The sequence below is a fragment of the Streptomyces herbicida genome (genome assembly GCF_032656585.1).
Classification (GTDB): domain Bacteria; phylum Actinomycetota; class Actinomycetes; order Streptomycetales; family Streptomycetaceae; genus Streptomyces; species Streptomyces herbicida.
Map to the genome: position 1 here is coordinate 57,049 of NZ_JAUYWJ010000001.1, position 57,671 is coordinate 114,719.

Annotated in this window: 46 protein-coding genes and 1 riboswitch (2 of these 47 only partly in view); of the genes, 28 read left to right on the forward strand and 18 right to left on the reverse strand. The window is 72.0% G+C overall.

Annotated elements, in window-relative coordinates:
- From Q8A52_RS00270 to Q8A52_RS00285, 4 genes are all read left to right on the forward strand, one after another.
- A protein-coding gene (locus Q8A52_RS00270) for a protein kinase (protein WP_316747461.1) crosses the window boundary here: on the forward strand, positions 1–501 show its 3' portion. The gene continues 2,256 nt to the left of window position 1, outside the view; the window shows 501 of its 2,757 coding nt (coding positions 2,257–2,757); its start codon lies off the left edge, out of view; its stop codon occupies positions 499–501.
- A 143-nt stretch (positions 502–644) separates the two neighbouring features.
- Positions 645–2,420: a serine/threonine-protein kinase gene (locus Q8A52_RS00275; RefSeq protein WP_316747464.1), complete on the forward strand. Its 1,776-nt coding sequence runs from the start codon at positions 645–647 to the stop codon at positions 2,418–2,420.
- Between the two features lie 58 nt (positions 2,421–2,478).
- Positions 2,479–4,140, forward strand: a complete 1,662-nt coding sequence (locus tag Q8A52_RS00280; RefSeq protein WP_316747466.1) for a serine/threonine-protein kinase — start codon at positions 2,479–2,481, stop codon at positions 4,138–4,140.
- 103 nt (positions 4,141–4,243) lie between these two features.
- Positions 4,244–5,830 carry a serine/threonine-protein kinase gene (locus Q8A52_RS00285; RefSeq protein ID WP_316747467.1) on the forward strand — a complete coding sequence of 529 codons (1,587 nt, stop codon included), beginning with the start codon at positions 4,244–4,246 and terminating at the stop codon, positions 5,828–5,830.
- A 13-nt stretch (positions 5,831–5,843) separates the two neighbouring features.
- Here Q8A52_RS00285 and Q8A52_RS00290 read toward each other — a convergent pair whose 3' ends face one another.
- Positions 5,844–6,767: an AraC family transcriptional regulator gene (locus tag Q8A52_RS00290; RefSeq protein WP_316747469.1), complete on the reverse strand. Its 924-nt coding sequence runs from the start codon at positions 6,765–6,767 to the stop codon at positions 5,844–5,846.
- A gap of 72 nt (positions 6,768–6,839) precedes the next feature.
- Between Q8A52_RS00290 and Q8A52_RS00295 the strand changes: the two genes are divergently transcribed.
- From Q8A52_RS00295 to Q8A52_RS00310, 4 genes are all read left to right on the forward strand, one after another.
- Positions 6,840–7,742: an MBL fold metallo-hydrolase gene (locus tag Q8A52_RS00295; protein WP_316747471.1), complete on the forward strand. Its 903-nt coding sequence runs from the start codon at positions 6,840–6,842 to the stop codon at positions 7,740–7,742.
- 45 nt (positions 7,743–7,787) lie between these two features.
- Positions 7,788–8,696: a serine/threonine-protein kinase gene (locus Q8A52_RS00300; RefSeq protein WP_316747473.1), complete on the forward strand. Its 909-nt coding sequence runs from the start codon at positions 7,788–7,790 to the stop codon at positions 8,694–8,696.
- 137 nt (positions 8,697–8,833) lie between these two features.
- Entirely contained in the window at positions 8,834–10,459 is a 1,626-nt protein-coding gene (locus Q8A52_RS00305) for a succinic semialdehyde dehydrogenase (RefSeq protein ID WP_316747474.1), read from the forward strand.
- Positions 10,460–10,492: 33 nt separating this feature from the next.
- Positions 10,493–12,295 (forward strand): GMC family oxidoreductase, encoded by a 1,803-nt coding sequence (locus tag Q8A52_RS00310; RefSeq protein ID WP_316747476.1) that lies wholly within the window; start codon positions 10,493–10,495, stop codon positions 12,293–12,295.
- Between the two features lie 161 nt (positions 12,296–12,456).
- On the opposite strand, the gene Q8A52_RS00315 is transcribed toward Q8A52_RS00310, so the two are convergent.
- The gene (locus Q8A52_RS00315) at positions 12,457–13,479 is read right to left on the reverse strand and encodes an LAETG motif-containing sortase-dependent surface protein (RefSeq protein ID WP_316747478.1); all 1,023 of its coding nucleotides are present in this window, start codon (positions 13,477–13,479) and stop codon (positions 12,457–12,459) included.
- Positions 13,480–14,277: 798 nt separating this feature from the next.
- Positions 14,278–14,565 carry a chorismate mutase gene (locus Q8A52_RS00320; RefSeq protein ID WP_316747481.1) on the reverse strand — a complete coding sequence of 96 codons (288 nt, stop codon included), beginning with the start codon at positions 14,563–14,565 and terminating at the stop codon, positions 14,278–14,280.
- A gap of 328 nt (positions 14,566–14,893) precedes the next feature.
- On the opposite strand from Q8A52_RS00320, the gene guaA reads away from it, so the two are divergent.
- Positions 14,894–16,474, forward strand: a complete 1,581-nt coding sequence (gene guaA, locus Q8A52_RS00325) for a glutamine-hydrolyzing GMP synthase (RefSeq protein ID WP_316747482.1) — start codon at positions 14,894–14,896, stop codon at positions 16,472–16,474.
- 18 nt (positions 16,475–16,492) lie between these two features.
- Here guaA and Q8A52_RS00330 read toward each other — a convergent pair whose 3' ends face one another.
- The gene (locus Q8A52_RS00330) at positions 16,493–16,960 is read right to left on the reverse strand and encodes a pyridoxamine 5'-phosphate oxidase family protein (RefSeq protein WP_316747484.1); all 468 of its coding nucleotides are present in this window, start codon (positions 16,958–16,960) and stop codon (positions 16,493–16,495) included.
- A gap of 62 nt (positions 16,961–17,022) precedes the next feature.
- The gene (locus Q8A52_RS00335; RefSeq protein WP_316747485.1) at positions 17,023–17,649 is read right to left on the reverse strand and encodes a hypothetical protein; all 627 of its coding nucleotides are present in this window, start codon (positions 17,647–17,649) and stop codon (positions 17,023–17,025) included.
- Positions 17,650–17,817: 168 nt separating this feature from the next.
- On the opposite strand from Q8A52_RS00335, the gene Q8A52_RS00340 reads away from it, so the two are divergent.
- Positions 17,818–18,612, forward strand: coding sequence for a class II aldolase/adducin family protein (locus Q8A52_RS00340; RefSeq protein ID WP_316747487.1), 795 nt, complete (start codon positions 17,818–17,820; stop codon positions 18,610–18,612).
- Positions 18,613–18,651: 39 nt separating this feature from the next.
- Here the strand turns inward: Q8A52_RS00340 and Q8A52_RS00345 are convergent, their stop codons facing one another.
- Positions 18,652–19,536 (reverse strand): DUF4429 domain-containing protein, encoded by an 885-nt coding sequence (locus Q8A52_RS00345; RefSeq protein WP_316747489.1) that lies wholly within the window; start codon positions 19,534–19,536, stop codon positions 18,652–18,654.
- Positions 19,537–19,755: 219 nt separating this feature from the next.
- Here Q8A52_RS00345 and Q8A52_RS00350 point away from each other — a divergent pair, with 219 nt between their 5' ends.
- Positions 19,756–21,045 carry a hypothetical protein gene (locus Q8A52_RS00350; protein WP_316747491.1) on the forward strand — a complete coding sequence of 430 codons (1,290 nt, stop codon included), beginning with the start codon at positions 19,756–19,758 and terminating at the stop codon, positions 21,043–21,045.
- A gap of 136 nt (positions 21,046–21,181) precedes the next feature.
- Positions 21,182–21,712, forward strand: coding sequence for a DoxX family protein (locus tag Q8A52_RS00355; protein WP_316747492.1), 531 nt, complete (start codon positions 21,182–21,184; stop codon positions 21,710–21,712).
- Positions 21,713–21,727: 15 nt separating this feature from the next.
- Here the strand turns inward: Q8A52_RS00355 and Q8A52_RS00360 are convergent, their stop codons facing one another.
- Both Q8A52_RS00360 and Q8A52_RS00365 read right to left on the reverse strand, forming a co-directional pair.
- Positions 21,728–21,970, reverse strand: coding sequence for a hypothetical protein (locus Q8A52_RS00360; RefSeq protein ID WP_316747494.1), 243 nt, complete (start codon positions 21,968–21,970; stop codon positions 21,728–21,730).
- Complete coding sequence (locus Q8A52_RS00365) at positions 21,957–23,360, reverse strand: PspC domain-containing protein (RefSeq protein WP_316747495.1); 1,404 nt, start codon at positions 23,358–23,360, stop codon at positions 21,957–21,959. The genes Q8A52_RS00360 and Q8A52_RS00365 overlap by 14 nt, the downstream gene beginning before the upstream one ends.
- 143 nt (positions 23,361–23,503) lie before the next feature.
- On the opposite strand from Q8A52_RS00365, the gene Q8A52_RS00370 reads away from it, so the two are divergent.
- A complete protein-coding gene (locus Q8A52_RS00370) occupies positions 23,504–24,832 on the forward strand; it encodes an ATP-binding protein (protein ID WP_316747497.1) in 1,329 nt (442 codons plus the stop codon).
- Entirely contained in the window at positions 24,829–25,551 is a 723-nt protein-coding gene (locus Q8A52_RS00375) for a response regulator transcription factor (RefSeq protein WP_316747499.1), read from the forward strand. The genes Q8A52_RS00370 and Q8A52_RS00375 overlap by 4 nt, the downstream gene beginning before the upstream one ends.
- Positions 25,552–25,573: 22 nt before the next feature.
- On the opposite strand, the gene Q8A52_RS00380 is transcribed toward Q8A52_RS00375, so the two are convergent.
- On the reverse strand, positions 25,574–26,653 hold the full coding sequence (locus Q8A52_RS00380; RefSeq protein WP_316748709.1) for a C40 family peptidase: 1,080 nt from the start codon (positions 26,651–26,653) through the stop codon (positions 25,574–25,576).
- Positions 26,654–27,012: 359 nt separating this feature from the next.
- On the opposite strand from Q8A52_RS00380, the gene Q8A52_RS00385 reads away from it, so the two are divergent.
- Positions 27,013–27,366, forward strand: coding sequence for a hypothetical protein (locus Q8A52_RS00385; protein WP_316747501.1), 354 nt, complete (start codon positions 27,013–27,015; stop codon positions 27,364–27,366).
- A gap of 6 nt (positions 27,367–27,372) precedes the next feature.
- Here the strand turns inward: Q8A52_RS00385 and Q8A52_RS00390 are convergent, their stop codons facing one another.
- The gene (locus tag Q8A52_RS00390) at positions 27,373–28,341 is read right to left on the reverse strand and encodes a tellurite resistance/C4-dicarboxylate transporter family protein (protein ID WP_316747503.1); all 969 of its coding nucleotides are present in this window, start codon (positions 28,339–28,341) and stop codon (positions 27,373–27,375) included.
- A 146-nt stretch (positions 28,342–28,487) separates the two neighbouring features.
- On the reverse strand, positions 28,488–29,711 hold the full coding sequence (locus tag Q8A52_RS00395) for a C40 family peptidase (RefSeq protein ID WP_316747505.1): 1,224 nt from the start codon (positions 29,709–29,711) through the stop codon (positions 28,488–28,490).
- An 8-nt stretch (positions 29,712–29,719) separates the two neighbouring features.
- Positions 29,720–29,891, reverse strand: a riboswitch (cyclic di-AMP (ydaO/yuaA leader).
- A gap of 264 nt (positions 29,892–30,155) precedes the next feature.
- On the opposite strand from Q8A52_RS00395, the gene pcrA reads away from it, so the two are divergent.
- On the forward strand, positions 30,156–32,639 hold the full coding sequence (gene pcrA, locus Q8A52_RS00400; protein WP_316747506.1) for a DNA helicase PcrA: 2,484 nt from the start codon (positions 30,156–30,158) through the stop codon (positions 32,637–32,639).
- Positions 32,640–32,723: 84 nt separating this feature from the next.
- On the opposite strand, the gene Q8A52_RS00405 is transcribed toward pcrA, so the two are convergent.
- Positions 32,724–34,250 (reverse strand): M23 family metallopeptidase, encoded by a 1,527-nt coding sequence (locus Q8A52_RS00405; protein WP_316747508.1) that lies wholly within the window; start codon positions 34,248–34,250, stop codon positions 32,724–32,726.
- 270 nt (positions 34,251–34,520) lie between these two features.
- On the reverse strand, positions 34,521–35,387 hold the full coding sequence (locus Q8A52_RS00410; RefSeq protein WP_316747510.1) for an esterase/lipase family protein: 867 nt from the start codon (positions 35,385–35,387) through the stop codon (positions 34,521–34,523).
- A 404-nt stretch (positions 35,388–35,791) separates the two neighbouring features.
- Here Q8A52_RS00410 and Q8A52_RS00415 point away from each other — a divergent pair, with 404 nt between their 5' ends.
- Complete coding sequence (locus tag Q8A52_RS00415; protein WP_316747512.1) at positions 35,792–36,208, forward strand: cobalamin B12-binding domain-containing protein; 417 nt, start codon at positions 35,792–35,794, stop codon at positions 36,206–36,208.
- Between the two features lie 26 nt (positions 36,209–36,234).
- Here the strand turns inward: Q8A52_RS00415 and Q8A52_RS00420 are convergent, their stop codons facing one another.
- Together Q8A52_RS00420 and Q8A52_RS00425 are read right to left on the reverse strand one after the other, a co-directional pair.
- Entirely contained in the window at positions 36,235–37,974 is a 1,740-nt protein-coding gene (locus Q8A52_RS00420; RefSeq protein WP_316747514.1) for a DUF5691 domain-containing protein, read from the reverse strand.
- Positions 37,975–38,017: 43 nt separating this feature from the next.
- Positions 38,018–39,373, reverse strand: coding sequence for an SWIM zinc finger family protein (locus Q8A52_RS00425; protein ID WP_316747516.1), 1,356 nt, complete (start codon positions 39,371–39,373; stop codon positions 38,018–38,020).
- 132 nt (positions 39,374–39,505) lie between these two features.
- On the opposite strand from Q8A52_RS00425, the gene Q8A52_RS00430 reads away from it, so the two are divergent.
- The 7 genes from Q8A52_RS00430 to sucD all read left to right on the forward strand — a co-directional run bounded on the left by Q8A52_RS00430 (position 39,506) and on the right by sucD (position 49,890).
- Positions 39,506–40,654, forward strand: a complete 1,149-nt coding sequence (locus tag Q8A52_RS00430; RefSeq protein ID WP_316747518.1) for an ATP-binding protein — start codon at positions 39,506–39,508, stop codon at positions 40,652–40,654.
- Positions 40,651–43,110 (forward strand): DUF5682 family protein, encoded by a 2,460-nt coding sequence (locus Q8A52_RS00435; protein ID WP_316747519.1) that lies wholly within the window; start codon positions 40,651–40,653, stop codon positions 43,108–43,110. The genes Q8A52_RS00430 and Q8A52_RS00435 overlap by 4 nt, the downstream gene beginning before the upstream one ends.
- Positions 43,107–44,270 (forward strand): VWA domain-containing protein, encoded by a 1,164-nt coding sequence (locus tag Q8A52_RS00440; protein ID WP_316747521.1) that lies wholly within the window; start codon positions 43,107–43,109, stop codon positions 44,268–44,270. The genes Q8A52_RS00435 and Q8A52_RS00440 overlap by 4 nt, the downstream gene beginning before the upstream one ends.
- A gap of 140 nt (positions 44,271–44,410) precedes the next feature.
- Positions 44,411–45,337: a hypothetical protein gene (locus Q8A52_RS00445; protein WP_316747523.1), complete on the forward strand. Its 927-nt coding sequence runs from the start codon at positions 44,411–44,413 to the stop codon at positions 45,335–45,337.
- A gap of 175 nt (positions 45,338–45,512) precedes the next feature.
- On the forward strand, positions 45,513–47,363 hold the full coding sequence (locus tag Q8A52_RS00450; protein WP_316747525.1) for a hypothetical protein: 1,851 nt from the start codon (positions 45,513–45,515) through the stop codon (positions 47,361–47,363).
- A 432-nt stretch (positions 47,364–47,795) separates the two neighbouring features.
- Positions 47,796–48,977, forward strand: coding sequence for an ADP-forming succinate--CoA ligase subunit beta (gene sucC, locus Q8A52_RS00455; RefSeq protein WP_316747527.1), 1,182 nt, complete (start codon positions 47,796–47,798; stop codon positions 48,975–48,977).
- Positions 48,978–49,005: 28 nt separating this feature from the next.
- Positions 49,006–49,890, forward strand: a complete 885-nt coding sequence (gene sucD, locus Q8A52_RS00460; RefSeq protein WP_316747529.1) for a succinate--CoA ligase subunit alpha — start codon at positions 49,006–49,008, stop codon at positions 49,888–49,890.
- Between the two features lie 94 nt (positions 49,891–49,984).
- Here the strand turns inward: sucD and Q8A52_RS00465 are convergent, their stop codons facing one another.
- Complete coding sequence (locus Q8A52_RS00465) at positions 49,985–51,100, reverse strand: helix-turn-helix domain-containing protein (RefSeq protein WP_316747531.1); 1,116 nt, start codon at positions 51,098–51,100, stop codon at positions 49,985–49,987.
- Positions 51,101–51,196: 96 nt separating this feature from the next.
- Here Q8A52_RS00465 and Q8A52_RS00470 point away from each other — a divergent pair, with 96 nt between their 5' ends.
- Entirely contained in the window at positions 51,197–52,873 is a 1,677-nt protein-coding gene (locus tag Q8A52_RS00470) for a cell division protein PerM (RefSeq protein ID WP_316747532.1), read from the forward strand.
- Between the two features lie 26 nt (positions 52,874–52,899).
- On the opposite strand, the gene Q8A52_RS00475 is transcribed toward Q8A52_RS00470, so the two are convergent.
- On the reverse strand, positions 52,900–53,679 hold the full coding sequence (locus Q8A52_RS00475; protein WP_316747534.1) for a hypothetical protein: 780 nt from the start codon (positions 53,677–53,679) through the stop codon (positions 52,900–52,902).
- 295 nt (positions 53,680–53,974) lie between these two features.
- On the opposite strand from Q8A52_RS00475, the gene purN reads away from it, so the two are divergent.
- On the forward strand, positions 53,975–54,604 hold the full coding sequence (gene purN, locus Q8A52_RS00480) for a phosphoribosylglycinamide formyltransferase (RefSeq protein ID WP_316747536.1): 630 nt from the start codon (positions 53,975–53,977) through the stop codon (positions 54,602–54,604).
- Entirely contained in the window at positions 54,601–56,166 is a 1,566-nt protein-coding gene (purH, locus tag Q8A52_RS00485; protein WP_316747537.1) for a bifunctional phosphoribosylaminoimidazolecarboxamide formyltransferase/IMP cyclohydrolase, read from the forward strand. The genes purN and purH overlap by 4 nt, the downstream gene beginning before the upstream one ends.
- A 98-nt stretch (positions 56,167–56,264) precedes the next feature.
- On the opposite strand, the gene Q8A52_RS00490 is transcribed toward purH, so the two are convergent.
- Positions 56,265–56,873 (reverse strand): hypothetical protein, encoded by a 609-nt coding sequence (locus Q8A52_RS00490; protein ID WP_316747538.1) that lies wholly within the window; start codon positions 56,871–56,873, stop codon positions 56,265–56,267.
- A gap of 247 nt (positions 56,874–57,120) precedes the next feature.
- Here Q8A52_RS00490 and Q8A52_RS00495 point away from each other — a divergent pair, with 247 nt between their 5' ends.
- A protein-coding gene (locus tag Q8A52_RS00495; RefSeq protein WP_316747539.1) for a bifunctional methylenetetrahydrofolate dehydrogenase/methenyltetrahydrofolate cyclohydrolase crosses the window boundary here: on the forward strand, positions 57,121–57,671 show its 5' portion. Its footprint extends 304 nt past the window's final position; only the first 551 of its 855 coding nucleotides appear in the window; the start codon lies at positions 57,121–57,123; the stop codon falls past the right edge of the window.

The window sequence follows — 57,671 nt, forward strand, 5'->3', positions numbered from 1 at the left end:
GAGTCGGCCCCCTCCACCGAGACCCAGACCACCACCGACCCGGACGTCGCCGACGGGTTCACCCTGCGCAAGGACCCCGAGGGCTTCCAGGTCGCCGTGGCCAAGGGCTGGGACCGCACGCCCAAGAACGGGCTCGGACAGGTGGTCTACTCGCACGGGGACTTCGAGCTCATCGTCGTACCGGGCCGGGACAGGGCGTCCAAGTACGGCAGTGATCCGATGACCTACCAGCGGGACAAGGAGAACGAGCTCCAGCCCTACCGCGGCTCCAGCTGGGCCACGGCCACCGGCCTCCGGACCATCCAGGTGGGCGACCGGACCATGGCTGAGGGGCAGTTCACCTGGACCGACGACCAGGGGCGCGACCTGTTCGTCCGCAACATCGCCATTCTCATCGGCGGTCGCTACCACGTGGTGCAGGTACGTGGCCCGGAGGCGCAGCGGGACGAGGTGACGCGGTTGTACGAGCAGGCTTCGGCGACGTACAAGTACACCGGCTGAGCCGTGCCGACCAGTGGTTCCCTCCTTTCACCAGAAGCGAAAACCGTCACAGTGCGGTTTCCTTGGGACCCCGCTTGTTCCATGCAGGCAGGCCGGTCCTTAGTCTGACCCTGTCAAGAGCATTGCGGGGCAACGTGAATCAGATGCAGGGCCTGCTCATCGCGGGCCGCTACCGGCTTGCCGACTCCATCGGCAGCGGCGGCATGGGCCGGGTGTGGCGCGCCCACGACGAGGTGCTGCACCGGGCAGTCGCCATCAAGGAGTTGACCGCTGCGCTCTACGTCTCGGAGAGCGACCAGACCGTTCTGCTTGCCCGTACCCGGGCCGAGGCCCGTGCGGCCGCGCGCATCAACCACTCCGCCGTCGTCACCGTGCACGACGTTCTCGAGCACGACGGCCGTCCGTGGATCGTGATGGAGCTGGTCGAGGGCAACTCGCTGGCCGACGCGGTGAAGGAGCAGGGCCGGCTCGAGCCGCGCGAGGCCGCGCGCATCGGACTGTGGGTGCTGCGGGCGCTGCGCGCCGCGCACTCCGCCGGCGTTCTGCACCGCGACATCAAGCCCGGCAACGTGCTGCTCGGCCAGGACGGCCGGGTGCTGCTCACCGACTTCGGCATCGCCCAGATCGAGGGCGACACCACCATCACCCGTACGGGAGAGGTCGTCGGCTCGGTCGACTACCTCGCCCCGGAGCGGGTGCGGGGCCACGACCCGGGCCCGTCCTCCGACCTGTGGGCGCTGGGCGCCACGCTGTACACGGCGGTGGAGGGCCGCTCGCCGTTCCGCCGCACCTCACCGCTGAGCACGATGCAGGCGGTCGTCGAGGAGGAGGCCGCCGACCTCCAGTACGGCGGCCCGCTCGGGCCCGTCATCACCGCCCTGCTCCGCAAGGATCCGGCCGAACGGCCTGGCGCGGAGGAGACGGAGCAGATGCTCGCCGAGGCGGCGGAGGGCCGGCGGCCGAGCTCGGCGCAGGTGTATGTGCCGACGCAGCACGACGGCTCTCGTCACGGCTCGTGGGGTGAGCACGGGTCCGGCGCGGGGCCCCAGCACGCCCCCGCCTCCGGGACCGGATCGCAGTACGGATCGGGAGCCGGGCAGCCGCAGTACGGACCGGGAGCCGGATCGCAGTACGGGTCCGGCGCGGGATCGCCGTACGGGCCCGGGACCGCACCCCAGTACGGGCCGGGCACGACCCCTCCCGGCCTTCCGCCGACCGGACCGACGGCGATCGACTCGGCTGCCACGCCCGTCCCGGCGTCGGCCCCCGCCCGCCCCCGGCGCCGGCTCCGTACGCTCGCCCTCGTCGTCGCCTTCGCCGCCGTGCTCGGCGGCGGGGCCGCGGTGGTGTACCAGAAGCTCGGCCCGGGGCGGGACACGGGCGCCCACGCGTCCGAGACCACGCCGGCGCCGGCGGACACGGCCACCGGCACCCCGGGCCCCGATGGCGCCATCTGGACGACGCACAAGGACCCGTGGGGCTTCGAGCTCTCCCTGCCCAAGAACTGGAAGCGCACGGTGTACGAGGTCAAGGGCGACCTCAGACAGGTCGACTACTCGCCCGACAACGGCCTGCACTTCCTCCGCGTCGCCATCGACACCTCACCGGACTTCGCCGACCCGTACCGGCACCAGCAGGACCTGGAACAGCAGCTCCAGCGGCTGGTCGGCTACAAGCGGGTGACCCTGGAGGAGACCACCTACCGCGACCGCAAGGCCTCGCTGTGGGAGTACACCTGGGACGCACTGAAGAAGGACCCGCCGCACGTCGCCGGGCCGCGCCGCGCGATCGACGAGGCGTACATCTCCCGCGAGGGAGTGGAGTACGCGCTCTACATGTCCTCGCCCGCGGAGGGCTGGGAGACGGCGAGCAAGCAGTTCAAGTGGGTGCTGCAGAGCTGGCAGCCCGACGCGTCCTGACGGGCTTGGCCGGACGGCGACCCGGAGCGGAGCCGTCCGGTGCGGCATGATGGGGCCCATGGGGACCGAGGGGGACGACTTCCGTGTGATTGCGGGCCGTTACCGTCTGGAGGCCCGCATCGGGCGCGGCGGGATGGGTGTCGTATGGCGGGCGACCGACCAGCTGCTGGGCCGGCAGGTGGCGGTCAAGGAGCTCGCCCAGGACGACTCCCTCTCGGACGACGACGCCCGACGGCGCCGTGACCGCACCCTCCGTGAGGCCCGTGCAGTGGCCCAGCTGCGCCACTCGCACATCATCGTGGTGCACGACGTCGCGGAGCACGACGAGCGGCCGTACATCGTGATGGAGCTGATCGACGGCGGATCGCTCGCCGACCGCATCTCCGCGCACGGTCCGGTCGACGCCGCCGAGGCCGCCCGTATCGGCATCGACCTGCTGAGCGCGCTGCGCACCGCGCACGCGGCCGGTGTTCTGCACCGGGACATCAAGCCCGCGAACGTCCTGGTCGAGTCCGGCACCGACCGGGTCGTCCTCACCGACTTCGGTATCGCGCAGGTCGCGGGCGCCACCACGCTCACCGAGACCGGTTCCTTCGTGGGCTCGCCGGAGTACACCGCGCCCGAGCGGATGTCCGGGGTCAGGACCGGGCCGGAGTCCGACCTGTGGTCGCTCGGCGCGCTGCTGTGCGCGGTGCTGAGCGGCGAGTCGCCGTTCCGGCGCGACTCGCTCGGCGGCATCCTGCACGCCGTCGTCGCCGGCGAGATCCGCCCGCCCGCGCAGGCCGAGCCGCTGCTGCCCGTCGTACGGGGGCTGCTGGAGCGCGATCCGGACCGGCGGCTGGACGCCGCGGAGGCCGAGCGGATGCTGCGGGCGTTCCTGGAGACGGGGCGTACGCCCGCGAGTACGTCCGGCAAGAGCCGTACGCCCGGGCTCGGCTCGGGCCGTACACCGAAACTGCAGGTCCCCTACACGCCGACCCAGCACGATGTGCCCCGCCCGGCGCCGACGCCGCCCGCGACGGATCCGCAGGCCAGGCACTCCACGCGGGGCGTGCTGGTGGCGGCGCTGCTCGTCGCCGCGATGGCGGGGGCGGGGGTGTCCGCGGCGGCCCTGCTGATGAAGGGGGGCGGCGGGGACGGCGGCGGTGTGCCGACGAGTTCGGCGCCGCACACGTCCGCGACCACGCCGACGGCATCGGCGGTCACCCCGACGGTCACCGTGACCCGCTCCCCGTCCGGCAACGCCCCCCTGTCCCCGAGCGCGGCCAACACCCATACGGCGCCATCGGGTTACCGCATCGCCGAGGACCCGGGCGGATTCTCCGTCGCCGTACCCGAGGGGTTCACGCGCAAGCCGCAGGGCGAGCGCATCTTCTACATGTCGCCCGGGGAGACCTTCCGCCTCGGCATCAAGGTGTCCGACCCCGAAACGGGCGGTCCGCTGGCCGTGATGCGCCGCGCGGCCGCCGAGGGCCCGAGCGCCAACCCCGGCTACCACGACGGCCGGGTCACCCGGACCACGCACAACGGACACCCCGCCGCGCTCTGGGAGTTCAGCTGGAACGGCTTCAGCACGGCGGAGGGACCCCGGCACACCTACGACCTGTGCTGGGAGGAGGCCGGGCAGTTGTACGACGTGTGGGTGTCGGCGCCGGTCGGCAAGGTGCGGGAGGCGCGGGAGTACTTCGACGTCGCGGTGGACACGTTCGTACGGTCCTGAAACAGCCGTGAACGGGAGATTCCCGGCAGCCTGGGTCACGGGTCTGTGACCGGTCTGCACTACCTGTGGAAGCGCCGGCGCGTGGCGCGGTATGGATGGACCCATGAGAGGCAACGGGGGAGCCCGTCAAGGGGCCGACGAGCCAACGAGTTTCGGTCTGCAACCGCCGAACCCGCCCGCGCACCTGCCCCATCCGGGCAATCCGTACGCCGAGCGGCTGATCGCCGGTCGCTACCGGCTGCTCGCCAAGCTCGGCCATGGCGGAATGGGCACGGTGTGGCGGGCCAAGGACGAGACGGTGGACCGCGAGGTCGCGGTGAAGGAGCCGCGCGTACCGGACCATCTTCCCGAGCGTGAACGTGCCAACGCCTTCGAGCGAATGCGCCGCGAGGCGCGTGCGGCGGCCAGGCTCGACCACCCGGCGGTGGTGAACGTCCACGACGTGGCGATCGTGGACGGCAAGCCGTGGATCGTCATGGAGCTGGTCCACGGACGGTCGCTCGGCGACGCCCTCCAGGAGGGCACCCTCGACGCGCGCGAGGCGGCCCGGATCGGTCTCCAGGTGCTGGGCGCGCTGGAGGCGGCGCACGCGGCGGGCGTCCTGCACCGCGACGTCAAGCCGGACAACGTCCTGCTCGGCCGGCACGACCGGGTCGTCCTCACCGACTTCGGCATCGCACAGATCGAGGGTGAGACCAACCTGACGGACACGGGCGGCTTCGTGGGCTCGCCCGAGTACATCGCGCCGGAACGGGTGCTCGGGCAGCGGCCCGGCCCGGCGAGCGACCTGTGGTCCCTGGGCGTGGTCCTGTACGCGGCCACGGAGGGTGTCTCGCCCTTCCGCCGCAGCAACACCCCCGCCACCCTCCAGTCCGTCCTCAACGCAACGCCCGCGCCGCCCGCCTCCGCGCAGGGCCCGCTGGCCGAGGCCATCAACGGCCTCCTCCAGAAGGACCCGGTCCACCGCCCGAACGCGGCCCGGGTCCGCGCCCTGCTGGAGACGGCCGCGAACCCGCCCGCCCCGGCGCCCACCCGGGTCGTGCAGGTCACCGGCCCCGTGGCGCCCTCCCGTCGGCTCGGCCGCAAGGCGTGGCTGGGCGTGGGCGCGCTGGTCGTCGCGGCGGCGGTGGCGGGGTACCTGGTGCTTGCCGACCCCTTCGCGGGGCCGCTCCCCGACGGCTGGACGAAGGCTGCGAGCCCCGGGCTCGGCGTGACGGTGGCGTTCCCCGAGACGTACGAACCGGGGCACCCGGCCAAGGACGACTCCGACAAGAACTGGGTCAGCTACACCGACCAGAGCGGTGCCATCCGGATCGCCCTGAACCTGGCCAGGAAGTCAGGCGACTCCCTCCACGAGATCAAGAACTCCGCGCCGGCCCAGATGTACGCCGACAACGAGAAGTTCAAGAGCGACGGCGAGTACACCCTCGGCATGCCCAAGGGGCCGCGGACGAGAGTGGACGGTGATGCCAAGTACCACGGCAGGCAGGCGGCGATGACCACCGTCGTCTACACCACCGACGACAGTCAGAATCCGCGCCCCCGCGAACTGCAGATCTTCTACTACAGGACCAAGTCCGGGGACATGTACAAGCTCACCGTCAGCTACCCGGGCAAGGGCGACTTCACCGCCCGCGGGCGGGAGGTGGCGAAGACGGCGATCGCGAACCTGGGCGTCGACAAGCTCTGACCGCGCCGGGGCTTCATCCGACCCGGACGCGCTCCCGGTACCTCCCCGGAGTGACCCCGAACTCACGGCTGAACGCATGGGAGAGGGCGTAGGGGCTGCCGTAGCCGCTCTCGCGGGCCACGGCGGCCAGGGGTACGTCCGTGTCCCGCAGCCGCCTGGCCGCCAGCGTCAGCCGCCACCAGGTGAGATACGCCATCGGCGGGCGGCCCACCAGTGCCGTGAAGCGGCGGGCCAGCGTCGCGCGGGAGACGCCCGCCTCGGTGGCCAGGCGGGCGTTCGTCCAGGCGGCCGCGGGGGCCGCGTGCAGGGCGCGCAGGGCGGCCGTCGTCACCGGGTCGGTCAGGACCGCCGGCCAGGCTCCCGTCTCCGCCTCCGTCATCCAGGCCCGGACCATGTAGACGAGCAGGAGGTCCAGCAGGCTCGGCAGGGCGAGCGCCGCACCCGGGCGGCTGTCGGTCAGCTCGTGGGCCAACAGGTCCACGGCGGAGCGCAGTTCGGGGTGGGCGCCGACTCGGTTGCGCAGGTGCACCACCTTCGGCAGCTCCGCCATCAGCGGATGCACCCGGCTGCGGTCCAGCCGGTACTTGCCGCACAGCAGCTCCACCTCGGACCTGCGGGCGCCGGTCCCAGGAGGTCCCACGAACGGGCCGCTCACCTGCTCGAACGGCACCGCTCGGGCCAAGTCCCGGGCCTCCACCGGCCCGTCGGCGAGCACATGCCCGGTCCCGTGCGGCAGCAGCACCACGTCCCCCGCGCCCAGCGCCACCGGCTCGCCGCCCCCGTCCGGCAGGAGCCAGCACGCGCCGCCCAGGACGACGTGGAAACCGGCGCCTTCGTAGGGCGCCAGGCGCACGCACCAACGGCCCCGCACCCGCAGGCGGTTGGAGGAAGGCCTGCCCTGGCGGACAGCGGAGATCGCGTCGCTCACCACATCCATGAGACGCAAGCGTATCCGGATGAGCCGGACAGGCATTGGGAAGCTCATGCAGGAGCTCCTAGTGTCCTTGTCATGGCAGATGACAACGTGCAGAGCTTCCTTATCGGTGACGTCGAGGTCCTCCGGATCGTGGAATGGCAGGGGTCCTTCGCGCCGGCCCGGCGACTGGTCCCGGACGCCGGACCCGAGCTGTGGAAGGCGTACGGCGAGCAGCTCGCCCCGGACCACTGGGACCCCGCCGCCGACCGCGCCGTGTCGGCGCTCCAGACCTGGGTGCTGCGCAGCGGCGGGCGGACCGTGCTGGTCGACACGGGAGTGGGGAAGGGGCGGGAGAGGCCCGGCAATCCCCTCTTCCACCAGCGGGACGGCGATCTCCCGGGGCGCCTGGAGCGGGCGGGCATCCGCCCCGAGGACGTCGACGTGGTCGTCAACACGCACATCCACGCGGACCACGTCGGCTGGAACACCCATGACGTGGACGGGGAGTGGGTGCCCACGTTTCCCCGGGCCCAGTACCTTCTCCCGGCCGCCGACGACGTCCACTTCGGGCCGGAGAACGAGTACGCGGGCGGCGTACGGGTGGACGACCGGCTCCTCTACGAGGACAGCGTGGCGCCCGTGCACCGGGCGGGGCTGGCCGTGCGGTGGGAGGGGGAGCACCGCATCGACGAGCACCTCACCCTGGAGCCCGCCCCCGGCCACACCCCCGGTTCCAGCGTCCTGAGGCTGGCCTCGGGCGGCGAACGTGCCGTCTTCGTCGGCGACTTGCTCCACAGCCCGGTGCAGATCCTGCGGCCCGAGTGCAACAGCTGCTTCTGCCTCGATCCGCACAGGGCCGCGCAGAGCAGGCGGCGGGTGCTCGAACGGGCGGCCGAAGAGCGGGAGTTGGTGGTTCCCGCGCACTTCGGCGGGGCCGGTGGCGTGGAGGTACGGCGGGAGGGCGGCGGCTTCTCCCTTCACCGGTGGGCCGCCTGACCGCCCGCTTCGACAAGAGCCCGGGACGCACGGTACTCATGAGGCATGAGCGAAGGCGGCGAACATGCGCCCGACGGACGCGAATCCGACGGGTTTCTGGTCGGCGGGCGCTACCGGCTGACCGAGCGCATCGGCTCCGGCACGACGGGCACCGTGTGGCGGGCGCGCGACGAGGCGGGGGAGCGGGACGTCGCCGTCAAGGAGCTCCGGCTCGCCGGTGACCCGGAGGACGAGGACCACCGCAGGGGCGTCCACCGGCTGCACCACGAGGCGCGGGCCGCCTCCCGCGTCGACCATCCCGCCGCCCTCTCCATCCACGAGGTCGTGGTCGAGGACGGACTTCCCTGGATCGTCATGGAGTTCGTCCACGGGGAGTCGCTCCGCGCGGCCCTCGAACGCGGGCTCCTCGACCCCACCGAGGCCGCGCGGGTCGGGCTCGCCGTCCTCGGTGCCCTGCGCGCCGCGCACTCCGTCGGCATCGTGCACCGTGACGTCAGGCCGGAGAACGTCCTCCTGGAATCCGGCACCGACCGCGTGGTCCTCACCAACTTCGGCATCGGCCACGGCCCCGTCCCCGGCGACACCGCCGGCTTCGTCGCCCCGGAGCAGCTGGCGGGGCGCGGCGCCGGGCCCGCCTCCGACCTCTGGTCCCTGGGCGCCCTGCTGCACGCCGCCGTGGACCACGACCATGAGCACGCCGGATCGCTCTCGGCGCTGCTCGCGCGGCTCCGGGCGGAGGTGCCGGAGGAGCGGCCGGGAGCGGAGGAGGTGGCGGCGGTACTGGAGGACATCGCCGGGGTGCCCTCGCCGCCGCCGGTACTCGAGCCCGTACCCGAGCCGGAGCCCGTGCGGATACCGGCGCCCGTACCCGCGCCCGACATGACACCCCCACCGCGGCGCCCCCTCCTCACCGCTCTCGGCCTGCTCCTCCCGAAAAAACCGGAAGCGCACTGAATCACCGGACGATCGTCGCCGCACAACCCCTGATCAGCGCATTTGCTGCCAGTGGTCACTGGCGGTGTGTGAGCGGTCCGTGAATCCCCGTTACCGGCGGGTACCCAAAGCTCCCGCCCCGGCATACCCTGCGCCTCATGACCGACTCGCAGGCCCCGGAACAGGCCACGGAAATCACTGGCACGAATCCCCTCGCCCCCGCCCCCGCGGGCGCCCGTACCGCCGCCGACGTGGTCACCCCGGAGCTGGTCGCCCAGCTCACCAAGGGCGTGGTCGGCTCCGGCCGTACCGCCAACCACACGCCCTTCACCGGCGAGAAGCTGGCCGATCTGCCCGAGTCCACCCCCGAGGACGTGGCCAAGGCCTTCGAGGCCGCCCGTGCCGCCCAGGCCGTCTGGGCCCAGCGGCCGGTACGCGAGCGCGCGGCCGTCCTCCTGCGCTTCCACGACCTGGTCCTCGAGCGCCAGGCCGAGGTGCTCGACCTCATCCAGCTGGAGACCGGCAAGGCCCGCCTCCACGCCCATGAGGAGGTCCAGGCCGTCGCCGTCGCCTCCCGGCACTACGGCCGCAAGGCGCCCGCCTACCTGGGGCCGAAGCGGCACGCCGGTGCCATGCCGACCCTGACCAGGGTGACCGAGCTGCGCCACCCGCGCGGTGTGGTCGGCCAGATCGCCCCCTGGAACTACCCCCTCGAGCTCTCCGTCGGCGACGCCCTGCCCGCCTTCGTCGCGGGCAACGCCGTGGTCATGAAGCCCGACACCGAGACCTGCCTGACGGCCCTGTGGGCCCGGGACCTGCTGATCGAGGCCGGCCTGCCCGCCGATGTCTTCCAGGTCGTGCTCGGCGAGGGTCCGGTCGTCGGCCCGGAGGTCGTCAAGCACGCCGACTACGTCTCCTTCACCGGCTCCACCCGCACCGGCCGTGAGGTCGCCCAGGGCGCCGCCGCCCGCCTGGTCGGGGTCTCCCTCGAACTCGGCGGCAAGAACGCCATGCTGGTCCTGGAGGACGCCGACATCGAGAAGGCGGCGGCCGGCGCGGTCCGCGCCTGCTTCTCCTCCGCGGGCCAGCTCTGCATCTCCATCGAGCGGCTGTACGTCCACGAGTCGATCGCCGAAGCCTTCCTGGAGCGCTTCGCCGCCCGTACGAAGGCCATGCGGCTCGGCAGGTCCCTGGCCTACGGGGCCGACATGGGCTCGCTGGTCGGCGAGCGGCAGCTGGAGACCGTCAAGCGGCATGTCGAGGAGGCCGTCGCCAAGGGCGCCAGGCTGGTCGCCGGCGGGGTCGCCCGACCCGACGTCGGCCCGTACTTCTTCGAGCCGACCATCCTCGACGGCGTCGAGACCCCGATGGCCGTGTGCGCGGAGGAGACCTTCGGCCCGGTCGTCTCCATCTACCGCTTCAAGACCGACGACGAGGCCGTCGATGCCGCCAACTCCACGCCGTACGGCCTCAATTCCTCGGTCTGGACGAAGGACGGCCGACGCGGACGCGACGTCGCCTCCCGGCTGCGCACCGGCACCGTGAACGTCAACGAGGGCTACGCCCCGGCCTATGGCAGCGTCCAGTCCCCGATGGGCGGGATGAAGGACTCCGGCCTCGGCCGCCGGCACGGCTCCGAGGGCATCCTCAAGTACACCGAGGCCCAGACCGTCGCCCAGCAGCGGCTGCTGCCGATGGCTCCGTCGCTGGGCATGGACGACGAGAAGTACGCGCAGTTCATGAGCCGGAGCCTCCGGCTGATGAAGGCGTTCCGCTTCCGCTAGACAGAACCCCGTTCTCAACGAGGAGAGCAGCACGTGTCGCAGGAGAAGTCTGTCCAGACCCGGGACGAGGACGGGTACGACTACGACGTCATCGTCGTGGGATCGGGGTTCGGCGGGTCCGTGACCGCCCTGCGCCTGACCGAGAAGGGCTACCGCGTCGGCGTCCTGGAGGCCGGCCGCCGCTTCACCCGCGACACCCTCCCGAAGAACTCGTGGGACCTGAAGAACTACCTCTGGGCCCCCAGGCTCGGCATGTACGGCATCCAGCGCATCCATCTGCTGGGCAATGTGATGGTGCTGGCGGGCGCCGGAGTGGGCGGCGGATCGCTCAACTACGCCAACACCCTCTATGTACCGCCGAAGGCCTTCTTCGACGACCCGCAGTGGCGGGACATCACGGACTGGCAGGAGGAGCTGAAGCCGTACTACGACCAGGCGCGCCGCATGCTCGGCGTACGGCTCAACCCGACCATGACGCCGTCCGACGTGCATCTGAAGGCGGCGGCGCAGCGGCTGGGCGTGGGCGACACCTTTCACATGGCGCCGGTCGGCGTGTTCTTCGGGGACGGCGACGACGCCGACGGGAAGTCGAAGACGCGCCCGGGGGAGGAGGTCGCCGACCCGTACTTCGGCGGGGCGGGCCCGTCCCGCAAGGCCTGCACCGAGTGCGGCGAGTGCATGACGGGCTGCCGGCACGGCGCGAAGAACACTCTCAACGAGAACTACCTCCACCTCGCCGAGAAGGCGGGCGCGGTGGTCCACCCCATGACGACGGTCGTGTCCGTCACCGACGACTCCCGGGGCGGATACGCGGTCGCGGCCCTGCCGACGGACGAGAAGAAGAAGGGCAAGGGGCGCACCTTCACCGCGCGGCGGGTCGTCATCGCGGCCGGCACCTACGGCACCCAGACGCTGCTGCACCGCATGAAGGCGAACGGCCGGCTGCCCCACCTCTCCGGCCGGCTGGGCGATCTGACCCGCACCAACTCCGAGGCGCTGGTGGGCGCGCAGACCGACGACCGGCGCTACCGCAAGGCGCACGGCACGAAGGCCGACTTCACCCGGGGTGTGGCGATCACCTCCTCGATCCACCCGGACGAGGACACGCACATCGAACCGGTCCGCTACGGCAAGGGCTCCAACGCGATGGGCGGTATGTCGATCCTCCAGGTCCCGTACGCCGAGGGCTCCTCGCGCGTCCTGGCCTGGCTGGCGAACGCGGCCCGGCACCCGGTCCTGGTGGCCCGTTCCCTGTCCAACCGCCGCTGGTCGGAGCGGACCATCATCGGTCTGGTGATGCAGTCGCTGGACAACTCCCTGACGACGTATCTGAAGCCGAACGGCGTGGGCAAGGGCCTGCTCACCGCCCGCCAGGGCCATGGCGCGCCCAACCCGAAGCAGATCAGGGCGGCCTCGGAGGCGGCCTCGGCGCTGGCCACGGAGATCAACGGCTTCGCGGGCAGCAACGTCGGCGAGTTGATGGGCACCCCGCTGACCGCGCACTTCCTCGGCGGCTGTCCGATCGGCGCCTCACCCGAGACCGGTGTGATCGACCCGTACCACCGGCTGTACGGCCACCCCGGCATCTCGGTGGTCGACGGCGCGGCGGTGTCGGCGAACCTGGGCGTCAACCCGTCGCTGACGATCACCGCGCAGGCCGAGCGGGCGATGTCGTACTGGCCCAACAAGGGCGAGGCGGACCCGCGCCCGGCGCAGGGCGCGGCGTACGAACGCCTGAAGCCGGTGGAGCCGGCGAACCCGGTGGTCCCGGCGGACGCGTTCGGCGCGCTGCGGCTGCCGTTCCTGGGGATGCCGGCGGTACCGCCGAAGAAGTAGCCCGCAGCGGCCGACGGCACGGCGGGGAAAGCCACGGCACGGCAGAGAAGGAGGGACCTGCGCCCCCCTCCGGGCGCAGGTCCCTCTCTTGTCCGTGCGGACCGGTTACGGCCGGCCGACCGGCTGGGCGCCGGTGGACCGGTTGCGCGTCGGTGGACCGGTTACGCGCCGGCCGCGGTCTTCCGGCGGCGCACCACGAACACCGCGCCCGCACCGGCGACGACGGCGACACCGCCGACGAGGCCGAGCACGGGCAGCGCGGAGCTGGAGCCGGTCTCGGCGAGGTTGCCGGTCGGCAGGTCGGAGACGTCACCCTGCGGCTTCTTCGGCGAGTCCTTGCTGCCGTTGTCGCTCGGGGTGGCGTCGCCCGGCGCGGGGTTCGAGGAGCCGGCCTTCAGGACCTCGAAGTCGTACTGGGCCCAGCCCTCGGCGATGCAGTCCTGGCCCTTGACGTTGTCGAGGTAGGCGCCGGAGCCGAAGGAGTAGGCGTCGCCGGCCGGGGCCTTGGCGTCGATGCCGACGCGCAGGTCGATCGACTGGCTCGCACCGGACTTCAGCTTCGCCACGTAGAAGAAGTAGTCGCCGGCCCAGTCGTCGCTGCCGATGCGGTCCCAGGAGCCGTCCTCGGGGTTCTTGAACTCCAGGTCGACGTACGGGCTGAGGAACTTCGACTCGTCGAGCTCGTAGTTCTCGACCTCGGCGTAGAAGGCGACGCCCTCGACGTCGGCCTTGGAGTCGTTTGTGACGACCAGCTTGAAGTTGTGGAAGCCGTCACCCGCGACGATCTTCCCCGGCAGACCCTTGATGTCGGCGGACACCTTGGCGTCGCCGAAGTTCTCGTCGAGGTCCTCGCAGAACGGCACATCCGGGTCCGACGGGTCCTCGCTCGGCTCGGCCGACTCGGAGGGCTCGGGCTCGGTGGACGTGCTCGCGCTGCCGCTCGGGGTCACCGAGGCGGAGGCGTCGACGCCCGGGGTCTCGGTGGCGGGAGGAGGCGTCTCGGTCTCGGGTGCGCTGGTGGAGGCCGTGTCGCTCGGAATCTCGCTCGGCGCCTCGGAGGTCACGGTGTCGGTGGGCGTGGGCGGCGTGGACTCGTCCGCGAAGGCGGCGGGAGCGGACAGGAGGGCGAGCGGGGCTATGACAGCCGTCGCGGCCGCTGCGGCCATGGCACGGCGAAGCTTCATGGAGACCTCGAGGAGTCCGGCGTGCCGCCGTGGGCGGCACGGAGTGGAGGCGGGCTCCGCGTGTGGGGCGCGGGTGTGGCCCTTGGTTCTGCTGTGTGACCGGCTCTTACCGGCTCTTACCGGTTTCTTTGATTCAGCAGGTTTGATCAGTGAGGTGGGTGAAAGGTTGCACGTTCACTCACATGATTCTTATGTGGCCTGGATCACACGTGAGATGAGAGAAAGTCAGGGGCGAAGAGGGCATGCGAAGGGCCCCGCGGGACGGAGCCGCGGGGCCCTTCTCCGTCAGCACCGACGTCAGGGCAGCGTCGGTGCCCGGGGAGCGGCGCCGGGGGGTTGCGCCGCTTGCTCTCTGTTGCCCTATCTGCCCTGTGCGCCTCGGTCGGCGCCCCGGCGCATTCGGGGCGCGCGGATGGTCTCGACCTCTGGCGGTCGGGCAGCGCATTGCAATGCGGTTGTGTGTCCGGGACTTGGGGGGCTTGCTACGCATCGTGCTGGATGGACGCGGCCTCCGCAACCGTTTGACCCAGCCCTTGTGCATTTTTGCATTTTCCGCCGGTCGGCCCCGAGCGTCCCCGGAGCCGACCGTTCTCTTGAATGACCGGGCTGCTGTCCCCTGCCGTCCGGTCACCTTCCTGGAGCGAGGTCCCACGACGCACGGCACGATCCGCACGCCTCATCGCTCCAGCGAGCCACGCGTGGTTCTTTCGGGCCCGCCCCTGGCTGGCACGGACACCGGGACCAACGAAGCGGTGCGCGGGCCGGTCACGCGCCGTACGGGTGAGTGCCGACCCGAACTCAGATACGACCACGGCACAGCTCGAGCAGGGTCATGCCGAGGGACGTCCCCGGCTTGCCCAGCGCCTCCCGGTAGTGGTCGAGGATCTCCATCTCGCGGGAGAGGTTCACCCGGCGCCCGCCGGAGGTGATCCGGGCCTCCTGGATCACGGCGGACACCGCCATCCGTTCCTGGATCAGTCCGATGATCCGGTCGTCGAGCGCGTCGATGCGCTCACGCGCACCGGTGATCACATCGGCTGCCTCGGCGGTACGGGCGCCGGTCTTCTCTGCGGGGGTGACGGTCATGTCTGGGGGGGCTCCTCATCGGATCGGACGCGGTGCCCAGGAACGGCAGGTCCCGGAAAACGACAGACGCCCCGGGCCTTGTCGGCCCGGGGCGCCTGGGAAGTCGCTCGGCGTTTCGCTCAAGCAGCACGACCATGGCAGCCGGCGGGCCGGTTGCCATAGGTAAAGAGGAAGGTGGTCTGCGTGAGCATGCGGTCAGTATGCCACGGCGCATCCCTGATCTGCCGGGGGTCTGGGGGCCAAGCCCCCGGCGCACGGGACGCCCCCCACGCCCGCCCCGTTAGAATCGACATCACAGACCCCCGCCCAAACCGCCGGAAGGCACCCCGTGTCATCAGCGACTTCCGCTGCCGCCACCCCCGACACCGTTCTGGTCGTCGACTTCGGCGCGCAGTACGCCCAGCTCATCGCCCGTCGCGTCCGCGAGGCGCGGGTCTACAGCGAGATCGTGCCGAGCACCATGCCGGTCGCGGAGATGCTCGCCAAGAACCCCGCGGCGATCATCCTCTCCGGCGGCCCCTCGTCCGTGTACGAGGAGGGCGCCCCCCGCCTGGACCGCGAGCTCTTCGAGGCCGGTGTCCCGGTCTTCGGCATGTGCTACGGCTTCCAGCTGATGGCGCAGTCCCTCGGCGGCACGGTCGACAACACCGGCGCCCGCGAGTACGGCCGTACGGACATGTACGTCTCCAGGACGTCCTCCACCCTCTTCGAGGGCACCCCGGCCGAGCAGCACGTGTGGATGTCGCACGGCGACGCCTGTTCCGCCGCCCCCGAGGGCTTCACCGTCACGGCGTCCACGGACGTCGTCCCGGTCGCCGCCTTCGAGAACGACGAGAAGAAGCTGTACGGCGTCCAGTACCACCCCGAGGTCATGCACTCCACGCACGGCCAGCAGGTCCTGGAGCACTTCCTCTACCGCGGTGCGGGCCTGACCCCGTCCTGGACCACGGGCAACGTGATCGAGGAGCAGGTCGCCCTCATCCGTGAGCAGGTCGGCGACAAGCGCGCCATCTGCGGCCTGTCCGGCGGTGTGGACTCCGCGGTCGCCGCCGCCCTGGTCCAGAAGGCCATCGGCTCCCAGCTGACCTGCGTGTACGTCGATCACGGCCTGATGCGCAAGGGCGAGACCGAGCAGGTCGAAAAGGACTTCGTGGCCGCGACCGGCGTGCAGCTGAAGGTCGTGGACGCGGAGGAGCGGTTCCTGACCGCCCTCAAGGGGGTCTCGGACCCCGAGGAGAAGCGGAAGATCATCGGCCGCGAGTTCATCCGCGTCTTCGAGCAGGCGCAGGCCGAGATCATCGCCGACGAGGGCCCGGCCGTCGAGTTCCTCGTCCAGGGCACGCTCTACCCCGACGTGGTCGAGTCCGGTGGCGGCACCGGCACCGCCAACATCAAGTCCCACCACAACGTCGGCGGCCTCCCCGAGGACCTGGAGTTCAAGCTCATCGAGCCGCTCCGCAAGCTCTTCAAGGACGAGGTCCGGATGGTCGGACAGGAGCTCGGCCTGCCCGAGGAGATCGTCCAGCGACAGCCCTTCCCGGGCCCCGGCCTCGGCATCCGCATCGTCGGCGAGGTCACCAAGGAGCGCCTGGACCTGCTCCGCGACGCCGACGCGATCGCCCGCGAGGAGCTGACCGCGGCCGGCCTCGACCGTGACATCTGGCAGTGCCCGGTGGTCCTGCTCGCGGACGTCCGCAGCGTCGGCGTCCAGGGCGACGGCCGCACCTACGGCCACCCGATCGTGCTGCGCCCGGTCTCCTCCGAGGACGCGATGACCGCCGACTGGTCGCGCCTGCCGTACGAGGTCCTCGCGCGCATCTCGACCCGCATCACCAACGAGGTCCGTGACGTCAACCGCGTCGTTCTCGACGTGACCTCGAAGCCCCCGGGCACCATCGAGTGGGAGTAGCCCTCCCGGCCTTGAAGGTCATGTCCGCTTGAGAGTGCGCACCGGCTCTCCGGGCTTCCAGACCTGGGCGACGAGGTACTTGTCGTCCTCGACGTAGGTCCGTACGACCTCCGTCAGCTCGGTGCGGAAGAGGTGGAACGGCTGCGGCGGTTCCACCTCTTTCACGTACGCCCCCTTCACCCCGGGGTCGTCGACCTCGACCGCCCGCCCGGCGATCCGGATGTCCCCGCCGCCCATGGCGGTGTCCGGGCCCGGGTTCGCCTGCAGCGCGAACCTGGGGTCCCGGTGCAGATCGAGGGCCTTCAGCGAGCCCGGCATCATGCCGAGCCACAGCTCGCCGTTCAGGAAGCGGACCTCCAGGCCGGTGGTGCGCGGGGAGCCGTCCTTGCGCAGGGTGGCGAGGACGTGGTGCCGGAACGCGCCGAAGCGCTCCTCGGCGATCTTCGCGAGTTCGGGTGCGGTGGTGCTGAAGTCCGCCCAGTTCATACGGGCCAGTCTCACGCCGATACCCGACATCTTCTGTCGGGTATCCGCAGCCACCGAGGACGTCACACCCCGTAGGGCACCGGCCGCACGTACCGCTCCCGCCCCGTCTGGTCCCGCACCGGTGTGCACCCGGCCGCCGTGAGCTGCCCGGCCAGCTTCGCGCGGCGGACCGTGTTGATACGGAGCGCGCCGAGCAACCACGCCGGCATCAGCACGGCGAGCGGCAGCAGAACGGCGTAGACGCCGGTGATCACCGCCATCAGCAGGAACAGGGCCCCGGAGCCCCAGGCCAGCGTCAGCAGCCGCTTCCGGTTGCCGGCCTCGGCCAGGCCGTCGTACCTGATGAGTGCGCAGATCAGGTCGACGTCCGCCTCGGCCTCGGGGACCGGGGTGAGCGAGTTCAGGTACATGCCCGGCACCGGGCCGCCCGCCCCCACCTGCGTGAACGTGGCCGCGTTCGTCGCCGCGCGCTGCTGTGCCCACGGCTCGGCATCGCGTACGAGATGGACGTGCAGCACCTTGTACCGGCCGACGAGGCGGACGCCGGCGTAGCGGAAGCCGAAGCACTCCGCGACGTACACGAGCGCGCCCAAGGTCTTGAGCTCGGCGAAGGGATGGACCAGTTCGACGTTCTGGCGGGTCGCGAGCTGCCGCACAAGGCTGTTGAGATGGCGTTCGGCTTGGCTCATGGAGGGCTCCGGGTGGCTGAAAACTGCTGCTGAACTTCAGGTTCCGCATCACAGACCCATGAGCCCCCGGAACGGTTGCGGCGTCATCTTTACAGAACAGCTCTGTTCTCCTGCGCTGACCGACGGTAACTTCCGGCACGTAAAGCAAAACCCAGTGCAGGAGGACCTATGCACGGGCCGACCCCGCCCCTGCCGCTGCCCACCGACCGGCTGCAGTTCGCGATGCCGCCGATGCACGAGTCGCTCGAGGACGAACGCCGGCACCGCAAGGAACGGCTCGCGGGCGCGCTCCGGCTCTTCGGCCGGTCCGGATTCGAGGACGGGGTCTCCGGGCACATCACCGCACGCGACCCGGAGTTCTCCGACTGCTTCTGGGTCAACCCGTTCGGGATGCCGTTCAAGCACGTCACCGTCAGCGACCTGGTCCTCGCCAACCAGGACGGGCAGGTGATCGAGGGCCGCTACCACGTCAACCAGGCGGCGTTCACCGTGCACGCCCAGGTGCATGCCGCCCGCCCGGACGTCGTCGCCGTCGCCCACTGCCACTCGGTGCACGGCCGCGCCCTGTCCGCGCTCGGTGACCTGCTCGACCCCCTCAGTCAGGAGAGCTGCGCGTTCTACGAGGACCACGCCCTGTACGACGCCTACACGGGCGTCGCCGTCGACATCGAGGAGGGCCGCAGGATCGCGGCCGCGCTCGGCTCCGGCAAGGCCCTCGTCCTGCGCAACCACGGGTTGCTGACGGTCGGCGACTCGGTGGACGCGGCGGCCTGGTGGTTCATGTCGATGGAGAAGTCCTGCCAGGTGCAGTTGATGGCGAAGGCGGCGGGCCGCCCCCTGCTCATCGAGCACAAACTGGCGGCGGCGACCCGTGAACAGCTCGGCGGCGACCTGGTGGCCTGGATCAACTACCAGCCGCTGTGGCAGGACATCAGCCGCAGCGAGCCCGACCTGCTGAGCTAGGGGGTGTCGTCTGGATCATCCCGCGCAGCCGCCGGCCCCCTAGAACCCGCGCAGGACAACCGCCTTCGTCATCGCGAACTCCTCGTCCGTGAGCACCCCTTCGCGGTGCAGCTCGCCCAGTTCCCGCAGCCGGCGCAGCAGTACGTCGTGGTGGTCGGCCGGCGGCGGCACCGCGCCCGCGGGCCGGTCCCGGTCGGTGTACGGGACGCCGGCCCGGGTGGACGGATGCGGCAGCCGCGCGGTGACCGCGGCCGCGACCAGCGCGGTGAGCAGATCGCGGCGCACGCTGCCCCACAGGTCGAGCGCGTACGGGTCCCGCTCGGGCGGCAGCCTGGAGAACACCGTCTCGCGGGTCACGAAGCGCAGAAGGCCGTCCTCGTAGCCGGAGTTGGGCAGCCACTCGACCTCGGCCAGGTCGAAGACGTTGACGATCCGGGGCCCGGTGGCCCGCTTGACCCGGTCCGAGGTGTCGGCCCAGTCGATACGGACCTGGGTGCCGTCGAAGGAGACCATGCCGTCGGAGGATCGCACCGAGACCGGCACCGGCGGCCCGGGCAGCAGATAGGCCTTGGTGGGCTCCTTGGGAACCTGGTCGAGGAGGAGGGCGTGCCGGATCTCCTCGGCGACGTACTCGGCCACCCCGGACCGGTCCAGGTCCACCATCAGCCGATAGGGATCGGCCGGCTCCGGCAGCCGCCCGCCCGTGGCCTGCAACAGCGGATCCGCACCCTCGCGCAGCCGCATCCGCAGCCGGCCGCGCTTGCGCTCGGGCTCGTAGACCACGCCCGCCACGGCCTCCAGGGGTACGGCGATCTCTCCGTATGTCTGCCGGAACAGCGGTACCGAGCGGTGGAGTCCCGGTGTGATCCGGACCGTGCTGCCGTCGAAGGCCCAGGTCCCGTCCCGCTGGATGATCTCGGCCATACCGAAATTCTCCCAGCCGGGTCAACACGGCAGCGCGCAGTTCACCCGCGGTGACCACCTGCCGGACCGGTGCGACGTGGCGTAGGGCACAATTCGCTGTCGTCGCATGGGAGTTGCGCGGTCACAGTCGGTCTCCGCGGAGGGCGCCGCAGGCCGTGCCCCGGGGCGTGGGTCGGTCGTGGGTCGGGTCGTGGGTCATGGGGAAGGCGGGCGTCGGGCGTGGCGGTGCAGGTTGCGAGGCAGGGCGCGGAGACGGGCGCGCGCGGGGCTGCCCACGGGGGTGGCTGCACCTGCGGGGACTGCCCGCACGGGGCGCGCGAGGGGCATCGGCGGGCCGTCGCCGAATTCTTCCTCAAGCGCGACGAGTTCGCGGCCGGACAGGGTCTCCCCGCGGCGGTGGCCCACTCCGCCTCCGCCTCCCGGCAGTGGGTCTCCGAGGAGTTGACCCAGTCCGCCGAGGCCGTCGCCGAGCGCGGCCGGGCGGAGGGTGATGCCTGGCTGGCGCGGCTGTGGCTGCGCACGCTCTGCGTCCTGTGGGCGGCCGTCGTCCTCCTGCTGCTGGTGGAGTCGCTGACCGCGATCGGCGCGGGCTGGACGAGCGCCCGCACCGCCGGACTGCTCGCCGCGCTGCTGGCGGCCGGTGCCCTGACCGGGGCCTCGTGGTTCCACCGGGCGCGCGGCGGGGCGCTGGCGCCGGTGATCGGCGAGGACAACCGCATGTCCACCTCGCGCACCGTGGCGATGGCCTGGGTGCTGCTGGTGGCGTATGCGGTCCTGGTGTTGGCGAGCCGCCTGGCCGCGGCCTCCGGCCACAGGGAACGCGACGCGCTCATCTCCGGGCTGGAACTCGCCCGCGGGGCGGGCATGGTGACCGTCCTCGCCGTGGTCTGCGGCATCGCGGTCCTCGTACGGCGCGTGGTCGGCCTGCGGATCCACGGCCAGCGGCTGCAGAAGGTACGCGCACCCCGCCCGCGCGCGGCCGACCTGCTCACCGACGACTCCGGCCGGGGCACCTTCGCCGACATCCAGTACGTAGTGATCAGCGCCGTGGCCCTGCTGTTCGCCGCCGTACGGCTGGCCCGCCGTCCCGACCGGCTGCCCGACCTGCCGTGGGGCCTCGCGGTGCTGGTCCTGGTCTCCGCCCTGACCTACCTGGCCGGCAAGTACGCGGAGGGCGGCCGCCCGGTGATCCTCTCCGTCGTCCGTGCCCGCGAGGCCGGCGATCTGGACGGGCCGATCCGCACGGGCGACGACATCGAGATCCGCGGCGCCTGTTTCGTCCCACCGGGCGCCCAGAGCGCCGACCAGCTCTCCCGCATGGTCGTCCGCATCGGCGCGGTCGACGTCCACGTCCCGCTGATCCCCGTCACCGGCGGCTTCAGCAACCCCTCGGACACGGTCCTGACGGTGCCGGTACCCGCGGACGTGGAACCCGGGTGCGTGGAGGTGCAGGTGATCACGGCGGCCGGCGCGGCCACGAACCGGTGCACGGTCGAGGTGACGGACTGAGACCGGCCGATCACCAAACGGGACTACGCTCGCTCGGGTGACTGAAAAACCCCCGCAAGAGGTTGAGCCGGACCCATTGGGCGTACGTATGGTCTGTTAAGGGGTCTCGGCACGCGGCGAGAGGCGGCTAGGAACGATGACTCACAGCATCCGTACGGACACGCAAACCCCCTATCTCGACGGCGACCGGGACTGGCGGGACACCGCCACCCGCTATGCCCTCCTTCCTCTGCGCGTCTTCCTGGGCGTCACCTTCATCTACGCCGGCCTGGACAAGCTGACCGACAGCGCCTTCATGAAGTCGGGCGGCTCGGGGTCGATCGGCGACACCATGCGCGCGGTCCGCGACTCCTCCGCCATCCCGGCCCTGGTCGACCTTGCCCTGAAGAACCCGGTCGGCTTCGGCTACGCCATCGCCTTCGGCGAGCTGGCCGTGGGCATCGGCGTCCTGGTCGGCCTGTTCGGCCGTCTCGCCGCACTCGGCGGCGCGCTGATCTCGCTCAGCCTGTGGCTGACCGTCAGCTGGTCCTCCACCCCCTACTACTACGGCAACGACCTCGCCTACCTGATGGCCTGGCTGCCTCTCGTCCTCGCCGGCACCCCCTACCTCTCCCTGGACTCGATGCTGCGCGCGCGGCGACGGCAGCGGGCGGCGGGCTACCGATAGCCCCTCGCGTGATCGTCAGCCCGGCAGGTCGGGTCCGGTCTTCGCCGCGCTCGTCCGGCCGGGACCGCTCCGTCCGTGAATGAGCCGGGTCAGGGCCGCCGCCGCGCCCGCCAGGCACAGGCCGCCCACGACGAGGGGGACGGCCACGAACCAGGGCGTCTCCCACAGGCCGCCCGCGTCACCGGCGTAGACGACGCCCGTGACGGTGAGGAAGAGACCGGCGACCAGCCTTCCGGGCTGGAACTCATGACGCAGCACGGCTCACCTCCGCCTGTCCCACACCGACTTCGAGATCGACGTCGAGCGTCCCGGCGTTCTTGCCGCCCTGCGCCGGTGTCAGCGTCACGTCCTTGTGCTTGCCCGGTGCCACGTCCACGTCCTGTTTGTCCTCACCCGGCAACTGAATGTCGCCGACTCCCACGTCGATGCTCATCCGTACGGTCACATCCGCCGGCACGATCAACCGCAGCCGCCCCGCACCCACCGCGGCCCCCGTCTGCACCGTCTGGCCCTTGGCGATGTGCACCCGGGTCAGGTCCAGGGTGCCCTCGCCGGTGCCGAGGTCGTACTTCGGCTGCACCTCGGCCACGGAGGCCGGCTTCCAGGACGTGCGTATCCAGTGGGTGGTGATGTCCTTGGGCAGGGCCGACGCCCCGGCGAGCAGCGCCGCCGTGATGATCGCCAGGAACACCGACCCCGCGCCCGTACGTCCCAGGACCGCGCTGACCGCGATGCCGAGGCCGAAGACGAGGAGGGCACAGGCCAGTCCGGCCTGCAGGCTGGTGCCCAGCGGATGCCCTTCCCAGGTCGCGCCGGTGCCCAGGCCGCCGGCCAGCAGGGCGAGCAGGAAGACCCAGCCGCCGATCCAGCGCGGACCGCGCGGCCGCGGGGGCCCGCTGCGCGGGCCGCGTATGTCCCCGCGATGGCTCCGGGAGTTGCCGAGGCCGATGTTGACGGCCGCCGCGATGTCCCGGTCGCGCGAGTCCCCGGGGCCCCACAGATATCCGGTGCCGCCGTCGTGCGTACCGTCCTTGACGATCGGGTCGCGCCACCAGGAGGGGTAGGCGGTGGGGACCGGCGGCGCCTGGGCCTCCGGCGGGGCGTCGGCCACGGCCTGCGCGGCGAGAGGATCGGGGTCGGGCGCGCCGCGCCGCCGCGACCAGTAGCCGGCGCCGGCGAGCAGCAGGGAGAGGACGACGCCGAACGTGAGCACCCCACCGTTCCTCAGCATCGTCAGGAACACTCCACAGCCGACCAGCGCGAACAGCACGGCCGCGAGGGCCTGCCCGTCGACCCGTCCGGTCAGCAGCTTGCGGACCTCGTTCTCCTCCTCGTCCTCGTACGGCACGAAGAGCCAGGCGAAACCGTAGAAGATGAGGCCGATCCCGCCCGCCGCGGCGAGCACCGCGAGGGTGATCCGGAAGATCACGGGATCCATGTCGGTGTGGCGCCCGAGCCCGGCGCACACCCCCGAGATCATCTTGTTCCGCCGGTCGCGGCGGAACCTGCGGGGGGATTCGACGGCACCGCCCTCGCCGGGCGCCGTCCCGTCCGCGGCGGGCACGGCATCCGTCGGCCCGGCGCCCGGGGCGGGGCGCGGGCCGGGGCCGGGTCCCGGACCCGTCGCGGCGTGCTCGTGATCTGTCATGCGTCCATGGTGACTGGCGTGCCGCCGCGACGGGAGTCGGAATGACCCTGGGTGAACCCTGATATCGGCCCTGAGGCGGCGCGGGGGGAGGCGTTCGACGGCCGGACTTTCGAAGATCAGGGGAGTCTCGGGGGTAGACCCTGATGCTCCGCAACTCGGGCCGTGTGACCATCGATGGCATGCCGGAAGCCGCAGCAGCGCCCATCGACGACCCGCGGCCACCGCGCAAGCTCTACCGCAGCAGCGACGGCCGCTGGCTCGGTGGTGTCGCGCGGGGTCTCGCCGGGCACCTCGGGCTGCCCGTGATCTGGGTGCGGCTGGTGTTCGTCGGCCTGCTCATGGCCGACGGCCTCGGCGCGCTGCTGTACGCCGCGTTCTGGTTCTTCGTGCCGCTCGGCGTCGGCGGGGTCGGCGGCCAGAAGCCGCCGTCCCTGGTCGGCACCGAGACCTCGCCGGACGGTCGGCGCAGACTCGTCGCGCGCAAGCCGGACAAGGGCCAGATCGTCGCGCTGCTCCTCATGGTCGTCGTGGCCATGGTCTTCGTCAGCAACGTCAACCTGGGCAACGGAGCCAAGGCGTATCTCCTGCCCGCCGTCCTGGTCGGCGCGGGCGTCGCCCTGGTCTGGCGGCAGGCGGACAACGCCCGCCGGGCCCGCTGGGTCGAGGTCGGCAGCCGCCGCCGCACCCTGACTCTGCTGCGCACCGGCGGAGGCGTTCTGCTCGTCACGGCGGGCGTCTCCGGCATCTTCGTCCTGCAGGGCTCCGCCGCCCACCTCGGCTCGGTCCTCCAGGCCGCCCTCGCGGTCCTCGTCGGCATAACGCTGCTCGCCGGGCCGTACCTCGTCCGGATGACCCAGGACCTCTCCGAGGAGCGTCTGATGCGTATCCGCGCCCAGGAGCGCGCCGAGGTCGCCGCCCACGTCCACGACTCGGTGCTGCACACCCTCACCCTGATCCAGCGCAACGCGGAGAACGCGAACGAGGTGCGCCGCCTCGCCCGCGCCCAGGAGCGCGACCTGCGCACCTGGCTGTACAAACCCGAGGGCACCGGCAAGGACGAGGCCGACGAACCGGACAGCCTCGCCGACGCGGTCCGGCGCAACGCCGCCGAGGTGGAGGACAAGCACGGCGTCCCGATCGAGGTCGTCGTGGTCGGCGACTGCCCCCTCGACGAGCGGATCACCGCACAGATGCAGGCCGCGCGCGAGGCGATGGTGAACGCCGCCAAGTACGGTGGCGAGGGCGGCGCCGTGCAGGTCTACGCCGAAGTCGAGGGCAGGACGGTCTTCGTGTCCGTCCGCGACCGCGGTCCGGGCTTCGATCTGGATTCGATACCCGCCGACCGCATGGGCGTCAGAGAATCGATCATCGGCCGCATGGAACGCAACGGCGGTACCGCCCGGCTGCGGGCGGTGCCGGACGGCGGCACGGAGGTCGAGCTGGAGATGGAGAGGGCGGAGAAGACGTCATGAGCGACGCGACCGAGGCGAACGGCACGGCGGGAGCGGCGGAGGGGGGCGGCGCGACCGGGCGTCGGGTGCGGGTGGTCCTCGTCGACGACCACCGTATGTTCCGTACGGGCGTCCAGGCCGAGATCGGCCAGACCGAGACGACCGGCGTCGAGGTCGTCGGCGAGGCCGCGGACGTCGACCAGGCCGTCACGGTGATCACCGCGACCCGGCCCGAGGTGGTGCTCCTCGACGTCCACCTCCCGGGCGGCGGCGGCGTCGAAGTGCTGCGCCGCTGCGCCTCGTTGATGGCCGACACCGAGCGGCCGGTCCGCTTCCTCGCGCTGTCCGTGTCGGACGCGGCGGAGGACGTGATCGGCGTGATCCGCGGCGGCGCCCGGGGCTATGTCACCAAGACGATCACCGGCACGGACCTGGTCGACTCCATCTTCCGTGTCCAGGAGGGCGACGCCGTCTTCTCCCCGCGGCTGGCCGGCTTCGTCCTCGACGCCTTCGCCTCCACCGACGCCCCGCCGGTCGACGAGGACCTCGACCGCCTCACCCAGCGGGAGCGGGAGGTGCTGCGGCTGATCGCCCGCGGCTACGCGTACAAGGAGATCGCCAAGCAGCTGTTCATCTCGGTGAAGACGGTCGAGTCCCATGTCTCGGCGGTGCTGAGGAAGCTCCAGCTGTCCAACCGGCACGAGCTGACCCGGTGGGCGACGGCACGTCGGCTGGTGTGACCGGGGGCTCGCGCGGCGGGCCTCACACCACCCGCGTCGCCCCGGCGAACGGCATCTCGTCGATCGGGGCCAGACGTACGGGCGCCGACGGGTTCGGGGCGTGGATCATCTGGCCGTTGCCGACATAGATGCCGACGTGGCTGATGCCGGAGTAGAAGAACACCAGGTCACCGGGGAGGAGCTCGGAGCGGGAGACCCGTCGGCCCGCGTTGATCTGGGCGTAGGTGGTGCGGGGGAGGGAGATGCCGGCGGAGCGGTAGGCGGCCTGGGCGAGGCCCGAGCAGTCGAAGGCGTCCGGGCCCGTCGCGCCCCACACATAGGGGCTGCCGAGCTTCTGGTAGGCGTACGCGACGGCCGCCGCGGCACGGGAGTTGGAGGCCGCGGTGGAACCGGAGGCGGTCAGGGCGTCCCGCGCGTCCGAGGCCGACCTCGAGGCGTGGCCCGCGGCAGCCGCGCTGTCCGCGCCGCCGTCCGTCGTGACCCCCGCCCGCTCCTGCGGCGTCAGCCGGGACAGCAGCTGTCTCGCCTCGCCGAGCTTCCCGGTGACCGTCTTCTTCTGCCGCTTCAGCTCGGCCTGCCGTGACCTGAGCGACACCAGCTCGACATGGGCGGCACCGCGCAACTGCTCGATCTCCCGGAGCTGCTTGCGCACCCGGGCCACGGCCTGGGACTGCCGGTCGCCCACCCGCTCGGCGAACGCCGTGCCCTCCAGATAGCGGTCGGGATCGGTGGAGAGCATCAGCTGCACCGTGGGATCGAGCCCACCGGCGCGGTACTGCGCCGCCGCGACGGAACCCAGCGCGTCGCGCGCCGAGTTGAGCTTGTCCTCCTTGCGGGCCGCCTCGTCCCGCAGCGCCTTCAGCCGCTGCTCCGCCGAATCCGCCTTCTCCTTCGCGCCGTTGTACTTCTCGGTGGCGACCTCCGCCTCCTGGTACAGCTTGTCCACCTTCGCCCTGACCTGCGCCGGCGTCAGCTGCGGCTCGGCGTGCCCGATGCCCTCGAAGCCCGTTGCCGTGGCCGCGCCCGCCAGGGCGATGGTCACGGCCGTGCGGGCGGTGTTGCCGCCCAGCGAGCGCTGCCGGGGCTTGCGGTGCACTGCCACCTGGACCGTCACGTCCTTTCGTACGACCTGGCCGGCTACGTGTCCGGCGGCGGCCTGCACAGGGGGAGCCGGCCGCCGCCGGACCTTTCTCGGCGGGGGTGGCCGACTGCCGCCCCTGGCCCGGGCGGCGGTGGGGAGCCGGTCACCTGGTGGAGGACGCTAAACCTGACGGTGTCGGCTCGGTGACGTCATGTATGGAAGTGCCCGCATCGGACTCTGCGGTGACCGTATGTGAGCGTGATCGGGGGCCGGGGCCGCCGTCTTCACGCAGTGCGATGACCGAAGCGGCGGTTCCGTGGTGCACGGGGGCGGTGGGGTGCTATGGGGCGCATATATGCGGGGGATTAGGCTCCGGCCTCATGGACGTACTCATCCATCTCTTCGTCGGCCTGCACATCATCGGCATCGCCGCGCTCCTCGGCGGTTTCCTCACCCAGATGAAGGCGATGGGCCGGGGCACCGCCCGCTTCGTCCCCGCAATGCTGCACGGCGCGCTGACCATGCTGGTCACCGGCGTGATCCTGGTCGGCCTCAACCAGGCCGACGGCCACCACGTCAACACCATCAAGATCGGCGTGAAGCTGGCCCTGCTGATCGTGATCCTCGGGCTCGTCTATGTGAAGCGGGACGAGGAGACGGTGGACAAGCGCCTCTTCGGTCTGGTGGGCCTGCTGACCACGGCGAACATCTTCATCGCCGTGCTGTGGACGTGAGCGGGCTCAGCGCGCGGCCCTGAACCCGGCGCGGGCCGACCGGACCGCGCCGGCGGCGACCGTGAGCCAGACGGCCACGGAGATCCACACCAGCACCCGTCCGGGCCGTTCCAGCCACAGGATGCCGAGGGCGGCCGCGACGGAGAGCGTCGCCGTCGCCGTCATCCCCATCGGGAACACCGTCGCCCAGCGGCGCACGTCGAAGCGCAGCCGAGGGCGCGCCACCTCGGCGGTCAGGAGGACGACGTAACAGGTCAGATCGAGGACGAGCAGCACGATGGTCGTGTCGCGCAGGACGCCGAGGTTGTCGTCGTCCCACAGGTACAGCCGCGCGCTGTCGGCGGAGATCAGCTTGGCACCGGCCAGCGCCGAGATCGCGAGCGCGCCGCCCGCGATCCACTGGTCCCCGGGTCCCTCGATCACCTGCCGCACGTCGAAGTGGGCAAGGGCGAACCCGTAGAGCACGAGCCCCAGCCAGAACAGCACGAGCGCAGCGTGGGCGAGCCATGCCGTCGCCTCGGCCGCGGCGAGCGTGGCGGCGAGCACGGCGAGCCCCTGCGTGGCCACGCAGCACAGGAACACCGCGCCCGGCATGCGCCGGTGCCAGTGCCGTACGACGAGGAACAGCAGCACCGGCCAGAGCACCGCGCACAGCGCGAGCAGCACCTCGGCCAGGCCCTGCCGGCCCAGTGCGGAGAAACGGGTGCCCAGCACCGCGGTCGCGGCGACGGCGGTGAGCGCGCCGGGCGTCCGCGCCTCGGCCACCCAGCGCCTCCGCTGCCGCAGCAGCCCCACGGCGAAGTCCACGGCCAGTGCCAGCCAGGCGACCGAGGCCATCGCGAGGGCGAACAGGGACAGGGCCTCGTAGCCCGCCAGCTGCAGCCCGACCGACACGATGCCGGTCGCCATCACGGCGGCCCCGGCCGTCGGCGGGCGCCGCTTCCACCAGGCGCGAAGGGGTGAGGAGGCGGGCATGGGCCCGATGCTAGGGAGCCGTGCGCACCTTGCGAGCGGGGCACGCGCGCGCGTGCCGGGAAAAACGCGCGGGTGCGGGACAGGGTCGCGTGCGCCTCGGGTTCACATCGGCCGCGGCGCTCGCGCCCCTGCCCCACGGTGGTCTCTCACGCCGGCCGCACCACGCTGTGGATGATCGACTCGCCGCCGTAGTAGATCGACTCCTCGCGGACGTAGGCGCCGGGCTTCGGGGCGTGGATCATCATGCCGTTGCCGATGTAGATGCCGACGTGGCTGATGTCGTCGTAGAAGAAGATCAGGTCGCCGGGCTCGGCGTTGGTGAGCGAGACCGTGGTGCCCACGTTGACCTGGTCGTAGGTGGTGCGCGGGAGGCTGACGCCCGCCGCCCGCCAGGCGGCCGAGGTGAGGCCGGAGCAGTCGTAGGAGCCGGGGCCGGTGGCGCCCCAGACGTACGGCTTACCGATCTGGGCGCGGGCGAAGGCGATCGCCTTCTCGGCCTTGGTGGTGTAGGAGGAGTCCGAGGAGGAGCCGGTCGAGCCCGTCGAACCGGTCGACCCCGTCGAACCCGTCGAACCCGTCGAGGTGGACGAGCCCGAGGAGCCCGAAGAACCGGAGGAGCTCGAGGAACTCGCGGCGGCGGCCTTCTTCGCCGCTTCCGCGGCCGCCTGCTTCTTCGCGAGCTCCGCGGCCTTGCGCGCGGCCTCCTCCTGCTTCTGCTTCTCGATCGCGGCGAGCCGGGCCTTCTCCTGCGCCGTCAGCTTGGACAGCAGCTCGCGAGCCGAGGCGAGCTTCTTCTGGACGGTGGCCTTGGCGGTCTTCAGCTCGTTCTGCGACTCGGTCAGCGTCTGGAGGCTCTTGGCGGCCTCCTGCCGCTTCTTCATGGTCGCCGACTGCTGCGTGATGTAGTCGTCGACCGCGCCCTTCTGCCGCGAGGTCATCCGGCCCATCAGCTGGGTCTGGTCGAAGTAGTCCTGCGGGGAGTCCGAGAGCAGGAAGGTGGCGGTGTCGGGCGCGGCGGCCCCGGTCCGGTACTGGGCGGCGGCGAACGTACCCAGTTCCTCACGTGCCTTGTTGAGCTTGTCCGTGCGCCGGGCCACGTCGTCCAGCAGGGAGTCGACGCTCTTGCGCTGACTGCCGGACTTCTCCTTGGCCGCGTTGTACTTCTCGGTCGCCGACTCCGCCTGGCGGTACAGGTCGTCGACCTTCTTCTCGACCTCCTCGATGCTCGGCTTGTCGCCGTCGGCGGAGGGGGTGGCATTGGCGGTCTGGGACAGCAGAGCCACGGAGGTGAGCGCGGCGGTGGCGATGGCGGGGGTGCGTATGCCTGTTACCAGGGCACTCGCGGGGCGCGACTTGCGGTGCGACGCCAAGGGAGGCGACTCCTTCCACGTTCCGCCTACCGAGTTAGCTGTCGGGTTCGGGCGGGTGGTTCGGAAGGGTTGCCCTACGGCCCTTGCTCCGGAGGGAGGTTGGGCCGATTCACCCCAAGGTCGGTTGGGTCCCCGGCTCCGGCTGCCGTGGCGGCGCACCGGACTCGGCGGAGGCCGCGCGGTCCGGCGACGTTCGCCGGTGGGGGTCGTACGGCCCGCCCGAGACGGTAGCCAACTGGTGTGGCCCGTGTGAAGGTTGATGGGCGATATGCCCGATACATTTTTGTGACCTGAAGGCAGAGTTCCGCCCGTGTGACAGCATGCTTCCGGAGCGTGAGACAGTTGTCCGGCTCATGCATCGGGAAGATCCCCCGCGCGCGGGGCCGGTCCTGTTTTCCGGGGCGGCGGTCGATTGTCGGTGGGGCACCCTAGACTCGGAGAGCGATGAGCAGCCTCTTTGACGACAGCTTCCTGGCGGACCTCCAGGCCCCTCACGGGCGCGAGGAGGAACCCCCGCCGCCGCCCGAGGACGATCACGCTCCGGAGCCGGTTCCGGACGATCTGTTCGGTGGGAAGTTCGACGTGCCTCCGGACCGGGACGCGTACTACCGCGACGGCGCCGCGCGCCCGGTGATCGACGCCGCAGCGCTGCTGGAGGGGCTGAACGAGAACCAGCGCGCGGCCGTCGTGCACGCCGGCTCCCCCCTGCTCATCGTGGCCGGCGCCGGATCCGGCAAGACCCGCGTGCTCACGCACCGCATCGCCCACCTGCTGGCCGAGCGGAACGTGCACCCGGGCCAGATCCTCGCGATCACCTTCACCAACAAGGCCGCGGGCGAGATGAAGGAGCGCGTCGAGCACCTCGTCGGCCCCCGCGCGAACGCGATGTGGGTGATGACCTTCCACAGCGCGTGTGTGCGCATCCTGCGCCGCGAGAGCAAGAAGCTCGGCTTCACGTCGTCGTTCTCGATCTACGACGCCGCCGACAGCAAGCGTCTGATGGCCCTGGTCTGCCGCGACCTGGAGCTCGATCCCAAGCGCTTCCCGCCGAAGTCCTTCAGCGCCAAGATCTCGAACCTGAAGAACGAGCTGATCGACGAGGAGGACTTCGCCGCCCAGGCCACCGACGGCTTCGAGAAGACCCTCGCCCAGGCCTACGCCCTCTACCAGTCGCGGCTGCGCGAGGCGAACGCCCTCGACTTCGACGACCTGATCATGACGACGGTCAACCTGCTGCGCGCCTTCCCGGACGTCGCCGAGCACTACCGCCGCCGCTTCCGCCATGTCCTCGTCGACGAGTACCAGGACACCAACCACGCCCAGTACGCCCTCGTGCGCGAGCTCGTCGGCACCGCCGAGCACCCGGTGGACGTACCGCCCGGCGAGTACGACCTCCAGCCCGCCGAGCTGTGCGTCGTGGGTGACGCCGACCAGTCGATCTACGCCTTCCGCGGCGCGACGATCCGCAACATCCTCCAGTTCGAGGAGGACTACCCGGACGCGACGACGATCCTCCTGGAGCAGAACTACCGCTCCACCCAGACGATCCTCTCCGCCGCCAACGCGGTCATCGAGCGCAACGAGTCCCGCCGCCCCAAGAACCTGTGGACCAACGCGGGCGCGGGCGCGCAGATCACCGGCTATGTCGCCGACACCGAGCACGACGAGGCACAGTTCGTCGCCGACGAGATAGACCGCCTCACGGACGCGGGCGAGGCGAAGTCCGGCGACGTCGCCGTCTTCTACCGCACCAACGCCCAGTCCCGTGTCTTCGAAGAGGTCTTCATCCGCGTCGGCCTGCCCTACAAGGTCGTCGGCGGCGTCCGCTTCTACGAGCGCAAGGAGGTCCGGGACGTCCTGGCCTACCTGCGTGTCCTGGCCAACCCGGAGGACTCCGTCCCGCTGCGCCGGATCCTCAACGTCCCCAAGCGCGGTATCGGCGAGCGCGCCGAGGCGATGATCGACGCCCTCGCCCAGCGCGAGAAGATCAGCTTCCCGCAGGCGCTGCGCCGGGTCGACGAGGCGTACGGCATGGCGGCGCGGTCGACGAACGCCGTCAAGCGGTTCAACGTGCTGATGGAGGACCTCCGCACGATCGTCGAGTCCGGCGCGGGACCGGCCATGGTCCTCGAGGCGATACTGGAGCGCACCGGCTATCTCGCCGAGCTGCAGGCCTCCACCGACCCGCAGGACGAGACCCGTATCGAGAACCTCCAGGAACTCGCCGCCGTGGCCCTGGAGTTCGAGCAGGAGCGCGGGGAGGGTGAGCGGAGTACGCTGGCCGACTTCCTGGAGCAGGTCGCCCTGGTCGCCGACTCGGACCAGATCCCCGACGAGGACGAGGAGGGGTCGGGCGTCATCACCTTGATGACCCTCCACACCGCCAAGGGCCTGGAGTTCCCGGTCGTCTTCCTCACCGGCATGGAGGACGGCGTCTTCCCGCACATGCGCGCCCTCGGCCAGACCAAGGAGCTGGAGGAGGAGCGGCGCCTGGCGTACGTCGGCATCACCCGCGCGCGGGAGCGGCTCTACCTCACCCGCTCGGCGATGCGCAGCGCGTGGGGGCAGCCCTCGTACAACCCGCCCTCCCGCTTCCTGGAGGAGATCCCGCCCGCCCATGTGCAGTGGAAGCGGACGGGAGGGGCGGCGCCGGTCTCCTCCGGGCCGGCCTCCGGTGTGGCAGCCTCGCTGTCCTCGTCCCGCTCCCGCTCGTCGGCGTCGGGCGCTTCCGGGTTCGCCACGCGCCGGACCGCGGAGAAGCCGGTGGTGTCCCTGGCCGTCGGGGACCGGGTCACGCACGACCAGTTCGGACTCGGCACGGTCGTCGCGGTGAAGGGCACAGGAGGGAACGCCGAGGCAACGATCGACTTCGGCGACACGAAGCCGAAGCGGCTGCTGCTGCGCTACGCCCCGGTGGAGAAGCTGTAGGCCCACCGGAGAAGCTGTAGGTCCACGCGATGAGCCCCCGCCGGTCCGGCGGAGGCTCATTCACTCGTGGAGGAGGCTGGGGACCTACGTCGGGTCCAGGCCATGGCTGCGCAGCCACGGCAGCGGGTCTATGGCCGAACCGCCCGCCGGCCGGACCTCGAAGTGCAGGTGCGGGCCGGTCGAGTTGCCCGAGTTGCCGGAGTACGCGATCGGGTCGCCGGCCTTGACGCTCGTACCGGAGGCCACCCGGTAGCTGGAGAGGTGGCAGTACCAGGTCTCCGTGCCGTCTTTGGCCGTCACGATCATCATGTTGCCGTAGGCGCTGTTCCACTGGGTGCGGACCGTGCCGTCGGTCGCGGCCATCACCGTCGTGCCGTACGAGACGGGGAAGTCGATGCCCGTGTGCACGGACATCCAGTTCACGCCCGCCTGGCCGAAATAGGCGCTGAGCCCTTTCTGCAGGACCGGAAGCACATACTTCGGGCGCAGCCGCTCCTTGCGGGCCGCCTCGGCCGCAGCCTTCTTCTGCTGCGCCACCTGCTGCGCCTTGAGGTCGATGCGCTCCTGGGTCCGGCTGGCCCGGTCGGCGAAGTCGTCGGCGCCGGCGGACAGGCTCTCCAGCTGGGTGTCCAGCTGGTTGTTGGCGGCGGACGGTTTCACCGACTTCGTCTCCGCTGCGGAGGCGCTGGTGTCCTTGCCGCCGCCGATCAGGTTCAGATTGCCGACGGAGGCGGCGGCGATCCCGGCCACCCCCATCACACAGACCGAAGGCACGGCCACGGTCAGCAGCGCGGAGCGCTTGGGGGGCGTACGGCGGCGGGAACGTGTCGCGCCGCGTGAGCCCGCACGCGTGGCCGGGACCGGGGTGATCTCTTCCTGATCGTCCAGCAGTGGCGTTACTGCGGGCATTTCGCCCGTGGCAGTCGACTCGTCCTCGTGCGGGACGGCTCCCTCGAAGGCGTCGTCCTCGTAATCCTCGTAGTGCTCGTAGCCGAGCTCCTCGCGGGCGGGATCCTCGTACGAGTGCTGGTCGAAGGTGGCGGTCGCCTGCTGGTCGAAGGGTTCGGCCTGCTGCTCGGGCTCGGTGGTGACGACGCTGCCGTCGGAGTTCCACTGCGTGGCGTCGTACGCACCGGTCTCGAAGGCCTGGGTGCCCCATTCCCACTGCTGGGTCGGGTCGGCGCCGCCGGTGTGCTGCTCGGGCTGGAGCCAGGCGTTCGCGTCCCACTGGCCGCTGATGTCGTTCCCCGTGGCCTGATGGGGGATCGTCCAGGCGGGGTTGTCGTAGGCGCCGCTGTCATAGGTGGCGTGGTGCTGGGCCGGGTACGGGTCGTAGTTCGGCGTGTGGTGGCCGCTGGTCTGCCACTGCGTGGCGTCGTACGCGCCCGTGGCGTGACCTCCGCCAGGGAGGTGGCCGAAGAGCGGGTCGGTCTCGAAGGTCGAGGCGGCGGTGTGGGCACCGGTGGCATAGCCGTCCGCGCCGTATCCCGCGTACGTGGTGAAGTCGCCGTACTGGGCCTCCTGCCCGCCGTACGACGCGTAGGGCGCCGAGGCGGCATCGGAAGCCGGAGCCGGGGTGGTCATGATCCCCGACGGGTGACGGTCGTTCACCAACTTCTCTTTCGCCTCGACAACAGGGGCTGCCAGAGCAGTGCGGCGACTGTACCCGGCGGTATGCGGGCACGACAATCTTCGGAAGGTTTCGCGCCCGAAGGAAACGGGCATTCGGCCGTGTTTCGGGGGACCAAGGACGCGGGTTTGGCTTTGTGTTCGAAGATTGTTCGACGCCCGGCTGTCTGCCGGTCCCGCTAAGTCGGCGAGTCCGGGCGGCTGTTGCGCCGTCCGGACTCGCCCCGTTATGCCCCTGTTACGGCCCTGTTCTCACGCCACGGTCAGCCCGCCGGCCGGCCTGGCGACCTCCACCTCCGGGTGCTCGGAGTCGAGTGCCTGCCGTATCCCGGCCGCTACGGCCGGGTGGACGGGAAGCGCGAGATGCCCGATTCCCATCACTTGTATGTTCTGCACCATAAGGTCGGGATGGTCGATACAGGCGGTCTCCGGCTCGTCCATCAGGGCGTCGAGGTCGCTCCAGAAGCAGAAGAAGCGCGTACGGCAACCGGGCGACGGCCCGGCCAGCTCCTCGAGCACGTCCGAACCGGGGCGTAGCTGGCGCACGATCGGATGCGCGTTCGCCAGCGGGACGACCCGGGTGCCGGAGTGCGGGGTGCCGAGCGTCACCAGCGTGCGGACCCGGAGGTCACCGCCGAGCCGCTGCACGTAGTAGCGGGCGATCAGTCCGCCGAGGCTGTGCCCCACGATGTCGACCTGCGGGCTGCCGGTGCGCTCGCAGATCTCCTCTATGTGCCGGGCGAGCAGCTCGGCCGCGGTGCGGATGTCCCGGGTCAGCGGTGAGTAGTTGAGCGACTCGATGCGCTGCCTGCCGTGCTGCGCGAGGTTGCGGCGCAGCAGGACGAAGACCGAACGGTTGTCGATGAAGCCGTGCAGCAGGACGACTGGAGGGTCCGGTGTGGTCGGCAGCTGCGCGGTGCCGTCCGGCAGGGGCGCTGCATGCGTGGGGGAGTGGCGCTCCTGTGTGATGCCGGTGGGATAGAGGGCGATGTGCCCGGCCAGGATCGCGATCTCCAGCGCGGTCGCCTTGAGGAGGGTCATGGAGAGCCCCTTGAGTCTGCCTGGCAGGAGCTGCTGCCAGATCGGAACCAGGGGCTCGAGCGCCTTGGTGACCTTCATGGCCGACCTCCTGTCGGCACGCAGGAGGACGGCCCGATCCCCCGTGTGCCCTCATGGGTCGCCGCGGTGGGGGCGGCCGCCGGTGCCCGAGCGGCACCCGCGGGATGGATGAGGCGTGCGGCGCATGCGGCGCCGATGACCTGACGAGGCGTCCTGCCGGCGTGGCGACGAGGCTCCCCGCTGTCGTGCCTTACCTGCCCTGTGTGCCTTTCGTGCCCGCGCGGACCACGCTGCGGCTCCCGAACGTGTCCCACCGTGTGATTTCCCCCTCGGTCACCACCGTGAAACTGCCGGTTGAGAGATGCTGGAGATAACGTTCGTTCACTTCGCGGCGGGTGGCGGAACGCGCGGAATGTGCGGTACTTGTCGGTACGGATGGATGTAGTCGCTTCATGGAGGCAGTGATGGGTGTGGCAGCCGGACCGATCCGCGTGGTGGTGGCCAAGCCGGGGCTCGACGGCCACGATCGCGGGGCCAAGGTCATCGCGCGTGCGCTGCGCGACGCCGGTATGGAAGTCATCTACACCGGACTTCACCAGACCCCGGAGCAGATCGTCGACACGGCGATCCAGGAGGACGCCGACGCGATCGGTCTGTCCATCCTCTCCGGTGCCCACAACACCCTCTTCGCGGCGGTCATCGACCTCCTCAAGGAGCGGGACGCCGAGGACATCCTGGTCTTCGGCGGCGGCATCATCCCCGAGGCGGACATCCCGCCGCTCAAGGAGAAGGGCGTCGCCGAGATCTTCACGCCCGGGGCCACCACGGCCTCGATCGTGGACTGGGTGCGGCAGAACGTCCGCCAGCCCGCCGGCGCGTAGTCCCTGCGGCGCCGGGTCGACGAGGATCACCGCGCGGGTGCGGTTGAGCGCACCCGCGGTGCCCCCGGCTCCGGCGTCACCCGCAACTCGTCCGCCATCGCGGCGCGCAGTCGCAAGGTGGTCATGAGCCGCTGGAACGCCTCCGCCCAGTAGCCCCCGGCCCCGGGCGACGCGTCCTCCTTCTCGTCCGGCACCGCCAGCAGCCCGTCCAGTCGCGAAGCCTCCGCGGGATCCAGGCACCGCTCGGCCAGCCCCATCACCCCGCTGAAGCTCCACGGGTAACTCCCCGCTTCCCGGGCGATGTCGAGCGCATCCACCACCGCCCGGCCGAGCGGCGGGGCCCAGGGCACGGCACACACCCCGAGCAGCTGGAACGCCTCGGACAAGCCGTGCGTCGCGATGAAGCCGGCCACCCATTCGGCGCGCTCCCGGGTGTCCAGCGTGCCCAGCAGCTTCGCCCGCTCCGCCAGGGAGACCGCTCCCGGGCCTCCGGCCTCGGGCGCCGAGGGCGCTCCGAGCAGAGCCCGGGCCCACTCGGGGTCCCGCTGCCGCACCGCGGCCCGGCACCACGCCGCATGCAGTTCGCCCTGCCAGCCGTCCGCAACCGGCAGTGCCACGATCTCCTGCGGCGTACGACCGCCGAGCCGCCCCGGCCATGATCCGAGCGGCGCCGACTCCACCAACTGGCCCAACCACCACGATCGCTCCCCTCTACCCGAAGGAGGTTTGGCCACGACACCGTCTCTCTCCATCCTCGTATCGCACTCAAGCGGCGCCTCGACCGCGATCGTCGGAATGTCGCGCGTGTGGTCCACGGCCACGCAGGCTCCGGCCCGCACCGCCATCCGCGCGGCCAGCGCCGAGCCAGGCAGCGCGGACAGCAACTCCGCCGCCGTCGCCCGCACATTGCGGCTGCGATCGCCCAACGCCTGTTCCAGGAAGGGCTCGTCGGCGGCCGACAGCCCCATGCGCAGCGAGTCGAGGAACATCAGGCGGTCCTCCGCCCGCTCCGTGGCCCAGGTCGCGGCCAGCAGTTCGCGCGCGGCCGCGGGTCTGCGTGCCCGTATCGCGGCGAGGAGGGCGACCCGCTCCGCGAACAGCCCTTCCTGCCACTGCCGTTGCACCGCGTCGGCGGCGGAGTCGTCATCGGGGTCCGGCAGTGACGTCCCGCCGCCCGGGGCCGCGCGCAGGGCGAAGCGCCAGTCCGGGTTCAGCCGGGCCAGCCACAGCGCCCGCGGTCCCGCGAACGCCAGCGCCGCCGGCCGCAGGTCCGTGCGCCCCCGGGCCGCGTCCAGCAGTGCGGGCAAGGTCTGCGGGGGTGCGGCGAACCCTCGCGCGTTCGCCGCCGCGAGCCACTGGGGCAGCAACTCCATCAGGTCCGGCGCGGTGCCCCGCCGGCCGCCGCCCGTGCCGGGACGGTCGGCCAGCAGCATCGCGAGCCTGCGGGCCGCCGCGGCGGGCAGCGGGGGGCGCGGGTCCTCGGCGGCCGGTTCGGGCCGCCGGGCGGCTTGTGCCGGACGCAGCCCTGCCCGCCGCCGCACGGTCTCCACGGCCGCCGCGTCCAGCAGCACGACCGGCGCCTCCCGCCCGGGCGCACGGCCGACGGGCGCGCGCCGGTCCGTGCCGAGCAGTGCTGTGGTGACGAGCTCCTCCCAGGTGCTTGGGGCCCTTGGGGCGTCCGTGACGCCCGTGACGCCCTCGATGCCCGTGACGCCCGCGGCACCCGCCGCACCCGCGGACCTCGCGGAAGCCGAGTTCCCGTTCATACAACGCCCCTCTCCATCGGTCGTCCTGTGGTGCCGGGCCCCCTCAGCACAGCGGCACCGCCTCTCCCGCTCCCTGCGGCCATGCCGTGAGCGGGGTGAAGCCGCGGTGGCCGCACTCGCCGAAGACCTTGACCGGTGTGCCGCCGGAGAGGGCGACGAGCCGCCACAGGCCGGGGCGGGAGCGGGCGGCCGGGCTGAGCGGCAGCGCCGAGTCGCCGTCGGCGTCGGCCAGTTGCCAGGAGTCCCCGTCCGGGGTCGGTATGACGCGGTCCAGCGTCACCGGGACCGCGTCCAGCCACGGGTCGTCCCGCAGCGCCTCCCCGTACCGCGCGGCCGCCCCGGCCGGCGTCACCCCCAAGGGCCGTACCGCGGCCGGCGCGGGCGGGGCGAACTGCTCGCCCAGGGCCGCTCGCAGCTGTCCCGCACCGGGATAGGCGGACAGCTCGGCCTCCAGGACCAGCCCGACCGGCAGCGCCGGCTCCGGAGCCCGGCCGGCCGCGCCGTAGGAGAGGAGCAGGCAGACGCGGTCCGACTCGGCGCCGTACAACCAGATCCGGCGCGTGGTCAGTTTCGCGTCCGCCGTGTCGTACTGGGCGAGGACCAGCCAGCGGTCGCGCACCGGCGGGCCGTCCGCCGAAGCGGGCAGGCCGACGCGGGAACGCACCGTCGTCGCGAGGCCGTCCGGAAGCCGCTCACGGCGCAGCCAGCCCTGGTCGAGCAGATGCAGCAGCGCGCACTCCTCCAGCAGCCGCACGGGCCAGCCCGGCCCGGACCCCGCGATGGCCCCCAACTCCCTTACCCGAGCAGCCAGTCCCGGCGCCTGTGCGTCGACCATGCGGGCCGCGGTCTCCTCCCACAGCCCGTACCCCGCCTGCTCCGCCGAGGCGAGGCCGCCGCGCAACAGGTCCGCCAGGCGCTGCTCCAGCTCGGTCGCCCCCGCCGTGACCCGCTCCGCCCGGCGCTCGGCCCGGCGCCGCGCCGCCTCGGGATCGGCGGACCCGGATCCGGAACCCCCACCGCTCGACTCCCTATTCTCCTGCGCGCGTTTCTTCCGGCCCGCGATCCACTGCTCGGCCCAGTCCGGCGCCTCGGCCGCCGGCACCGCACCGTCCCCGCCCGCCCACAGCAGCAACAGCCCGATCGCGTGCTTGCACGGGAACTTGCGGCTGGGACACGAGCACTTGTACGCCGGACCTGCCGCGTCCGCGATGTCGACGACCGTCTGATACGGCTTGCTGCCGCTGCCCTTGCACAGCCCCCACACCGTCCCCTCGTCGGAACTCCCCGCCTCGGACCACGGCCCGGCCGCGCCGAGTTTGCTTCCCGCTTTGCGTGACGCGACGTCAGGCGCCAGTGCCAGCACCTGGTCCGCGGTCCAGCGCACCCCCTGCTGAGTCATGCCATCGAAGGTAGATCCCGCCACTGACAATCGGCCCTGGTGCGGTGATTGCGCAGGTCAGAACCGATTGTCAGTGGCGTGGTGCACGGTTGGTGACAGACCGAACCGGCCGAGCTGGAGGGGGCCTCAGCCATGTCTGTGTCCGTGGAACCGACGTCCGTGCAGGCAGTCGAAGCAGCCGAAGCACTCGTGAAGGAACCGGCCGAGGCGCTGCGGCCGCACGCCGAGGACGCGTTCGCCGCCGAACTCGCCGCGCTGGCGGCCCAGGACGACCACCCGCGCCCGGCCCGCTGGAAGCTGTCGCCGTGGGCGGTGGCGACGTATCTGCTCGGCGGCACGCTGCCGGACGGCACGGTGATCACGCCGAAGTACGTGGGCCCGCGGCGCATCGTCGAGGTCGCGGTCACCACACTCGCCACCGACCGCGCACTGCTTCTGCTCGGTGTGCCCGGCACGGCCAAGACCTGGGTGTCGGAGCACCTGGCCGCCGCCGTCAGCGGCGACTCGACGCTCCTGGTGCAGGGCACGGCCGGCACCCCGGAGGAGGCGATCCGCTACGGCTGGAACTATGCGCAGCTGCTCGCCCACGGCCCCAGCCGCGACGCGCTCGTGCCCAGTCCGGTCATGCGGGCCATGGCCGAGGGCATGACGGCCCGTGTGGAGGAGCTGACCCGCATCCCGGCCGACGTCCAGGACACGCTGATCACGATCCTGTCCGAGAAGACGCTGCCGATCCCGGAGCTGGGCCAGGAGGTGCAGGCGGTCCGCGGCTTCAATCTGATCGCGACGGCCAACGACCGCGACCGCGGGGTCAACGACCTGTCCAGCGCCCTGCGCCGCCGCTTCAACACGGTGGTGCTGCCGCTGCCGGAGAGCGCCGACGCCGAGGTCGACATCGTCTCGCGCCGTGTCGACCAGATCGGCCGCTCCCTCGACCTGCCGGCCGTGCCCGACGGCATGGACGAGATCCGCCGCGTGGTGACCGTCTTCCGCGAGCTGCGCGACGGCGTCACCACCGACGGCCGTACAAAGCTGAAGTCGCCCAGCGGCACGCTGTCCACGGCCGAGGCGATCTCCGTGGTCACCAACGGCCTTGCGCTGGCCGCCCACTTCGGCGACGGCGTGCTTCGGCCGGCCGATGTCGCCGCGGGCATCCTCGGCGCCGTCGTCCGCGACCCGGCGGCCGACCGCGTCGTGTGGCAGGAGTACCTGGAGACGGTCGTGCGCGAGCGGGACGGCTGGAAGGACTTCTACAGGGCCTGCCGGGAGGTGAGCGCGTGAGCGACTCCGAGTGGGGGCGGGCGTTCGGCTCCGGGCCGCTGCTGCTCGGGGTGCGGCACCACGGGCCCGGGTCGGCGCGTGCCGTGCGGGCCGCGCTGGACGCGGCCCGGCCGGGGGTGGTGCTGCTCGAGGGGCCGCCCGAGGCCGACGCGCTGATCCCGCTGGCCGCCGACGAGGACCTGCGCCCTCCGGTCGCGCTTCTCGCACACGCCGTGGAGGAGCCCGGACGGTCGGCCTTCTGGCCGCTGGCCGAGTTCTCCCCCGAGTGGGTGGCGATCCGCTGGGCCCTGGAGCACGGGGTCCCGGCCCGCTTCATCGACCTGCCGGCCGCGCACACGCTGGCGTGGGGGAGTGAGGAGGGAGAGCCTCCCGGAGCCGGGGCCGACGACGAGCCCACGCCCGGTGCCGACATCGGGCCCGCGCCCGGGGCCGACGTCCGCGTCGACCCGATCGCCGTGCTCGCCGAGACCGGAGGCTACGACGATCCCGAACGCTGGTGGGAGGACGTCGTCGAACACCGGGGTGCGGGGACCACCGAGCGCCGCGGCGCGGAGGGCCCTGAACACCGTGGCACTGAACACCGTGGCGCGGAGAACTCCGAGCACCTGGACGCGGCGCTCGCGCCGTTCGCCGCGCTCGAGGAGGCCATGGGGGCGCTGCGGGAGGCGTACGGCGCCGGCGGGCACGCCCGGGACCTCGTGCGAGAGGCCCATATGCGGCTGCAACTGCGTGCCGCCCGGCGTGAGTTCGCCGACTCCGTGGCCGTGGTGTGCGGGGCCTGGCACGTGCCCGCCCTGCGGCAGAAGGCCTCCGTCGCCGCCGACCGGGCACTGCTGAAGGGGCTGCCCAAGGCGAAGGTGGCCATGACCTGGGTGCCGTGGACGCACCGCAGGCTGTCCCGGTCCAGCGGGTACGGGGCGGGCATCGACTCACCGGGCTGGTACGGGCATCTGTTCGGCGCGCCGGACCGTCCGGTCGAGCGGTGGCTGACCAAGGTGGCCCGGCTGCTGCGGGAGGAGGACCGCATCGTGTCCTCGGCGCATGTCATCGAGGCGGTGCGGCTGGCGCAGACGCTCGCCGCGATGCGCGGCCGCCCGCTGGCCGGGCTGAGCGAGACGACCGATGCCGTGCGGGCAGTGATGTGCGACGGCTCCGATGTGCCGCTGGCCCTGGTGCACGACCGGCTGGTGGTGGGAGACCTGCTGGGCGAGGTGCCCGACGCGGCACCCGCGGTGCCGTTGCAGCGGGACCTGGCCCGGCTGCAGCGTCGGCTGCGGCTCAAACCGGAGGCGCTGGAGCGGGAGTTGGAGCTCGACCTGCGCAAGGAGACCGACGCCGGGCGCAGCAGGCTGCTGCACCGGCTGCGGCTGCTGGGCGTCGGGTGGGGCGAGCCGAGGGAGTCGCGGGGCAGTACGGGCACGTTCCGGGAGACCTGGCGGCTGCGCTGGGAGCCGGAGCTGTCGGTGCGGGTCGCCGAAGCCGGGGTCTGGGGCACGACGGTGCTCGGTGCCGCGACCGCCAAGGCTGAGGCAGACGCCGTGGCCGCGCAGTCCCTCGCCGAGGTCACCGCACTGGCCGAACGCTGTCTGCTCGCCGAACTGCCGAACGCGCTCCCCGTGGTGATGCGGGTGCTCGCCGACCGCGCGGCCCTCGACGCCGACGTCGGCCACCTCGCCCAGGCGCTTCCCGCCCTGGTCCGCTCCCTGCGCTACGGCGATGTGCGCGGCACCGACACGGTGGCCCTCGCCGAGGTCGCCGCCGGCCTCGCCGAGCGGATCTTCGTCGGCCTGCCCCCGGCCTGCGCCGCCCTGGACCCGGACGCGGCCGAGGAGATGCGGCGCCATGTGGACGACGTGCACGGGGCGGTGGGCCTGCTGGGGGAGGCCTCCACGACGGGACACGGCCACCTCCGTACCCGCTGGCGCTCCGTGCTCGGTGCCCTGACCGGGCGGGACACCGTGCCCGGTGTCATCCGGGGGCGTGCCGTGCGGCTGCTGCTGGACGAAGGGGAGTTGGGGCAGGACGAGGCGGCCCGGCTGATGGGGCTCGTGCTGTCGCCGGGGACAGCGCCGCCGGTCGCCGCCGCGTGGATCGAGGGGTTCGTCGGAGGCGGCGGGGGCGGGATGCTGCTCGTCCACGACGAGCGGCTGCTCGGGCTGGTGGACACCTGGCTGACCGGGGTGCCGGCGGAGGCGTTCACCGACGTACTGCCGCTGCTGCGGCGGACCTTCTCGGCCTACGAGCCGGGAGTGCGCAGAACGCTCGGCGAGCTGGTGCGGCGCGGGCCGGCGGAACGGGGGAGCACGTTGGACCGGGCGGGTGGCCTGCCCGGCTTCGCCGCGGAACTGGACGCCGTGCGCGCGGACGCCGTTCTGCCACTGGTACGGCTGCTGCTCGGGCTGGACGACGACGCAGCTGACACGGGCGACAACTACTTTGCGGGAGTGGGGACATGACGGCCGAACTGGTGGAGCCGGCCCAGGAGCGGCTGCGGCGCTGGCGCCTGGTGCTCGGGGGCGACGCGGCCGACGGAACCGGCTGCGCGCTGTCCGGGCAGGACGCCGCGATGGACGGCGCGCTCGCCGCGCTCTACGGCAAGGGGGACAAACCGCAGACGGGGCGGGACCGTTCGGCCGGGCTCGGGGCGTCGGCGCCGTCGGTGGCGCGCTGGCTCGGGGACATCCGGACCTACTTCCCCTCCTCCGTCGTCCAGGTCATGCAGCGGGACGCCATCGACCGGCTCGGCCTTGCCTCCCTGCTCCTCGAGCCGGAGATGCTGGAGGCGGTGGAGGCCGATGTGCACCTGGTCGGCACGCTGCTCTCGCTCAACAAGGCGATGCCGGAGACCACCAAGGAGACGGCACGGGCGGTCGTGCGCAAGGTCGTCGAAGACCTGGAGAAGCGGCTCGTCACCCGCACCCGGGCCACCCTGACCGGCGCCCTCGACCGCAGCGCCCGGGTCAACCGGCCGCGCCACCACGACATCGACTGGAACCGCACGGTCGCGGCCAACCTCAAGCACTATCTGCCCGAGTACCGGACGGTCGTGCCGGAGCGGCTGATCGGGTACGGGCGCGCCGCCCAATCCGTGAAGAAGGAGGTCATCCTCTGCATCGACCAGTCGGGGTCGATGGCGGCGTCCGTCGTCTACGCGTCGGTGTTCGGGGCCGTGCTCGCCTCCATGCGGTCGATCAGCACCCGGCTCGTGGTGTTCGACACGGCCGTGGCCGACCTCACCGACCAGCTCGACGACCCCGTCGACGTCCTCTTCGGCACCCAGCTCGGCGGCGGCACGGACATCAACCGGGCGCTGGCGTACTGCCAGTCTCAGATCACCCGGCCCGCCGAGACGGTGGTGGTGCTCATCAGCGACCTCTACGAGGGAGGCATACGGAACGAGATGCTGAAGCGGGTCGCGGCGATGAAGGCGTCCGGGGTGCAGTTCGTCACGCTGCTCGCGCTGTCGGACGAAGGGGCGCCCGCCTACGACCGGGAGCACGCGGCCGCGCTCGCCGCCCTGGGGGCGCCGGCCTTCGCCTGTACGCCCGATCTGTTCCCGGACGTGATGGCGGCGGCGATCGAGAAGCGCCCCCTTCCGATACCGGACACCGTGTGACGCCAGGCGGTAAAAGGGACATGACTACCCATCGGTAACAGGGGGCTTGCGCAACCTCGGGCGTACCGTGCAAGGATCGGGCACGCCCGCGATGTGCCAACTCGTCACGTGTTCCGCCGCACGGGAGGACCCTTCCCCTCTTGACCTCATCTGCAGTCCAGCCCGTCACCGGCGTGCGCGTGTTGCGCACGGCGGCGGGACGGCGTGCGCTGCAACTGGGTCTGCTGGTGGCCGGTCTGTTCGCGCTCGGACTTTTCTGCGGGGAGCAGGCGCACGCCGCGGAGGGCACGCTGTCGGGCACGTCGGCCACTTCCGCCACGTCGGTCGCATCCGTGTCGTCGGCCGTGACGGACGCGGCGCGGGCCACTGCGCCGAAGGCCCCGACGAAGAGTGTCGTGGGGGCGGTTGCCGCCCCGGTCACCGCTCCGGTCGAGCACGTCGGTCGCCGTGCGGCACATGCCGTGCCCGCGGCGGACCACGAAGCCGTCGCGTCCCTGCCCCGTCGTGCCACGCGGCCGGCCGGGGACCTGGTGGGGGCAGTGACACGGCAACTGGACTCGGTGCGCGGCACACTGCCGGCGCTGCCCGCGACACCCCCGCTGCCCGGGCTTCCCGAACTCCCCGGAATGTCCGAGCCGCCCGGCCGGTTGCTGCCGGCGCCGGTCACCTCGGCACCCGGGACGACGCATTACGGCGCGGCCCGGCCGACGGCCGCGTCCGGTGAAGACGTCCGGGGCGCAACGGCCCGTACGCCGAAGTCCGCGAGGAGCGGCGCGTGCGGACCGGACCTCACCGCCGCCACCCCCGCACCGCGTTCCGCGGCGCACGCCGACGGCCGTCGTGCCGCGGCCCCCGTCACCGCCCCGAGCCGGCCCGCGCCCACCGGCGACCAGGGCGACGCACCGGGCAAATCAGCGGTCGACAACGGCTCTCCGAGGCACGGTGACGCGCACGCCGTCACCCTGAACGACCGGGCGCCCGTGCGGCTCGCGCCCGGTGCCGCCGCGCGCGTCGACGTGGCCGGGACCCGGGACAGGCACCGGGACATTCCCGTCTTCCCCGGCTAGGACACCACGGCCACCTCCCCGCCGTGGACCTGTCGCGCGGGGGCGGAACAGGTCTGCCCGACCGTCCGGACACCCCTCCGAAGTCCGGACGGCCCAAGTCCCAGTCGCGCTTCCGGCGTCCTCGCAGCCCTTGTGGCTCCGACGTCCGGGAATCCCTTAAGGATCTGACGCACGCATGAACAAGAACATCCGCCGTTCCATCGTCATAGCCGCCGGAGTGACCGGCGCGTGGGCGCTCGGCTCGACCGTGGCCAGCGCCGACGAACTGCCCGCCTCGTCCCTGTCCGTCTCCGACACGACCTCCGGGCTCACCGGCACGGTCGACGGGGTCGTGTCCGACGCGCAGGACACGGTCACCGGTGTCACCGGCGGCGTGACCTCGACGGCCCAGAACACCACCGCGAACACCACCGCCGGGGCGAAGTCCACCGTGTCCGACACCCGGAGCAGGGCGGCCGAGGCCGGGCAGACGGCCGCCACCGCCGCCCACACCGCCACCGGCACGTCCACCACCGCCGCCGACCAGGCCCGCCGCTACGTCGACGCCAAGGTCCCGGCCGCCGCCAAGGTCAGGGGAGCCCAGGCCGTCAACGGCGCCCGGGCGGCCCGTGCGGCGAAGGCCGCGACCGACCACATGGCCGTCGGGGCGAGGGCGGAGGCGACCGCCACCGTCTCCGACGCGGCCTCCCCGCAGGACGAGATCGACTACCTGTTCGGCCCGCTCTCCTCCTTCGCCCCCGAGGTGGAGGAGGCCCTGGCCGCCGCCCAGACCAAGCTCCAGGCCTTCCAGGCGGCCGCCCGCAGCCAGGCCCAGGGCGTCGACGGAGCCGTACGCACGAAGGCCGCGCAGACGGTCGCCACCGCGGGCCGCACGGGCCAGGGCGCGCTCAACGGCGTCCAGGGCCGGGCCGCCGGGGCCACGGCCGCCGCCCGGGCCTCCGTGTCCTCCGTGCCCGCGCACCTCACCGGCACCGTGACGGCCGTTCCCGGCACGGTCACCCCGGTCGCGTACGAGGCGGCCGCCGAGGCCGTCCCGCCGGTCGCCGCCGGCGCCGTGTACGGAGCCGTCCCGGTCGCCGGTCACGCCGTGGCGGGCGTCCAGCCGGTCGCCGGGGGCGCGGTCGCGGGCGTACGGGACGTGGCCACGGGCGCGGTGCACGGGGTGACGCCGGTGGTCACCGGTGCCGTGCACGGGGTGACGCCCGTCGCCGGTCACGCCGTGGACGCCGCCACCGCGCTTGCGTACGGCGTCGTGGCCGACGTCCAGCCCGTCGCGGGTGGTGCGGTCCACGGCGTCCAGCCGGCCGCCGGGGGTGCCGTCACGGGTGTGCAGGGCGTCGCCACGGGTGCCGTTGCGGACGTGCGGCCGACCGTTGGCGGGGTCGTCGCGGACGCGCAGCCGTACGCCACCGGGGTGGTCGGCCAGGCCGCCCAGGACGGCACGCAGGCCGTGCTGCCGCCCGTCGCCGGCACCGCCGTGCACGGGGTCGCGCCGGTCGCCGGGCAGGCGGTGGCGGACGCCCAGGCGCTCGCGTACGGCGTCGCGGGCGACGTCCACCCCTTCGCGGGCGGCGTCGTCGGTGCCGTACCGCCGCTCGCGTACGGCGTGACCGGGCAGGTGGGCCCCTTCGGGCAGGGCGTGGCGGAAGAGGTCCCGCCGTTCGCGCACGGGGTGACCGGTGCCGTGCAGCCCGTCGCCGACATCGTCACCCGGACGGTGCAGCCGGTCGCGGGCAGCACCACGACGCTGGCGTACGGCGTGACGGGCGACGTCGCCCCGTTCGCGCACGGTGTGACCGGTGAGGTCGACCCGTTCGCCCGCGGTGTCGCCGGGCAGGCCGCGCCCTTCGGGCAGGACCTGGCCGCCGGCACCGTCCACGCCGCCACCCCGCTCGCCGGGCACGCCGTGAACGGCGCGGCGGGTGTCGCCGATTCCGTGGCCCCGGGTCAGGTCCACCACACGGGGTACATCCACAACCTGCACAGCATGCACAACCTGCACGACGAGCGCGCCCAGAGCATCTGATGCAGGACATCTGAGGCGCCCCGTCCCGACCGACTCCGTGGGATGGAGGTATCGGACGGCCGAATACCGTCGGTGCGTCCGACCGACACCTCACGGTTGGGGTCGGTTGGTCCCCATTGGGGTGGGGATCAGCCAGCCCGGGTCCTTGTGGGCCGTTCCAGAGGCCTCACCGGGTCAACCCCAGCCCGGTGAGGCCTCGCCGCTTCGGCACGCCGTGCCAGCAAACCCGGCATCATGTGACAGGTATCACCGCTCAGGTGTGACCCTCGATTTAGGGACCCCCGGCAAGCGGCGATAACCTGCGAGACGGACATGCCGCGCGCTCGGACACCGTGTGCGCCCCCCTAGTGACACATGCGGACGTCACGTTGCCCTTCGCGGCACGCCCACGCATCCAACGAACCGCGAGATCACTGATAGGGACGGAAGCGCGTGGACCTGTTCGAGTACCAGGCGAGGGACCTCTTCGCCAAGCACGATGTACCGGTGCTGGCCGGTGAAGTCATCGACACGCCTGAGGCGGCGCGCGCGATCACCGAGCGGCTGGGCGGCAAGTCGGTCGTCAAGGCGCAGGTGAAGGTCGGTGGTCGCGGCAAGGCCGGTGGCGTCAAGCTGGCCGCCTCCGCGGACGAGGCCGTCGCCCGCGCGACGGACATTCTCGGCATGGACATCAAGGGCCACACGGTCCACAAGGTCATGATCGCCGAGACCGCGCCGGAGATCGTCGAGGAGTACTACGTCTCCTTCCTCCTCGACCGTGCCAACCGCACCTTCCTCTCCATCGCCTCCGTCGAGGGCGGCATGGAGATCGAGGAGGTGGCGGCCACCCGCCCCGAGGCCGTCGCGAAGATCGCGATCGACGCCATCGACGGTGTGGACGAGGCCAAGGCCCAGGAGATCGTGGCCGCGGCCAAGTTCCCGGCCGAGGTCGCCGACAAGGTCGCGAACGTCCTCGTCAGGCTGTGGGACACGTTCATCAAGTCGGACGCCCTCCTGGTCGAGGTCAACCCGCTGGCCAAGGTCGCCTCCGGGGAGGTCATCGCCCTCGACGGCAAGGTGTCGCTCGACGAGAACGCCGAGTTCCGCCACCCCGAGTACGAGGAGCTCCACGACAAGGACGCGGCCAACCCGCTGGAGGCCGCCGCCAAGGCGAAGAACCTCAACTACGTCAAGCTCGAGGGCGAGGTCGGCATCATCGGCAACGGCGCGGGTCTCGTCATGAGCACCCTGGACGTCGTCGCCTACGCCGGCGAGAACCACGGTGGCGTCAAGCCCGCCAACTTCCTGGACATCGGCGGTGGCGCCTCCGCCCAGGTCATGGCGAACGGCCTGGAGATCATCCTCGGCGACCCGGACGTCAAGTCCGTGTTCGTCAACGTCTTCGGCGGCATCACCGCCTGTGACGAGGTCGCCAACGGCATCGTGCAGGCCCTGAAGCTCCTCGAGGACCGGGGCGAGAACGTCACCAAGCCGCTCGTCGTCCGCCTCGACGGCAACAACGCCGAGCTGGGCCGGCAGATCCTCACGGACGCCAACCACCCGCTGGTGCAGCGCGTCGACACCATGGACGGCGCGGCGGACAAGGCCGCCGAGCTGGCCCACGCCGCCAAGTAAGCACTCAGGACGAGGACACCAACACACCATGGCTATCTGGCTCAACAAGGACAGCAAGGTCATCGTCCAGGGCATGACCGGCGCCACGGGCATGAAGCACACCAAGCTCATGCTGGGCGACGGCACCCACGTCGTGGGCGGCGTGAACCCGCGCAAGGCGGGTCAGACCGTTGACTTCGACGGCACCGAGGTACCCGTGTTCGGCACGGTCGCCGAGGCCATCGAGAAGACCGGCGCCAACGTCTCCGTCATCTTCGTGCCGGAGAAGTTCACCAAGGACGCGGTCGTCGAGGCCATCGACGCGGAGATCCCGCTGGCCGTCGTGATCACCGAGGGCATCGCCGTGCACGACACGGCCGCCTTCTGGGCGTACGCCGGCAAGAAGGGCAACAAGACCCGCATCATCGGCCCGAACTGCCCCGGCATCATCACCCCGGGCCAGTCGAACGTCGGCATCATCCCGGGCGACATCACCAAGCCGGGCCGTATCGGCCTGGTCTCGAAGTCCGGCACGCTGACGTACCAGATGATGTACGAGCTCCGTGACATCGGCTTCTCGACGGCCGTCGGCATCGGTGGCGACCCGATCATCGGCACCACGCACATCGACGCCCTGGCCGCTTTCCAGGACGACCCCGACACCGACCTGATCGTCATGATCGGCGAGATCGGCGGCGACGCCGAGGAGCGGGCCGCGGCCTTCATCAAGGAGAACGTGACCAAGCCGGTGGTCGGCTACGTCGCGGGCTTCACCGCCCCCGAGGGCAAGACCATGGGCCACGCCGGCGCCATCGTCTCCGGTTCGTCCGGCACCGCCCAGGCGAAGAAGGAGGCCCTCGAGGCCGCCGGCGTCAAGGTCGGCAAGACGCCGACCGAGACGGCGAAGCTCGCCCGCGCCATTCTCGGCGACTGAGCACGGCCCGGCCGGCCGGCACCCCGGATCACCGGGGAAGGGCCCGCACCCTCACGGGGGTGCGGGCCCTTCCGCATGCCGGGGGCGCACGGGCTCACCGGGGCAGCGGCAGTACCCTCTCCGGTCCGCGCGCCGAGGCCGCCCGCAGCTTCGCCCGCAGCTGCAGTTCGGCGCTGGACAGCGGACCCAGCGCGGCCTTCGGCGGAACCCCGCGAACCGCCTGCGCCGGGGCGAGCGGTGCCTCGTACCGGGTCGGCGCGGTGCGCAGCGTGAGTGAGGTCGCGCCGATGATGGCGACCGTGAAGGCGATGGCGGCCCGGGTCCAGAACCGGGTCCTGCGTTCGCCGAGGGTCCGGACCGTCGTCGGCTGCGGCGCCCGCAGCCGCTCCGTGGAGGCGAGTTCGGCCAGCCGCCGGTGGAGCGCGACGGGGTCCGACAGCTCGGGGAGATGCTCGGCCAGCGCGGCCCGCGCGTGTGTGAGCCGGTTCGCCGCCGCCGGTGTGCTCGCCTCCGTCTCCGCCGCGGTCTCCGGCAGGTTGAGGCCGACGCCGTCGTAGAGCAGCAGCGTGCGGCGGTACGAGGGCGGGAGCTTCAGGAGCGCGTGCAGCAGGGTGCGGTCGGCGGCGTCGGCGGGCGGTGGCTCGGGGTGCCGGTAGCGCGGGCGGAAGGAGTGCCAGGGGGACAGGGCGTACTCGTACGCCGTCGCCCGTACCCAGCCCGCCGGATCGCGGTCCTGGGCCACCTCCGGCCATTGCTGCCAGGCGAGTTGGAAGGCGCGCTCCACGGACTCCCGGGCCAGCTCGCGCCGCCCGGTGAGCAGGTACGTCTGGCGTACGAGGGCGGGGGCGCAGAACGCGTACAGGGCATCGAATGCCTGTGCGGGCGTCAGGGAGGGGGCGGCCGGAGCGGGGATCCTGGGCTGGGGCGCGGTGTCCTCCCCGGCAGGCATGGCCTCCTGACGGCCCGTCGCCTTCGCCTCGTCCATTGGGCCGGCCGGGTTCGCCGCGTCCGCCGCGAGCGACGCCAGGAGGTGGGCGTACGCCTCCCGTCTCTCGCCCCTCGGGGAGGTGCGGCCGGTCTCCCACGCGCGTACGGTCTCGCGGCTGACGCCGATCCGCTCGGCGACCTGAGCCTGCGTCAGCGACCGGGACTCGCGCAGGCGTCGGCGTTCCTTGGGCGGTGGCAGCGGGCTCTCAGGGCTCTGTGTCACCGTGCGCCCCTTCGTGCGAAAAAGTACATAAACATATATTGAGCGACACTTCGGGGGTTCGCCCGTTACGACGGGAAAGCGCGTGTCGTTGGGAGCATGGCGGTCGTGCCCCAGATGACCGTTCGCCGACTGTCGTTGTCCCCCCTGCTCACCCGGATGCGCGACCGGTCCCCCGGACTCGGCGCGAGCGTCCTCGAAGGGGCGCTCGCGGCCGGGCTCGGGCTCGGTTCGTTCGCCGTGCCCGTGATGGTGCTGTGGATCAGCTCGCCCTACCCCGACAGCGGGCCGGGCGGCGCCCTGCACATCGCCGGTGCGCTGTGGCTCCTCGCGCACGGTGTCGAGCTGGTGCGCACCGAGACGCTCTCCGGCGCCCCCGCGCCCATGGGCGTGACCCCGCTGCTGCTCCTGGTGCTGCCGGTGCTGCTGGTGTACCGGGCGGCGCGCGACGCGGTGGACGCGCCCGTCGAACCCGAAGGGCCACCGCCGGTCGACGCGCAGACGGCGTGGGCGGGCGTCGTCCTCGGCTATCTCGCCGTCGGCGGCTGCGCCGCGCTGTACGCCTCCGGCGGTGCGCTGCGGCCCGAGTGGGGGTGGGTGGCGGTGTGCCTGCCGCTCGTCGCGACGGGGGCGGCGGGCGTGGGGGTGTGGACGGCGTACGGCCGTCCGCGCGAGCCGGTGCTGAGCGTGCTGGTGCCGCTGCCGGGGGCGGTGCGCCGACGGCTCCTGGGGCCGGTCGGCCGGGCGGGCCTGATCGCGGCCGTGCGGGCCGCCGGTGCCGGGACCGTGGTGCTCTTCGGGGGCGGGGCGCTGCTGCTCCTGGTGTCGCTGGTGGGGCACGGCGGGCCCGCGCGCGCGTCCTTCGGCCAGCTGACGGAGGGCTGGTCGGGGCAGTTCGCGGTCCTGCTGTTGTGCGCGGCCCTGGCTCCCAACGCGGCGGTGTGGTCGGCGGCCTATGCCCTCGGCCCCGGCTTCGCGCTCGGGACCGGGCACCTGGTGAACCCGCTCGCCTCGAATCCCGCGCCGCTGCTGCCGCCGTTCCCGTTGCTGGCGGCGGTGCCGGAGGCGGGCGCCGGCGGGCCGCTGAACTGGGCGGCCGGGGCGGTGCCGGTGGTGGCGGGGGTGACGGTGGCGTGGTTCACGGTGCGGGTGGCCGTGCGGCGGGGGGAGCCGGGGGGCGGGGCCGGGAAGGCGTGGCGCCGGGTGCCTGGCTGGTCGGCGGCACGGACCGCCGGGGCGGCGGTGATGGCGGCCGGGGTGTGCGCGCTCGTGTTCGCGACGCTCGCCGAGCTCGCGGGCGGGCCGCTGGGGGTCGCCGCGCTCGCCCGGTTCGGTCCGGTGTGGTGGCAGGCGGGGCTCGCCACGGCGGCCTGGATCACGGTCGTCGCCGTTCCGGTGGTGCTGGGGCTGCGGGCCTGGCGGCTGCGGGGCCTTCGCTCCCGGGAGCCGGGAGCCGTACCGGCCGCGATCGTCTCGGCCCGAAAGCTGCCGGCGCAGCCCGCGTCGCCGCCCGCGCGCGAGCCGCACGCCGAAGAGGCGCACGACGCGAAGGACGCGCTCGGCACGAGGGGGGCGCAGTCGTACGGCACGCAAGCCGCGTACGACGCGTACGACTTCCTGCCCGTCGACAACACGGAAGCCGCGTACGGCTTCCTGCCGGCCGGCGACCCGCAGGACCTCACCTGGCACCACGACGACACATCGCGCGCGGCTCGCTGGGCGGCCCTCAAGGAGGCCTCGGCCCAACCGGACGCTCCGGACGCGGACACCGCGTGAGGGGCCCGGCGCCGGGAGGCCGGGTGTCAGCCCTTGCCGGTCCCCAGCAGTCCCCGCAGCTCGTGCGGCAGCAGCTGGTCGCAGGACTGCTTGGCCTGGTTGGTGAGGGCGTCGTTCACACAGGTGTAGTAGTCGCGGTAGACCAGCTGGGCCGTGAAGGTCGCTGCGACCAGGGCGAGCGCCAGGGACGCCGTGACCAGGCCGCTGACGGCCGCCGTGGTCTGGGGGCGGCCGGTCTGCTCAGACGCGGGGGTGTCCGGGTTCGGGGTGCGGGGCTTGGCACGCAGGGCGCTCACGCCCCAGTAGATGGCCAGGGAGCCGAGCAGCAGGGCCACGTAGGGCCAGCTGAAGAGGGCGAAGAAGAAAGCCCACATGCCGCACAGGAGTGCGTAACGGGCCCGGCGCTGGGCGGGGTCCGTGGGGTCCCAGCGCATGCCCGGGCCGGGACCCTGGCCGGGTCCGCCGCCCGGATCCTCGGGACCGCCTCCGGGGCGCTCGCCGAAACCGCCGGGGGAGCGGCCGGGCTGGCGGTCGCTCCACTGGTTGCCCCAGGGGGAGTCGTGCTCGTCGGAGGATCCCGGTGCGGGGCGCCGCGGCTGCCACGGGCGGTCCGGGGTGCCCTCCGGCGGCGGCGCGAACGGGTTGTCGTCCTGCGGTGTGCCGCCCTGCCCGTCGCCGTTGCCGTTCTCCCGGCCCGAGGGCGCCTCGGGCGGCGAGGCCGGCCGCTCGCGCAGCACGGCACCACGCTCCCCTCCCAGCGCCGGCTGCGGGGGGAACGTGAGAAGTCGCAGGCTGCGGTCCGGCATCAAGTGAGCGTCTTCCCCTAGATGTATACGGCTGGTACGACCCGTCTGACGTGAGCTGTCACTGCGTGAACGCGCCGCACGACGACCGCGTTCCCGAGCCCGCTCCCTCCCAGACGCTACCTTCCGGCCACGCACCCGTCCCGTGGGGGCCCGTTCCGTGTGCCGGTATCGTTGCTGGCGGTCGGCCGCTTCGTAGACTTCCCCGTATCCAGGGGCGCGAAGCATTCGTACGAATGCACAAATAATCGTACGGGCCCGGCCGCCGTTAGACGCTCCCCCGAGAAAGGGCCCCACCGTGGCCGCCAAGCCCGTGGCCAAGCGCCTCGTCGTGCTGGTCTCCGGATCCGGCACCAATCTGCAGGCGCTCCTCGACGAGATCGCGCGCACCGGAAGCGAGGCCTACGGCGCCGAGATCGTCGCCGTCGGCGCCGACCGCGACGGCATCGAGGGGCTGGCGCGGGCCGAGCGGGCCGGGCTGCCGACCTTCGTGCGGAAGGTGAAGAACTACGGGACCCGGGAGGAGTGGGACGCCGCGCTCACCGAGGCCGTCTCCTCCTACGAGCCCGACCTGGTCGTCTCCGCCGGGTTCATGAAGATCGTGGGGAAGGAGTTCCTCGCGCACTTCGGCGGGCGGTTCGTCAACACCCACCCGGCTCTCCTCCCCAGTTTTCCGGGGGCCCACGGCGTACGGGACGCGCTCGCGTACGGCGCCAGGGTCACCGGCTGCACCGTCCACTTCGTCGACGACGGCGTCGACACCGGACCGATCATCGCTCAGGGCGTGGTGGAGGTCCGGGACGAGGACGACGAGAGCGCTCTGCACGAGCGCATCAAGGAAGTCGAGCGAAGGCTGCTCGTCGAGGTCGTGGGGCGGATCGCCCGCAACGGCTATCGCATTGAGGGACGAAAGGTAGTTATCCAGTGACCGCCGAGAGCAACAAGCGGGCCATCCGTCGCGCGCTCGTCAGCGTCTATGACAAGACCGGGCTCGAGGAGCTCGCCCGCGGGCTGCACGAGGCCGGCGTGGAGCTCGTCTCCACCGGGTCCACCGCCTCCCGTATCGCCGCCGCCGGGGTCCCCGTCACCAAGGTCGAGGAGCTCACCGGCTTCCCCGAGTGCCTGGACGGCCGGGTCAAGACCCTGCACCCGAAGGTGCACGCGGGCATCCTCGCCGACCTGCGCCTGGAGGACCACCGGCGGCAGCTGGCCGAGCTCGGCGTCGAGCCGTTCGACCTCGTGGTGGTCAACCTCTACCCGTTCCGCGAGACCGTCGCCTCCGGCGCCTCGCCCGACGAGTGCGTCGAGCAGATCGACATCGGCGGGCCGTCGATGGTCCGCGCCGCCGCCAAGAACCACCCGTCCGTGGCCGTCGTCACCAGCCCCGCCCGGTACGCCGACGTCCTCGCCGCGGTCAAGGAGGGCGGCTTCGACCTCGCCACCCGCAAGCGGCTCGCCGCCGAGGCCTTCCAGCACACGGCCGCGTACGACGTGGCGGTCGCCTCCTGGTTCGCCTCCTCCTACGCCCCCGTCGACGAGTCGCAGTTCCCCGACTTCCTCGGCGCCACCTGGGAGCGCGAGAACACCCTGCGCTACGGCGAGAACCCGCACCAGCCCGCCGCGCTCTACGTCGACGGCAGTGGCAGCGGTCTGGCCCAGGCCGAGCAGCTGCACGGCAAGGAGATGTCGTACAACAACTACACGGACACGGACGCCGCGCGCCGTGCCGCGTACGACCACGCCGAGCCGTGCGTCGCGATCATCAAGCACGCCAACCCCTGCGGCATCGCGATCGGCGCGGACGTCGCCGAGGCGCACCGCAAGGCCCACGCGTGCGACCCGCTGTCGGCGTTCGGCGGCGTGATCGCGGTCAACCGCCCGGTGTCGAAGGAGATGGCCGAGCAGGTCGCCGAGATCTTCACCGAGGTCATCGTCGCGCCCGACTACGAGGAGGGGGCCCTGGAGGCCCTCGCCAAGAAGAAGAACATCCGGGTGCTCAAGGCCCCCGGCGCCCCCGCCAACCCGGTCGAGGTCAAGGCCATCGACGGCGGCGTGCTGCTCCAGGAGACCGACCGGCTGCAGGCCGACGGCGACGACCCGGCCAACTGGACGCTCGCGACCGGCGAGGCGCTCTCCGCCGGGGAGCTGGCCGAGCTCGCCTTCGCCTGGAAGGCCTGCCGGGCCGTCAAGTCCAACGCCATCCTGCTCGCCAAGGACGGCGCCTCGGTCGGCGTCGGCATGGGCCAGGTCAACCGGGTCGACTCCGCGAAGCTGGCCGTCGAGCGGGCCGGCGCCGAGCGCGCCCAGGGCTCGTACGCCGCCTCCGACGCGTTCTTCCCGTTCCCGGACGGACTGGAGATCCTGACCGCGGCCGGCGTCAAGGCCGTGGCCCAGCCGGGTGGTTCGGTCCGCGACGAGCTGGTCGTGGAGGCCGCGAAGAAGGCGGGCGTGACGATGTACTTCACGGGCACGCGCCACTTCTTCCACTGAGCACGGCCGGACGACGCAGGCGTCCGGAACGCACAAGGGCCGTGTCCCCCCGTCCGGGGCGGGACACGGCCCTTGGCTGTGTGTGGTTCCGTACCGGCTCAGTACTTCGGGCGGTTGAACCATGTCGAGGCCGCGCCGTTGACCATCGCCGCGAGGACGATGCCACCGATGGCGAGGGAGATGATGCCGCCGAAGGTGGCCGAACCGCCCCCGCCGTTCACGATGTTGGCCAGGCTGCCCAGGATCATCAGCGACGAGTACACGATCGTCGTGATGCGGATGCCGCTGCCGCCGTTCTTGAACTTCACGCCGAGGAAGATCGACAGGCTGCCCAGCGCCAGCATCAGCAGGGCGATCAGGACGACCAGGCCGGTCGCCGTGCTGGTGTCGTCGCCGGAGCCCAGGGCGTTGGAGCCGTCCTGCAGGGCGGCGCCGGCGATGCCGATGATGATGCCGGCCAGGAACTGGAATCCGGCCACGATGAACAGCAGCACGCGGGCGGTCTTGATCAGGCCCGGCATCTCCATCGGCATGCCGTAGCCGTACGGCTGCTGGACCGGCGGGGCGGCGGGGTAGCCGTAGCCGGGCTGGGCGGGGGGAGTGGACGGGTAGCCGTACCCGGGCTGGCCCTGCGGCGGCTGGGGCGGGTAACCGGGCTGCTGGCCCTGCGGCGGGCCGTAGGGGTTGTTCGGGTCGCCGAAGCTCATGGCGGTCTTTCCTCCGTTGTTCAAGTGCGGGGACGACGCGCGGCACGGTGCGGAGGAGAGTTCTACAGATGCGGTCCGTCCCCCCGGTACTGCCCGCGGCACTGTGTGCTCATCGTTCTTTAGCGGGCTCTTACTTGTCCAGCCGCATTCGCTATGTGTTGTGCAAGTGCAACATCATTGATCATGGGGTGTCCATGATCGGGACCCGGATTGGAACCCGGAGCCCGTCATCCGCGAGGATGGGAGCATGACCGCCCAGATTCTCGATGGCAAGGCCACCGCAGCCGCGATCAAGTCCGATCTGACCGCCCGCGTGGCGGCGCTGAAGGAGAAGGGCGTCACGCCCGGCCTCGGCACGATCCTGGTCGGGGACGACCCCGGCAGCCAGAAGTACGTCGCCGGCAAGCACCGCGACTGCGCGGAGGTCGGCATCGCCTCCATCCAGCGCGAGCTGCCGGGCACGGCCACGCAGGAGGAGATCGAGGCGGTCGTACGGGCGCTGAACGAGGACCCGGCCTGCACCGGCTACATCGTCCAGCTGCCGCTCCCCAAGGGCATCGACGAGAACCGGATCCTGGAGCTGATGGACCCGGACAAGGACGCGGACGGCCTGCACCCGATGAACCTCGGCCGTCTCGTGCTCAACGAGCCGGCCCCGCTGCCCTGCACCCCGAACGGCGTGCTGACCCTGCTGCGCCGCTACGGCGTGGAGATCAAGGGCGCCGAGGTCGTGGTCGTCGGCCGCGGTGTCACCATCGGCCGCCCGATGCCGCTGCTGCTCACCCGGCGCAGCGAGAA

What these genes read in the sequence shown, in the direction of transcription:
- Q8A52_RS00275 (WP_316747464.1), top strand. Translation starts at nt 645, where the DNA reads ATGCAGGGCCTGCTCATCGCGGGCCGCTACCGGCTTGCCGACTCCATC.
- Q8A52_RS00280 (WP_316747466.1), top strand. Translation starts at nt 2,479, where the DNA reads ATGGGGACCGAGGGGGACGACTTCCGTGTGATTGCGGGCCGTTACCGT.
- Q8A52_RS00285 (WP_316747467.1), top strand. Translation starts at nt 4,244, where the DNA reads ATGAGAGGCAACGGGGGAGCCCGTCAAGGGGCCGACGAGCCAACGAGT.
- Q8A52_RS00290 (WP_316747469.1), bottom strand. Translation starts at nt 6,767, where the DNA reads ATGGATGTGGTGAGCGACGCGATCTCCGCTGTCCGCCAGGGCAGGCCT.
- Q8A52_RS00295 (WP_316747471.1), top strand. Translation starts at nt 6,840, where the DNA reads ATGGCAGATGACAACGTGCAGAGCTTCCTTATCGGTGACGTCGAGGTC.
- Q8A52_RS00300 (WP_316747473.1), top strand. Translation starts at nt 7,788, where the DNA reads ATGAGCGAAGGCGGCGAACATGCGCCCGACGGACGCGAATCCGACGGG.
- Q8A52_RS00305 (WP_316747474.1), top strand. Translation starts at nt 8,834, where the DNA reads ATGACCGACTCGCAGGCCCCGGAACAGGCCACGGAAATCACTGGCACG.
- Q8A52_RS00315 (WP_316747478.1), bottom strand. Translation starts at nt 13,479, where the DNA reads ATGAAGCTTCGCCGTGCCATGGCCGCAGCGGCCGCGACGGCTGTCATA.
- Q8A52_RS00320 (WP_316747481.1), bottom strand. Translation starts at nt 14,565, where the DNA reads ATGACCGTCACCCCCGCAGAGAAGACCGGCGCCCGTACCGCCGAGGCA.
- Q8A52_RS00330 (WP_316747484.1), bottom strand. Translation starts at nt 16,960, where the DNA reads ATGAACTGGGCGGACTTCAGCACCACCGCACCCGAACTCGCGAAGATC.
- Q8A52_RS00335 (WP_316747485.1), bottom strand. Translation starts at nt 17,649, where the DNA reads ATGAGCCAAGCCGAACGCCATCTCAACAGCCTTGTGCGGCAGCTCGCG.
- Q8A52_RS00340 (WP_316747487.1), top strand. Translation starts at nt 17,818, where the DNA reads ATGCACGGGCCGACCCCGCCCCTGCCGCTGCCCACCGACCGGCTGCAG.
- Q8A52_RS00345 (WP_316747489.1), bottom strand. Translation starts at nt 19,536, where the DNA reads ATGGCCGAGATCATCCAGCGGGACGGGACCTGGGCCTTCGACGGCAGC.
- Q8A52_RS00355 (WP_316747492.1), top strand. Translation starts at nt 21,182, where the DNA reads ATGACTCACAGCATCCGTACGGACACGCAAACCCCCTATCTCGACGGC.
- Q8A52_RS00365 (WP_316747495.1), bottom strand. Translation starts at nt 23,360, where the DNA reads ATGACAGATCACGAGCACGCCGCGACGGGTCCGGGACCCGGCCCCGGC.
- Q8A52_RS00370 (WP_316747497.1), top strand. Translation starts at nt 23,504, where the DNA reads ATGCTCCGCAACTCGGGCCGTGTGACCATCGATGGCATGCCGGAAGCC.
- Q8A52_RS00375 (WP_316747499.1), top strand. Translation starts at nt 24,829, where the DNA reads ATGAGCGACGCGACCGAGGCGAACGGCACGGCGGGAGCGGCGGAGGGG.
- Q8A52_RS00385 (WP_316747501.1), top strand. Translation starts at nt 27,013, where the DNA reads ATGGACGTACTCATCCATCTCTTCGTCGGCCTGCACATCATCGGCATC.
- Q8A52_RS00390 (WP_316747503.1), bottom strand. Translation starts at nt 28,341, where the DNA reads ATGCCCGCCTCCTCACCCCTTCGCGCCTGGTGGAAGCGGCGCCCGCCG.
- pcrA (WP_316747506.1), top strand. Translation starts at nt 30,156, where the DNA reads ATGAGCAGCCTCTTTGACGACAGCTTCCTGGCGGACCTCCAGGCCCCT.
- Q8A52_RS00410 (WP_316747510.1), bottom strand. Translation starts at nt 35,387, where the DNA reads ATGAAGGTCACCAAGGCGCTCGAGCCCCTGGTTCCGATCTGGCAGCAG.
- Q8A52_RS00415 (WP_316747512.1), top strand. Translation starts at nt 35,792, where the DNA reads ATGGGTGTGGCAGCCGGACCGATCCGCGTGGTGGTGGCCAAGCCGGGG.
- Q8A52_RS00420 (WP_316747514.1), bottom strand. Translation starts at nt 37,974, where the DNA reads ATGAACGGGAACTCGGCTTCCGCGAGGTCCGCGGGTGCGGCGGGTGCC.
- Q8A52_RS00425 (WP_316747516.1), bottom strand. Translation starts at nt 39,373, where the DNA reads ATGACTCAGCAGGGGGTGCGCTGGACCGCGGACCAGGTGCTGGCACTG.
- Q8A52_RS00430 (WP_316747518.1), top strand. Translation starts at nt 39,506, where the DNA reads ATGTCTGTGTCCGTGGAACCGACGTCCGTGCAGGCAGTCGAAGCAGCC.
- Q8A52_RS00440 (WP_316747521.1), top strand. Translation starts at nt 43,107, where the DNA reads ATGACGGCCGAACTGGTGGAGCCGGCCCAGGAGCGGCTGCGGCGCTGG.
- Q8A52_RS00450 (WP_316747525.1), top strand. Translation starts at nt 45,513, where the DNA reads ATGAACAAGAACATCCGCCGTTCCATCGTCATAGCCGCCGGAGTGACC.
- sucD (WP_316747529.1), top strand. Translation starts at nt 49,006, where the DNA reads ATGGCTATCTGGCTCAACAAGGACAGCAAGGTCATCGTCCAGGGCATG.
- Q8A52_RS00470 (WP_316747532.1), top strand. Translation starts at nt 51,197, where the DNA reads ATGGCGGTCGTGCCCCAGATGACCGTTCGCCGACTGTCGTTGTCCCCC.
- Q8A52_RS00475 (WP_316747534.1), bottom strand. Translation starts at nt 53,679, where the DNA reads ATGCCGGACCGCAGCCTGCGACTTCTCACGTTCCCCCCGCAGCCGGCG.
- Q8A52_RS00490 (WP_316747538.1), bottom strand. Translation starts at nt 56,873, where the DNA reads ATGAGCTTCGGCGACCCGAACAACCCCTACGGCCCGCCGCAGGGCCAG.